We start from the raw sequence: 57,671 nt of genomic DNA, 5'->3' as shown, positions 1-57,671 counted from the left end.
AACGGCTCGTCCATCAGCAGGACGTCGGGCCGCATCGCGAGGGCGCGCGCGACGGCGACGCGCTGGCGCATGCCGCCTGACAGTTCGTCCGGGCGCTTGTCGATCGCATCGACCAGGCCGACGCGCGCCAACGTCTGACGGGCCGCCGTCTCCCGCTCGGCCTTGTCGTCGCCGCGCAGGCTGAGGCCGAAGGCGACGTTCTCGCCGACCGTCAGCCAGGGGAAGAGCGAGGTCTCCTGGAAGATCAGGCTGCGGTCCGGGCCGGGCTTGGTGATCGGCTCGCCGAAGGAGAGCAGTTCGCCGGCAGTGACGTCCTCCAGGCCGGCGATCAGATAGAGCAGCGTGCTCTTGCCGCAGCCGCTGGGGCCGAGCAGGACGACGAACTCGCCCTTGTCGACGGTCAGGTTGAAGCCGGTCAGCGCCTGATGGGCGCGGGCGGTGTCGGCGGCCCAGGTCTTGCCGACGTTGCGGCACTCGACGGCGTGTCCGGTGCGGTCGCTCATCGTCGTCTCCCTCAGGTGCCGAGCGCGCCGGTGCCGGGCGGCACCCAGTAGAGGATCTTCCGCTGCAGCGTCCGCAGGCCGTAGTCGAAGGCGAAGCCGAGCAGGCCGATCAGGGCGATGGTGAAGAAGACGAGCCCCGGATTGAAGGTGTTGCGCGCCAGCATGATGACTTGGCCCAGGCCGTAGCCGACGCCGACCGCCTCGGCGATCAGGACCACCATCCAGGCGCCGAACAGGTTGAGGCGCAGCACCACCAGCATGCCGGGCAGGATCGCCGGCAGGATGACGCGGCCGTAGATCTGCCGCTTGCTGGCGCCCATGACGCGGGCGACGTGGATGTAGTTGCGGTTGACGCTGTCGATCTGGGTGATGGTCGCGAGGACCATGTGGAAGAACAGTGCGATGAAGACCATGAAGATCGCCGGCTTGTCGCCGATGCCGAAGACGAAGATCGCGACCGGCAGCCACGCCACCGGCGAGACCGGCGACAGCAGGATGATCGTCGGCAGGGTCAGCTTGCCGACGATGCCGAAATAGCGGATGGCGATGCCGAGCGAGATGCTGCACACGGCGGCGAGGCTGAGGCCGATCAGCACGCGCATGGTCGAGGCCAGCAACGTGATCCCGACCGCCTCGAACGGGCTCGGCGAGTCCGTGCTGCCGGCGCCGATCTGCCAGCGCTGGGCGGTGTTGAAGAACTTCGCCTGATCGGCGAGGCCGGACATGAAGATGTGCGGCGGCGGCAGCAGCTTCGGATCGGCCCAGCCGACGTACCAGCAGAACTCCCAGATCGCGACGAAGAGGCCGACCGAGGCGATGCCCCAGCCGAGCTTCGGCGCGAAGCGCAGAACGGCGTCGCGCATGCCCGATGCCGCGCCTCCGCCCATGAGGGGCAGGACCTGTCCGTGTGCCGCCATCGCGCGCCTCCCTGCGTCTCGTTGGAGACGGCGCACCGTCGCCGGTGCGCCGCCGTCGGTCTCACGCGGACTTGCGCTTCAGCTTGCCGTAGAGGTCGGGGTTCTCGGCGATCACCGCCTCGAGCATCGTCCAGTCGATGGCGTCGCGACCGGGCTTCTTCTTGATGTAGCCCATCTCCATCAGGGAGTCGGTGCGGCCCAGAATGAAGTCGGTCTGGTTGCGCATGTCGACGACCGGCGGCTGCTTGGAGGAGCCGATGACGGCGTTCTCCATCGAGGTCTTGTAGTACTTGCCGACGACTTCCTTCAGGACCGTGTCGATGTCGGTCTCGTAGGCGAGCTGCGCCTTCATCATCGCCTTGATGAGCGCCTTCACGACCTCGGGCTTGCCGTCGATCAGTTCCTGGCGGGCGCAGAGCACGCAGTCGGTGTAACCGGGGCCGTAGATGTCGACGCCGTTGGTCAGCAGGTTGGTGCCCGGCTTGTCGGCGAGGATCGCCGAGGCGTACGGCTCGATCGTGCAGATCCAGTCGAGCGCGCCGGCCTTGAACGCCTCGACCGCTTCGGGCGTGTTGCCCATGTAGCGGACGGTCACGTCCTTCATGCTGACGCCGTTCTTCTTCAGATAGTCGTAGGGCATGACCTCCAGCGTATCGAGCTGGAAGGTGCCGAGGGTCTTGCCCTTCAGGTCGGCGGCGGTCTTGAGTTCCGGCTGCGAGATGATGGCGCAGCCCTCGACGCCGCCGCCGCCGACGATGCGCACCGGCGCGCCGGCGTCGTAGAGCGCGATGAAGCTGGTGTAGGGCAGCACGCCGACGTCGACGAGGCCGGCGCCGAGGAAGGTGACGTGCTCGGCGAAGGTCGGCGTGCTGACGAAGTCGAGTGTGACCCCGTCCTCCTTCGCGATCTGCCGCGCATGCGCCAGGAACAGCGCGAGATTGCAGAAGCCGGTGCCGTGGGTCGACTTGATCGAGGTGCCCGCCGCCGCGAAGGCGCCCGGGCCGCCGGGCAGTGCCATGACGAGGCTGGCGGCGCCGGCACTCTTGAGCAGGGATCGGCGGCTGATACCGCCGAGGTCGGGTCGTCCACCCTCACGCCAATCGCACATCGCCCCGCTCCTCGTCGTTGATTCTCTTCCCGGATCACGAATTAGATCGGGTGAAGCGATGCAACGGACGTGCCAGAGGCGGCGCGCGATCAGCGGTACTTGGATGCTTCGGTTACGTACCCCGCCGTCATGTCGCGCTGGAGTGCTGCGGCGTCGCGGTCGGCCGGGTCGCCGTGGCCGCCGCCGCCGGGCGTGCCCATGCGGACCGTGTCGCCGGTCTTCAGCACGTATTGCCGCTTCGGGTCGACCTTCTCGCCGTTGATGTGCAGTTCGCCCGGCGCTCCGGGCCGGCCGCCCTCAATACCGAAGGCGGGGAAGATCGTTCGCTCGGCGAGAAACGACACGGCGATCGGCGTCGGCGACCGGCTCTCCATCATGATCTCCTGGCCGAGGCCGCCGCGGTAGCGGCCCGCCCCGCCGGAGTCCGGACGCAGCTTCTTGTGGCGGAAGCGCAGCGGCGCGATCTGCTCGGACAGTTCGATGGACGTCGAGGAGACGTTCGACGGCCAGGAGAGGCAGGTGGCGCCGTCGCGGATCTGCGTCGCACCCATGCCGCCGTTGTAGAAGAACATGTTGGCGTAGGGCTTGCCCGCGGCGTTCACGCCGGACTGGTTCATGCCCCACATCGGCGACCCGCAGGCCGCCATCACCTTGTCGGGCACGATCTTGCCGAGGCAGCCGAAGACCAGCATCGGCAGATAGTGGCCGATCAGCATGCGCGACCCGCCGGAGGCCGGGAAGACCGGATTGACGATCGTCCCATCCGGGGCACGGATCGTGATCGGCCGGAAGGCGCCCTCGTTGTTCGGCAGGTTGGGGCTGGTGCAGACCTTCACCCCGTAGACCGACATGGCGTAGGTGTAGCACATGGCGCAGTTGATCGCCCGGTCGACCTGTGGATCGGTCCCGGCATAGTCGATGTCGATCTCGTCGCCCTTCACGGTCAGGGTCATGGCGATGGTGATCGGCACGTCGAGCAGGCCGTCGGTCTGGAGCGAACTCGTATAGACGCCGTCGGGCAGGTCGCGGATCGCGGCGCGCATCGCCGTCTCGCAGCGGCCGTGGATCTCCGCCGCGAGTTCGCGCAGGTCGCTCAGTTCGTAGGCGTCCATCAGCGCTTCGAGGCGCCGCTCCATCGTGTCGAGGGCGACGACCTGGGCCCAGAGGTCGCCGAGGGTGAGGTCGGGCGTTCGGACGTTCTTGCGCAGCAGCTTCACCAGCGTCTCGTCGGTGACGCCGGCGTTCATCAGCTTCATCGGCGGGATCTGGAAGCCCTCCTCGAACACCTCGCGCGGTTCCGGCGAGCGGATCTTGCCGCCGATGTCGGGCGCGTGCGCGGTGGAGGCGGAGAAGGCGACGAGGCGGCCGTTGCGGAAGATCGGCTTCGCCACGGTGATGTCGGGCAGGTGCCCGGTGCCGAGGTGGATGTCGTTGGTGATCAGCACGTCGCCCGGCGACAGCGTCTCCACCGGGTAGGCGGCGATGAAGTGCTTCACCGTCGCCGGCAAGGTGCCGATGAAGGACGGGATGCTCTCGGTCGCCTGGACCAGCGACTCGCCGCGGTCGTCGGTGATGATGCAGGAGAAGTCGTAGGACTCGCGGACCAGGGTCGAGAAGGAGGTGCGGACCAGGGCCGCGGCCGCCTCGTCGACCGACGAGATCAGGCGGCGCCAGACGAGTTCGAGTGTCACGGGGTCGAAGGTTGCGGCCATGCGGTCCTCGTTGCGCTCCGGCGGTGCTGCGGTCCGGCGGGTCCCGTCCCGGACGGATGCGCGGGATAGGTTTTTATGGGGTTTTATGGGGGTACCCCGGTTCTCCGTCGGCGACGCGGCTCCGCTATTGGATCATATCGGATTAAAGTCCTTGAAATCCAGCCGACTGACGGTCAGTCCTGCGGGACGGCCACGACGATGCTGCCGTCGTCGTGGACGGTGCAGCGGGCGCCGGGGCCGACGACGAAGGTCGACTCGTTCTCCTCGAAGATCGCCGGCCCCTCGACCAAGGCGCCGGGCGCCAGGGCGTAGCGGGCGTAGACGGCGGTGTCGACATAGGCGCCGCCGTCCGGGAACCAGACGGGCCGGCTGCCCTTGCGGGCACTCTCGGCATCGCGCCCATGGCTGGCCAGGGCGAAGGCGGCGCCGGGCACCGGTGCGGTGACCGAGACGCGCAGGTTGACCAGCTGCGCCGCGACGTCGGGCGGCACGCGACCGAAGAGCGTCCGGTAGATCTCCTCGAAGGCGGCGAGGGCGATGGCGCCTGTCCCGGCGTCGAACGGCCCGGCGGGCAGCGGCACGGTGATCTCCGATCCCTGACCGACATAGCGCATGTCGGCGAGGCGGCGGACGGTGCGGCCCGGAATGTCGGCGCCCGTTTCCGCCAGAACGGTGAGCGCCTCGTCCTCCAGCCGGGCATAGACGGCGTCGATCTGCGACCAGTCGGCGTCGCCCAGGCGGACGGTGGACGAGGCGACGCGGTCGATCCGGGCCGGGGCCATCAGCAGGCCGATGGTCGACCCGACGCCGGCGGCCGGCGGGCAGATCATCCGCCCGAGGCCGAGCTTGCGGGCGACGTGATAGGCGTGCACCGGGGCGGCCCCGCCGGTGGCGAGCAGGGCGTAGTCGCGCGGCTCCTTGCCGTGTTCGGCCAGATGGACACGCGCGGCACCGGCCATGTTCTCGTTGACGACGTCGTGAATGCCCCAGGCGGCGCGCTCGGCGTCGACGCCCAGTGCTTCCGCGAGGCGCTGCATCGCCGCCTTGGAGGCGGCGAGGTCGATATCCATCTCGCCGCCCAGGAAGAAGTCGGCGTTGAGGTAGCCGAGCAGCAGGTCGGCGTCGGTCACGGTGGCGTCGGTGCCGCCGCGGCCGTAGCAGGCGGGCCCGGGCTGGGCGCCCGAACTCTGCGGGCCGACCTTCATCAGGCCGAGTTCGTCGCGGTGGGCGATCGAGCCGCCGCCGGCACCGATCTCGATCAGTTCGATGGTCGGGATCTGGATCGGCAGGCCGCTGCCTTTCATGAAGCGTTTCTCGCGCGCCGCCTCGAAGCCGTAGGCGACCAGCGGCTCGCCGCCGTCGACGAGGCTGAGCTTCGCCGTGGTGCCGCCCATGTCGAAGGCGAGCACGCGCTCCTCGCCGGCGTTGCGGCCGAACCACGCGCCGGCCAGCGCGCCGGCGGCCGGACCGGATTCGAGCAGGTGGACCGGCGCGCGCTTCGCCTCCTCGACGTGGGTGAGGCCGCCGTTCGAGAGCATCAGGAAGAAGGGGGCGTCGATGCCGAGGCCGCCGATCTCCGACACCAGCCGGTCGAGATAGATCTCGGCGAGCGGCTTGACGTAGGCGTTCGCGACCGTGGTCGACGCGCGCGGATATTCGCGGATCTCCGGCGCGATGTCGCAGGAGGCGGAGACCGACAGGGTCGGGTGACGCGCGGCGATCAGTGCCGCCGCCCGCTGCTCGTGCACCGGGTTGGCGTAGGAGTGCAGGAAGACGAGCGCGAGCGAGGTCACGCCCTCGGCGACCAGCGCGTCGACCTCGGCCATGAGCGCGGCCTCGTCCAGCGGCGTCTCGACGGCCCCGTCCGGCCCGATCCGCTCGGGCACCTCGCGCCGCAGGGGGCGCGGGACGAGGGCGGGCGGCATCTCGATGAAGATGTCGTAGAGCTCGTACTTCCGCTCGCGCGCGATCTCCAGCACGTCGCGGAAGCCGTCCGTAGTGATCAGGCCGGTCCTGGCACCCTTGCGCTCGATCAGCGCGTTGGTGAACAGCGTGGTGGCGTGGACCACGCGGCCGATATCGCCGGCGGCGATGCGGTCGCGTTCCAGCACGCGCCGGATGCCTGTGATCACCCCGCGCGACGGGTCGTCGGGGGTGGTGGATTCCTTCCAGATCGCGACGCGCGCGCCGGACGGGTCGAAGACGACGATGTCGGTGAACGTGCCGCCGATATCGATGCCGAGGGCGAGCTCCTTCACGGAAGCTGATCTCCGGACTGTGCGGGGACGGGAGCGGCCTCGGCGGTGCGGGGCCGGCGGAGGAAGGCGAAGGCGCAGAGCGCGCCGAACAGCAGGATTCCCACCGAGTCGCTCTCCAGGCCCGGCTTGATCAGCAGCAGGGCGGCGGCGAGGTGGAGGGCGCGTTCGACCAGGCCGAGCGGTCGCGCCAGCCAGCCGATCATCGACACCGACAGGGCGAAGATGCCGATCGACGCGGTGATCAGGGTGACGACGATCTCGATCGGGTCGCCGATGGCGAGCAATGCCGGGCCGTAGACGAACATGTAGGGGATGATGAACACCGAAAGGCCGAGACGGAAGGCCGTGAGGCTGGTCTTCCACGGATCGGTGCCGGCGATCGCCGCCGCGGCGTAGGAGGCGATGGCGACCGGCGGCGTGATCGACGACTTGGAGGCGACGTACATGATGAACATGTGCGCCGCAATCAGTTCGACGCCGGCGTCGACGAGGCCCGGCGCCAGCAGCGCCGCCATGATGACGTAGGCGCCTGAGGTCGGCATGCCCATGCCGAGCACGATGCCCATGATCGTCGTCAGGATCAGCATCAGCAGCAGATTGCCGCCGGAGAAGTCGAGGATGATGGCACTCATCCTGAGGCCGAGGCCGGTCTGGCCGATGATGCCGACAAGGATCCCGCCGACCGCGCAGGCGACGGTGACCGGCGCTACCATGCCGGGTGCTTCGGTCATCGCCTTCCAGGCGACGGACAGGATGCGGCGACGGTTCTCGGCGTCGAAGATCAGCAGCAGCGCGACCAGCGAGGCGATCGCCCAGACGGCGGCAGTCGTCGGCGTCCAGCCGTCGATCAGCAGCCAGAGCATTACGAGAATTGAGACGAGCAGGTAGCCGCGCTGCCGCAGCACGCCGAGCAGCGGCGGCACGGCCTCGCCCTCGATGTTGCTGAGGCCGAGCCGGCGTGCCTCCAGGTCGACCATGACGAAGACGGCGAGCATGTAGAGAAAGGCCGGGATGGCGGCGGCCAGCATGATGTCGGCATAGGGGACGCCGACGAACTCCATCATGATGAAGGCGGCCGCACCCATGATCGGCGGCGTGATCTGCCCGCCCGACGAGGCGACGGCCTCGACGCCCGCGGCGAAGGTGCCGGGATAGCCGGCCTTGCGCATCGCCGGAATGGTGAAGGAGCCGGTGGTGACGACGTTCGCCGCGGAACTGCCCGACAGCATGCCCATCAGCGAGCTGGCGACGACGGCGGTCTTGGCCGGGCCGCCGGTCGCGCGGCCGGTCAGGGCGCGGGCGAAGTCGGTGAAGAAGGTGCCGGCACCGGAGGCGACCAGCAGCGCGCCGAACAGCACGAAGTGGAAGACGTAGGCGGCCATGACCGCGACCGGCACGCCGAACAGGCCCTCGGTCGTCAGATACGAATATTCGATGATGGAATCGACCGAGTAGCCCCGGTGCCAGAAGGGCGGCGGCAGCAGGTAGCCGAAATAGGCGTAGAGCAGGAACGCCAGGAGCAGCAGGACCAGCGCCAGGCCGACCGCGCGCCGCGCCGCCTCCAGCACGACGAAGGCCATGGCGAGGCCGAGGACCGTTTCGGTCGTCGTCAGCGGGTCGACCAGCAGCATCCGGCTAGTGATGTACTGGGCGTTGAGGAACAGGTAGCCCGTACCGGCGACCGTGAGGGCCAGGATGGCGAGATCGTAGCCGCGGGCGGCAATGCCGCGCCAGCCGGTGGCGGCGGTGCCGCGCGGCGACAGGAAGAGAACCGCGAAGGCGAAGAGGAGGTGCAGCGGGTAGTGCACTTCCCCGACCGGCGCGCCAGCGAACCCCGTGTATACGTGGTAAGCCGACATGGCGAAGGCGACCAGCATGCCGGCCCCCGCCGCACACCGGTCGTAGAGCGCCAGCGCCCCGCCGGACCCGGCCGTCTCGCTCTTCCGGTTCATCGCGCTACGCGATCCCGCCGCGGCTCGATCCCGTCAGATAAGGCCCTTTTCCTTGTAATAGCGCAGGGCGCCCGGATGCAGGTCGAGGCCCGGCGTCTTGGCCATCTCCTCCACCGTCAGGTCTGAAAGCGAGCTGTGGATCTTGCGAAGGTCGCCGATGTGTTCGGCGAGCGTCCGCGTGATCCAGTAGGCCTCGTCGTCGGACATCTCGGCGCGCGTGACGATCAGCATGCCGGTGGCCGCCGTCGGGATGTCCTCTGTCTGGCCGTTGTAGGTGCCGGCCGGGATCACGCCGCGGCTGTAGCCAGGGTTGGCTTCCTGCATCTTCTTCAGCGTCGCATCGGCGATCGGCAGGAACTTGACGTCCAGGCTCTGCGCCACCTCGGAGAAGGCGGGGCTCGGCGGCAGGGTCGTCGCGGTGAAGCCGACGATGCGGCGATCCTTCATCTGGGCGGCGCCATAGCCCTGGCCGCCGCGGGTGAGGTCGAGATCCTCTTCCTTGAGGCCGTTGGCCGCGAGCACGCCCTTGAACGCTTCGGTCGTCACGTTGCCGACCGGCTGCGAGGCGAACTTCTTGCCCTTGAGGTCGGCGACGGTTTCGACGCCGGCGTCCTTCATGACGGCGATGTGCACGACGTTGGTGCCGAGGCTGCCGATCGCGCGGACGTTTGTGATCTTCTGCTTGAAGGGCGCCTCGCCGCGCTCGGCCATGCGCGGCACGATGCTCATGGTGAAGCCGAGCTCGCCGCGGCCCTGGCCGACGACGGCCACGTTCGAGACGCCGCCGCCGACCTCGGCGTTGGAGCGGACGCCCTGGTCGCTGAACAGTTTGGCGAAGCCGCCGCCCATCGCGTACCAGGAGCCGCCCTGCGGGCCGGTGAAGATGGTCACCTGCTGCGGCTTGGCGCCGTCGGCCGCCTGCACGCCCGGCGCCGCGATCGCGAGCGCCGCGCACATCGGAATCAGAAAACGCTTCATCCCGTCCTTCTCCCTCGTCTCGGTGCGAGTGCCCCGCGAGGTTAGGCGCGTATGCAAGCGTCGGTCCAGTCCGCCCCCGATCGGGGGCGGCCGCACGTCGTCGGTCGGCTAGTGGAAGAAGAGGAAGGTGATCAGCACGAAGATCGGGATGAGGATGCCGACCGACCACAGCATGTAGCCGAAGAAGCTGGGCATCGCGATGCCACGCTCCTCGGCGATCGCCTTCACCATGAAGTTCGGCGCATTGCCGATATAGGTGTTGGCGCCCATGAACACGGCACCTGCCGAGATGGCGAGCAGTGTCGAGGCGAACGGTCCCATCAGCGCCGCAGGGTCGCCGCCCGCGGTGTTGAAGAAGACGAGGTAGGTCGGGGCGTTGTCGAGGAAGCTCGACAGCAGGCCGGTCAGCCAGAAGTACATCGTGTCGACGGGCTCGCCGGCGTCGTTGGTGACGAGCGAGACGACCGAGCCGAGCGCCCCGCCGGTGCCCGCCTTCAGGATCGCGATGGCCGGAATGATCGTCAGGAAGATGCCGGCGAAGAGCTTGCCGACTTCGATGATCGGGAACCAGCTGAAGCCGTTCGCTTCGCGGTTCTCGCGGCTGGTCAGCTTCCAGGACAGGAAGGTGATGAGCAGCAGCAGCACGTCGCGGACGAGGCCCTGGAGTTCGAGCTGCACGTGATAAATGTCGAAGGCGATGCCGGGCTTCCAGATGCCGCTGAGCAGGACCGCACCAACGATGCCGGCGAGCAGCAGGATGTTGATCTTGCCGTCGATGCCGAACGTCTCCTCGCTGGCCTCGTCGGAAGGACGCGGCGCCTCGCGGCGGAACAGCGTCGAATCGATCGCGAAGTAAACCGCCAGCAGAACCGTCGCGGCCACGACCATCGGCAGGAACATGTGCTGCGTCGGCCAGAAGAAGCTGACGCCCTTGAGGAATCCCAGGAACAGCGGCGGGTCCCCGAGCGGCGTCAGCGAGCCGCCGATGTTCGCAACGAGGAAGATGAAGAAGACGATGGTGTGGACCTTGTAGCGCCGCCATTCGTTGGCCCGGATGACCGGGCGGATGAGCAGCATCGCGGCACCGGTCGTGCCGGTCCAACTGGCGAGGAGCGTTCCGAAGAGCAGGAACCCTGTGTTGACCGCGGGCGTTCCGATGATGCTGCCGCGCAACCGGATACCGCCGGCGACGGTGAACAGCGCGAGCAGAAGGATGATGAACGGGAGATATTCCAGCAGCGAGACGTGCACGACCTCGTAGATCGTCAGCGATACGCCGTGCACGACGAGAAATGGCACCAGGAAGGCGGCGGCGCAGGCCGCGGCCACCTTGCCGAAATGATGGTGCCAGAACTCTGGAGCGAAGAGCGGAAAGAGCGCGATGGAGAGCAGGATCGCGACGAAGGGCACGACCCAGATCAGCCCCATCTCGGCACCGTCGAGATGGGGAGCGCCTGCGGTGGCGGCGGCCGCCGGGGATGCTGCGAACGCCGCGCATGTCCCCACAAGCGATCCGATCAGACGGTCGTACCGCCTTCCCATGGTTGCGCTCCTGCCGAGTTCTTTTGAGGTTTGCTGTGGAATCGATGCCGTGACCGACGGGCGGGCTGCACAAGATGGACGGCGCCGGGCCCCGTCGAGCCCCGCGAAGGCGGCGGAGTATGCAGCAGCCGCCGCGTTTCGCCAAGCGGATGGGACTGGTATTGCTAACGTCCTCAGTCGGCTGCGACCGGCTCGGGAAAGTGGGGCGCGAGCCCCGGGATGGAGGTCTGCCGAATGGAAATGAAGGGCGAAAGCCGGATCGAAGCCCCGCGCGACCGTGTCTGGGCGGCGCTGAACGATCCAGAGGTGCTGAAGGCCTCGATTCCCGGCTGCGAGGAACTCGAGCGAACCGAGGACGGCGGCTTCGCGGCAAAGGTGCGGGCCAAGGTCGGACCGGTGAGCGCCCGGTTCGGCGGCAAGGTCGTCCTGAGCGACATCGATGCGCCGAACGGTTATCGAATCTCGGGCGAGGGCACGGGCGGCGCGGCGGGCTTCGCCAAGGGCGGCGCCGACGTGAAGCTCGAGGCGGACGGCGACCAGGCGACGATCCTGCGCTACGACGTGCAGGCCACGGTCGGGGGCAAGCTGGCCCAGATCGGCTCGCGCCTGATCGACGGGACGGCGCGCAAGATGGCGGACGAGTTCTTCGCCAGCTTCAAGGCGCAGGTCGAAGGTGCCGGCGGCGCCGCCGCGGAGGCGCCGGCCGTCGCGGAGGCACCGCCGCAGATGTCGCAGGGCGCGGCACCTACGCCTCCCGGCCAGCAGCCGCCCCCGCCGCCCCAACCGACGCCGCGGGAGCGCCCTGCCGAGTCCATGCCGTCGGAAGGGCCGGCACATACCGGACCCACCGACATGCCGTCCACCACAGGTGCGATGGCCGATCCGATCGCTGCCGCGTCGCAGCCGGCCGCCGTCGACCGGGCCGCCGAGACGATACGCACCGGCGGCCATCGCGAGCACATGGTCGAGGATCCGGATGAGGCCAGCGAGGATGCCCCCGGCCGCCGCACGGCGGGGGAGGCGACCGCCGGGCCCGGCGGCTACCGTGCCGAGGTCGCACGCCGCTCGAGCACCAGCCCCTGGGTCTGGGCCGTCGGTGCCGCGGTGGTCGTGGTCATTCTCATCGTCGCATTCACCTGACCTCGCAGATCCGTTCGAAGCCCGTCAGCGGCACCTCCGCCGACGGGCTTCGCGCGTGTCGTGCGTGCTTGACCCGACCGGTCGCTGCGCACAAACTCGCGCATTAACAGCCGCTTCCGCACAGAGCCCTCCGCCGGGCCGCGATCTCACGAGGGAGTCAGCCAATGCCGACCGTTTCCATGACCGTGAACGGCAAGCAGGTCTCGTCAGAGGTCGAAGCGCGTACGCTGCTGGTGCAGTATCTGCGCGAGCATCTGGGCCTGACCGGCACGCATGTCGGCTGCGACACCAGCCAGTGCGGCGCCTGCGTCGTCCATGTCGACGGCGACTCGGTGAAGAGCTGCACCATCCTGGCGACCCAGTGCGACGGCACCGAGGTGCTGACCATCGAGGGGCTGGCCGAGGGCAACGGCCCGCTGCACCCGATGCAGGAGGCCTTCCGCGACAATCACGGCCTGCAGTGCGGCTTCTGCACGCCCGGCATGATCATGAGCGCCATCGACCTCGCGAAGCGCAACGCCGAGCCGAGCGAGAAGGAGGTGCGCGAGTGGCTGGAGGGCAACCTCTGCCGCTGTACCGGTTACCACAACATCGTCAAGGCGGTGATGGCCGGGGCGCGGGCGATGAACGCCGCGTCGTAGACCCTCCGACCGCCTCGCGAGCCAGGACGGGGGCCGGAAGAGCCCCCGCGCAGCCAGGGAGAGGCAGATGCCCAGGGAAGACGGTATCGGCGCCGCATTGCGCCGCAAGGAAGACTTCCGCTTCATCACCGGCCGGGGCAACTACACGGACGACATCGACCGGCCGGGCCAGCTGCACGCCGTGTTCGTCCACTCCCCGCACGCGAACGCGCGCATCCGGAGCATCGACGCCGACGCCGCACGCAGGATGCCGGGCGTCGCCGCGGTGTTCCTCGGATCCGACCTCGCCGCGGACAAGATCGGCGGCTTGCCCTGCGGCTGGCAGATCCACTCGCGCGACGGCAGCCCGATGGTCGAGCCGGTGCATCCGGTGATCGCCGTCGACCATGTCCGCTATGTGGGCGACCAGGTGGCGATGGTCGTCGCGAAGTCGCGGCGCGAGGCGCAGGACGCGGCGGAACAGGTCGAGGTCGACTACGAGGTGCTGCCGGCCGCCGCGTCGACCGCCGACGCGATGTCGCCGGGCGCGCCGCGGGTCTGGGAGCAGGCGCCGAACAACGTCTGCTACGACTGGGAACTGGGCGACAAGGTCGCGGTCGACGCCGCCTTCGGCAGGGCCAAGCACGTCACGCGCCTGCAGCTGGTGAACAACCGGCTGATCCCCAACGCGATCGAGCCGCGTGCCGCGATCGGCGACTTCGACCGGGCCACCGGCGAGTATACGCTCTATACGACCAGCCAGAATCCGCACGTCATCCGCCTGCTGATGGGCGCCTTCGTGCTGAACATCCCGGAGCACAAGCTCCGCGTGGTGGCGCCGGACGTCGGCGGCGGCTTCGGGTCGAAGATCTTCCACTATGCCGAGGAGGCGGCGGTCACCTGGGCCGCCGGCAAGCTGCGTCTGCCGGTGAAGTGGACGGCCGACCGTTCCGAGTCGTTCCTTTGCGACGCGCACGGCCGCGACCATGTGACGACGGCGGAACTCGCGCTCGACGAGAACGGCAGGTTCCTCGCCATGCGGGTCGAGACGATCGCCAACATGGGCGCCTATCTCTCCACCTTCGCGCCTGCGGTGCCGACCTATCTCTATGCGACGCTGCTGGCGGGCCAGTACACGACGCCGGTCATCCACTGCAACGTGAAGGCGGTCTTCACCAACACCGTGCCCGTCGACGCCTATCGCGGCGCCGGCCGGCCGGAGGCCACCTTCGTCGTCGAGCGGCTGGTCGAGACGGCGGCGCACGAGATGGGCATCGATCCGGCGGAGCTGCGGCGCCGCAACTTCGTGGCGCCCGACGCCTTCCCGTACCAGACGCCGGTGGCGCTGCAGTACGACAGCGGCAACTACGCCGGCTCGCTCGACGCGGCGCTGGCGGCCATCGACTACAAGGGATTCGAGCAGCGGCGCGCGGCGTCGGCGGCGAAGGGCAGGCTGCGCGGCATCGGCCTGTCGGCCTATATCGAGGCCTGCGGCATCGCGCCGTCCGCCGTGGTCGGCGCGCTGGGCGCCAGGGCCGGCCTCTACGAGGCGGCCGAGGTGCGGGTCAACCCGACCGGCAGCGTCGTGGTCTTCACCGGCACGCACAGCCACGGCCAGGGCCACGAGACGACCTTCGCCCAGGTGGTGGCGGAGCGGCTCGGGATCCCGGCGGAGAATGTCGAGGTGGTGCACGGCGACACCAACCGCATTCCGTTCGGCATGGGCACCTACGGCTCGCGCTCGCTGGCGGTCGGTGGCTCGGCGCTCTCCAAGGCGCTCGACAAGGTCGAGACCAAGGCGAAGAAGATCGCCGCGCACATGCTGGAGGCGTCCGAGGCCGACATCGAGTTCGTCGACGGCAAGTTCACCGTCGCCGGCACCGACCGGTCGCTCGCCTTCGGCGACATCGCGCTGCAGGCCTATGTCCCGCACAATTTCCCGCACGACACGCTGGAGCCGGGGCTGGACGAGCAGGCCTATTACGACCCGAAGAACTTCACCTATCCGGCGGGCTGCCACATCTGCGAGGTGGAGATCGACCAGGACACGGGCCACGTGCACATCGACCGCTTCGTCGCGGCCGACGATTTCGGCAAGATCGTCAACCCGATGATCGTCGAGGGACAGGTGCACGGCGGTATCGTGCAGGGCGTCGGGCAGGCGCTGCACGAGGGCTGCGTCTATGACGCCGAGGGGCAGTTGCTGACTGGGTCGTACAACGACTATTCGATGCCGCGGGCCAACGACGTGCCGTTCTTCGAGGTTTCGACCCAGGAGACGCCGTGTCCGCACAACCCGCTGGGCGTGAAGGGCTGCGGCGAGGCGGGCGCCATCGCCGCACCGGCGGCCGTGATGAACGCGGTGCTGCACGCGCTGGCGCCGGCCGGGGTGAAGCATCTCGACATGCCGGCGACGCCGCGCCGCGTCTGGGAGGCGCTGCGTGCGGCCCGGGTGCCGGCGGCGGCGGAGTAGGCCGCCTCGATCGGCTGCCGATCGAGGCCGGTTGGCGACGTAATTGCAGTGGCCGCGTAAATGCGGTGATGTGTGGCATTCGGGCGCAGAGCCGAAGGGGACGACATGTACGATTTCCAGTATGAGCGCGCGACGTCGGTGGACGACGCCATCGCCAAGCTGAAGGCGGCCGACGACGGGCTGATCGTCGCCGGCGGGATGACCATGATCCCGACGCTGAAGCAGCGGCTGGCGCAGCCGTCCGCGGTGATCGACCTGGGCGGCCTCGCCGAACTGCGCGGTATCACCGTCTCCGGGAACACCGTCACGATCGGCGCCATGACGACACACGACACGGTGGCCCGGTCGGCAGACCTGAAACAGTCGCTTCCGGTGCTGAGCCAGATGGCGCAGATCATCGGCGACCCCGCCGTGCGCAACCGCGGCACGATCGGCGGCTCGATCTGCAACAATGATCCCGCCGCGGACTATCCGGCGGCGCTGGTCGGCCTTGGCGCCACTGTCCATACCAGCAAGCGCACGATCGCGGCGGAGGACTTCTTCACCGGCATGTTCGAGACGGCGCGCGAGCCGGACGAGCTGGTGCTGAAGGTGGAGTTTCCGATCCCGGAGAAGGCGGCCTACCAGAAGTTCCGGAACCCGGCCTCGCGCTACGCCATCGTCGGCGTGCTGGTGGCGAAGACGGCGAACGGCGTGCGCGTCGCGGTCGCGGGCGCTGGGCCTTGCGTCTTCCGCGTGCCGGAGATGGAGCAGGCGCTGTCGGCCAATTTCTCGTCGAAGGCGATCGAGAACGTGACGATCCCGGCGGACGGGCTGAACGCCGACATCCATGCCAGCGCCGAATACCGGGCACACCTCGTCGGCGTGATGGCGCGCCGCGCGGTCGACGCCTGCGGCTGACGCCGAGCCGGCGAGGGCACGCCTCGATCCTTGCTTTCGAGACGCGCGGCCGCTATATCCGCGCGTCTCGCGCCCTTTATCGCGACTGTCGGGCCGGAATCGATCCGGGGCATGCCCGCCGTCGCCTCTGCTGACCCAGGAGGTCCAAATGCCCAAGATGAAGACGAAGAGCGCCGTCAAGAAACGTTTCCGCCTCACCGGCAGCGGCAAGGTCCGGGCGAACGTCGCCCACAAGCGGCACATGCTGACCGCGAAGCCGCAGCAGATGAAGCGTCAGGCGCGCGGCACGATGATCCTGAAGGATTGCGACGCCGGCATCGTTCTCGGTTTCATGCCCTACGCGAAGGCCTGATCCATGGCACGTGTCAAGCGGGGCGTCACGACGCACGCCCGTCACCGCAAGGTCGTCAAGCAGGCTGCAGGCTATCGCGGCCGCAGCAGCACGAACTTCCGGATCGCGATCGAGAAGGTCGAGAAGGGCCTCCAATACGCCTATCGCGACCGCCGCAACAAGAAGCGCGACTTCCGCGGCCTCTGGATCCAGCGGATCAACGCCGCGAGCCGCGAGTTGGGCCTGACCTACTCGCAGTTCATGAACGGCATCCACAAGGCCGGCATCGAGGTCGACCGCAAGGTCCTCGCCGATCTGGCCGTGCACGAGCCGGCGGGTTTTGCCGCCCTGGTCGATCAGGCCAAGGCCGCCCTGGACGCCGCCAAGCCGGCCGCAGCGGAGTAATTGCGGGCGGGGCCGGTTCCCGTTCGGGAGCCGGCCCCCACGCCGACCGCCGCGCTGCCGCAGAGACAGCAACGGACACCTGCCCATGAGCGATGACCTGAAAGGCCTGCGGCGCGAGCTGCTCGCCGGGGTTTCGGCTGCCTCGGATCTGGCCGGGCTGGAACAGGTCCGCGTCGACGTGCTGGGCCGCAAGGGCCGCATCACCGATCTGATGAAGGGCCTGGGCGCGCTCGCGCCCGAGGCGCGTCGCGAACAGGGCCAGGCGTTGAACCGCCTGAAGGACGAGGTCGCGGGCGCGATCGAGGGGCGCAAGGCCGAACTCGGCCGCGCCGAACTCGATCGCCGGCTGGCGTCGGAACGCATCGACGTCACCCTGCCGGTGCGGCCCGAGACCGAGGGCCGCATCCACCCGGTCAGCCAGACCATCGACGAACTGGTCGCGATCTTCGGCGCCATGGGCTTCTCGGTCGCCGAAGGGCCGGACATCGAGGACGACTGGTACAATTTCGGCGCCCTGAACATCCCGCCGGAGCACCCCGCCCGGCAGGAGATGGACACCTTCTACCTCGACACCGAGGTCGACGGGCGGCGTCCCGTTCTGCGGACGCACACCTCGCCGGTGCAGATCCGCACGATGCAGAACGTCAAGCCGCCGATCCGCATCATCGCGCCGGGCCGGACCTATCGCTCCGACAGCGACGCGACGCACTCGCCGATGTTCCATCAGGTCGAGGGGCTGGCGATCGGCGAGAAGATCCACATGGGCCACCTGAAGGGGTGCCTGATCGAGTTCTGCCGCGCCTTCTTCGACGTGGCCGACCTGCCCGTGCGATTCCGCGCCAGCTACTTCCCCTTCGTCGAACCGGGTGCGGAGGTCGACATCGGCTGCTCGCGCGCGGGCGGCGAACTGAAGATCGGCGCCGGTGGCGACTGGCTGGAGATCCTGGGCTGCGGCATGGTCCACCCGAAGGTGCTGGCGAACTGCGGCATCGATCCCGAGCGCTGGCAGGGCTTCGCCTTCGGCATGGGCATCGAGCGCATCGCGATGCTGAAATACGGCATCCCCGATCTGCGCACCTTCTACGAGTCCGACATGCGCTGGCTGCGCCATTACGGCTTCGCGCCTCTCGACGTGCCGAGCCTGACCGGAGGGTTGGCGCGATGAAGCTCACGCTGGGCTGGCTGCGCGACCATCTGGACACCGAGGCGAGCCTCGACACCATCGCGCGGACGCTGACGCTGATCGGCCTGGAGGTCGACGCGCTGGTCGATCGCGGCGCATCGCTGGCGCCGTTCACCGTCGCGCGGGTCCTCAAGGCCGAGCAGCATCCGAACGCCGACCGCCTGCGGGTGTGCATCGTCGACACCGGGCGCGAGGAGGTGCAGGTCGTCTGCGGCGCGCCGAACGCGCGCACGGGCATGATGGCCGTCTTCGCCCCGTCGGGCACCGTCATTCCGGCGAGCGGCCTGGAACTGCGCAAGTCCGAGATCCGCGGAGTCGAAAGCAACGGCATGCTGGTATCCGAGCGCGAGCTCGGCCTGTCGGACGAGCATGAGGGCATCATCGAACTGGATCCCGGCGCGCCGCTGGGCGCTCCGTTCGCCCGCGTGCTCGGCCTGGACGACCCGCTGATCGAGATCGGCCTGACGCCGAACCGCGGCGACTGCGCCGGCGTGCGCGGCATCGCGCGCGACCTCGCCGCCGCGGGCATCGGCGACCTGAAGCCGTTCCACGGGTGGAACGACAAGGTGGCGCCGGCCTTCGACAGCCCGATCGGCGTGCGGCTCGACTTCCCGCCGGAGGCCGCGGACGCCTGCCCGATGTTCGTCGGCCGCTACTTCCGTGGCGTGAAGAACGGTCCGAGTCCGCGCTGGCTTCAGGAGCGGCTGAAGGCGGTGGGGTTGCGGCCGATCTCGGCGCTGGTCGACATCACCAACTATTTCTCGATCGACATCGCCCGTCCGTTGCACGTCTTCGATGCGGACAAACTGAGCGGCGACATCACGCCGCGTCTCGCCCGGCCGGGCGAGACGATGCTGGCCCTGGACGGCCGCGAATACACGCTGGACGGCGAGATGACGGTCATCGCCGATGCGGCGGGGCCGCAGGCGCTGGGCGGGGTCATGGGCGCCGAGCCGACCGGCTGCACCGAAGAGACGGTGAACGTCTTCCTGGAAGTGGCGCTGTTCGATCCGCTGCGCACCGCGATGACCGGCCGCAAGCTCGGCATTCACTCGGATGCGCGCTACCGCTTCGAGCGCGGCGTCGATCCCGAGGCCGTGCTGCCCGCGATGGAAGCGGCGACGCGCCTGATGCTGGAACTGTGCGGCGGCGAGGCGAGCAACCCGGTGATCGCCGGCGCGCCGCCCGAATGGCGCCGCACGATCGCCCTGCGGCCGGCGCGCGTCGGCGAACTGGGCGGCGTCGACGTTTCGGCCGCGGACTGCGAGCGGATCCTGAAGGCGCTGGGCTGCACGGTGACGGACGGTGCCGACGGCCGCCTGTCGGTCGTGCCGCCGCCCTGGCGGCCGGACATCGAGGCCGAGGCCGACCTGGTCGAGGAAGTGCTGCGGATCTACGGCTACGAGTTCATTCCGGTCACGCCGCTGACCCTGGACACGACTCTGCCGAAGCGGGCGCTGGCGCCGGAGCAGGAGCGGGCGGTACGCGCGCGGCGTGCGCTGGCGGCGCGCGGGATGACCGAGGCGGTGACCTTCTCCTTCCTGCGGTCGAGCGAGGCCGTGCTGTTCGGCGGCGGGCAGCCGGAGATGGCGCTGGCCAATCCGATCAGCGCCGACCTGGACCGGATGCGGCCGTCGATCCTGCCGAACCTGGTCGGCGCGGCGCGGCGCAACGCCGATCGCGGCGTCGCCGACGGCGTGCTGTTCGAGGTCGGGCCGCAATATGGCGGCGTCGCGGCGACGGATCAGCGGCTGGTCGCCGCCGGCCTGCGCTGGGGGCGGACCGGGGCGCGCCATTGGGCGGTGGCACCGCGGGCGGTCGATGCCTTCGACGCCAAGGCCGACGCAATGGCGGCACTGGAGGCGGCCGGCGCGCCGGTCGCCAACCTGCAGGTCTCGACCGACGCGCCCGCCTGGTACCACCCGGGACGGTCGGGCGCGTTGCGCCTCGGACCGAAGGTGCTGGCGCTGTTCGGCGAACTGCACCCGGGCGTCCTGGCCGATCTGGGCTATGACGGCCGCGCCGTGGGGTTCGAGGCCTTCCTCGACGCCGTGCCGCAGCCGAAGGCGCGTGCCGGCAAGGCGAAGCCGATGCTGCGCGTGTCGCCCTTCCAGCCAGTCGAACGCGACTTCGCCTTCGTGCTGGACGAGGTGACGCAGGCCGACGCAGTGGCCAAGGCGGTCCGTCAGGCGGACAAGGCGCTGATCACCGACATATCGGTCTTCGACGTCTATGCCGGCCCGAACCTGGGCGAGGGCCGCAAGTCGCTGGCCGTGAGCGTGACGCTGCAGCCGACGAAGGCGACACTGACCGAGGCCGAGATCGAGGCCGTGTCGCAGCGCATTGTCGCCGCGGTGGAGAAGGCGACGGGCGGCACGCTGCGCCGCTGATCGCCGCCCCGTGTCCCGCGATATGTGCCACGCGGCGTGACCGTCACACCGGTTTTGCTTGACCTCGCACGGCCTGCGGTCACCTTTGCAGGCGAAGCACGCACGGAGCGACGGCGCGAGGCGGCGGTGGATGACATGGCACAGGACGCAGCCCAGCTGCGCGCGACCGCGGACATCGCGGTCGGACTGTGCGCCGCCGTCATCTCCGTCGCCGACGCCCGGCCGCGGCTCCTGGTGCTCGACGAGCCCCACTGCACCGAGCAGGCCACCGGCCGCGCCGAGGCGGCCCTGCCGTCGGCACCCTTCCTGCCCGACCGCCAGCGGACCCTGGAGGAAGGGCTCCGCGCGGTGGTGGAAGCCCAGACCGGCCTGACTCTCGGCCATGTGGAGCAGCTCTACGCCTTCGCCGACCGCTGGCGCGATCCGCGCGAGCTTTCGGGCGGACCGCGCATGCTCTCGGTCGGCTATCTGGCGCTGGTCCGGCCGTCGCCGCGGATGCGCGAGGGCGTGCGCTGGCACGATCTCTACGACCTGTTTCCGTGGGAGGACCGGCGCTCGGACGACGCAGCGCCATGCGAGCGGCGGTTCCGGCCGCAGCTGCAGCGCTGGTGCGACGGCGGCGACAGTCCGGCGATGCGGCGCGGTCGGCTGGAGCGCGTGGCGATTGCGTTCGGCGACGGTGCCGGGCCGGACCCGGCCGCTGTCCTGGAGCGCTACGAATTGCTCTACGAGTGCGAACTGGTCGCCGAGGCGCGACGCGACGCCTGGCAGCGGGCATGGCATGCGGCGCGCGCGGTGGGCGCCGATGATGCGCCGGTGGCGCCGCCGGCCTGCGATTCCGGCCTCGGGCCGGCGATGGTCCTCGACCACCGGCGCATTGCGGCGACGGCACTCGGGCGGCTGCGGGCGCGGCTGGCGCATCGGCCGCTGCTGTTCGAACTGATGCCGCGCAGCTTCACCCTGCTGCAGTTGCAGACCGTGGCCGAGGCCCTGACCGGCGAGGCGCTGCACAAGCAGAACTTCCGCCGCCTGGTGCTGGGCGGGTTGGTCGAGCCGACGGGTGGGACGGAGGCCACGACGGGTGGGCGCCCCGCTGCGCTGTTCCGCTTCCGCCGTGAGGTGCTGCGCGAGCGGCCGGCGCCGGGCGTGGGCCTGCCGGGGCTGCGCCGGTCGGGTTGAGGTCCCACATTGCCATCACCGAAAGCCGAGGAGCATCAATGTCGAAGCAGATCAAGACCTTCCTGATGTTCCAAGGGCAGGCGGAGGAAGCGCTCGATCTCTACCGGTCGCTGTTCAGGGACGCGGTGGTCCTGTCGATGGAAAAATACGGCGCGGGCGAAACCGGGCCCGAAGGATCCGTGAAGCTCGCGAACTTCTCGCTCAACGCCCAGGAGTTCATGTGCATCGACAGCCCCGTCGATCACGGCTTCTCCTTCTCGCCGTCCATGTCGCTCTATGTCGACTGCGAGAGCGAGGAAGAGATCGACCGGGTCTTTGCCGCCCTCTCAGATGGCGGCAGCGTTCTGATGCCGCTCGACAGGTATCCGTTCAGCGAGAAGTTCGGCTGGGTCGCCGACCGGTTCGGCGTGTCGTGGCAGCTGAACCTGTCGTGACCTAGACCGGATCGGGCAGGCCGGCGATGCCGTAGATCTCCGCGGCGGCCTTCGGGCTGACGATGCCGTCCAGGACGTCCTGGCGGACGAGCGCCGGGTCGCGATCGCCGGGGGCGCCCCAGCCGCCGCCGCCGGGCGAGCTGATGCGGATGCGGCCGGGGCCGACGCGGACGATGCCGTAGCCGCCGTTCGGACTGATCGCCGCACCGCCGTCCTCCGGCAGGAAGGCGATTGTGCCCGTCGCGCCGTTCCGGCCGCCGACGACGCCGAAGGCGCCGCGGCTGGTATAGGCCTCGCCGCGGAAGGCGATCTGCACCGGGCGCTGTATCGCCACCTCGTAGTCGACGCCGGGGCCGCCGCGGAAGGCGCCCGCGCCGGCGGCGTCGGTGCGCAGCTCCTGACGGACGACCCGCACCGGGTAGAGCTGCTCGTAGGCCTCGGCATTCGGGATGACCAGCCCGCAGAGCGAGTTGACGCCGCCCTGCTGCGGGAAGCCGTCGCGGCCGTCGACGGCGCCGCCGCCGGACTGGGCCGCCCAGTGATACATGACGAAGGTGCGCCCGTCCGGCCAAGTGCCGGAGGTCACCGGCGCACCGGGCTTGCCCCAGCCGGCGCAGCTGCGCGTCGGGTCGGCCTTGCCCAGCGCCTCCCAGCAGGCGTTGATGATCTCGCAAGCCGGCGCGATCGTGTTCATGGTCATCGGCGCGGGCGGGCGCGGATTGAGGATGCTCCCTTCCGGCGCCACGATCTCGACCGATCGGAAAGTGCCCTCGTTGCGCGGGATGTCGGCGCCGAGGAAGGAGGACAGGGCCGTGTAGACGCCCGACCAGGTGTTCGCGACGGAGCTGTTCTTGAAGCCGCGGATCTGCGGGTGGGAACCGGTGAAGTCGACGGTCATGGCGTCGCCCTGGACCGTGATCGCCACCTTGATCGGGATGTCCATCGGCACGAAGCAGTCGTCCTCGAACCGGTCCTCGCCGAGATAGACGCCGTCGGGCAGCTGGGCGACGGCGGCACGGAGCCGGCGGTCGGCATGGTCGAGCACGCCCTTCAGGTAGGCGTTGGTTTCGGCGACGCCGAGACTGGCGAAGAGGTCGGCGATCTGTTCCGCGCCGATGCGTGTGGCGCCGATCATCGCGCGCAGGTCGCCGTCCAGCAGGTCTGGCGTGCGGGTGTTCAGCATCAGCAGCTGCCAGAGGTCCTGGCGGACATGGCCGTCGCGGATGAGGAGGAGCGGCGGCAGGCGGATGCCCTCGTGGAAGATCTCCGTCGCCTCCGGATTGTAGCTGCCGGCGGCACCGCCGCCGATATCGGACTGGTGGGCGCGGATGTTGGCGAAGCCGGACAGCCGGCCCTCGACGAAGACCGGGCGGGCGATGACCCAGTCCGGCAGGTGATTGCCGCCGGCGGTGTATGGATCGTTCAGCAGGTACACGTCGCCGTCGCGGAAGTCGTGGCCGAAGGCGGCGATAAGCGCCCGCACGGCGAAGCCGCCGCCGCCCGTGTGGATCGGGATGCCGTCTGCCTGGGAGACGAGGACGCCCTCGGCATCCGCCAGAAAACACGAGAAGTCGTGCGCCTGGGAGAAGATAGGGCTGCGCGCGGTGCGCGTCATGACCCAGCCCATCTGCCGGCTGATATGGTCGAGCCGATTCTGCGTGAGGGCGAGGGTGACTGGGTCCAGTCTGGGGCTCATGGCGCCGTCTCCGGGGCGGGCAGGTGGACGACGTAGTTACCGGCGGCGTCGACCTCGATCGTGTCGCCGGCGCCGATCATCAGGGTGGTGGTCTCCTCCTCGACGATCAGCGGCCCGGGCAGGCGGTGCCCGGCACGCAGGTCGGCGCCGGCATAGACGGCGACCTCCCGCCAGCCGGTGGCGGCGTCGATCCAGACGGGGCGCCGCTCCACCGGTTCGGGCGCGCCGGTCGCCGCCGGTGCGGCCGCCGGCCTGATCGGCGGCAGGCGGCCGATCGCGGCGAGGCGCAGCTTGGTGATCTCGACATGGCCGCCCGGCTGGTGATGGCCGAACAGCCGCTCGTGCTCGGCCTCGAACGCCTTGCGGACCCGCTCGGCATGGATGCGCCCCTCGTCGAGGGGCACCCGCACGTCCCACTGCTGGCCGCGGTAGCGCAGGTCGAGGGCGCGCGCGAAGCCGCTGGCAGTGTCGTCGAAGCCGTCGGCGGCCAGCATCTCGCGGGCATCCGCCTCCATCTCGGCGAACCGGCGGTCGAGCTGCTCGGGATCGGCGTCGTCGAGCGGCGCGAAGGTCACCCGGACGAGGTCGTGGCGGACATTCGCATGCAGCATGCCGATGGCACAGAAGGCGCCGGAGAGCCGCGGTATATAGACCTTGGCGCAGCCGAGCAGGCGGCCGACCGAGGCGCCGTGCATCGGTCCGGCGCCGCCGCAGGCGACGAGGACGAAGCGTCGGGGATCGTGGCCGCGCTCGATGCTGATGCGCTGCACGGCGTGCAGCAGGTTCTGCTCGACCAGCCGGATGATGCCGGCCGCGGCGGCCTCGACGTCGATGCCGAGCGGCGTCGCCAACACCCGGTCCATCGCGTCGCGCGCCCTGTCGCGGTGGAGCGTGACGGAGCCGCCGGCATAGGGGCCGGGCCGGAGACGGCCGAGCACGAGCTGGGCGTCGGTCACCGTCGGCTCGGTGCCGCCGATGCCGTAGGCGGCGGGCCCGGGCACGGCGCCGGCGCCGGCCGGGCCGGCATACATCAGCCCGGCGCCGTCGACGCCGGCGATGGTGCCGCCGCCGGCGCCGATGGTGTGGATGTCGATGGACGGCAGGGCGAGATGGTAGCCGGCGATCTGGAACTCGTCGGTCACGGCGACCTGCCCGCCGGCCATCAGCATGGCGTCGCAGCTGGTGCCGCCGATCTCCATGGAGATCAGGTCGTCGGAGCCGATGGCGCGGCTGTAGGAGGTCAGGGCGCCGACGCCCGCCGCCGGTCCGGAGAGGAGCAGGGTGACCGGCTTGGAGGCGACCTGTTCGACCGAAGCCGCGCCGCCATTGTTCTGGATGAGGAGCATGCGCTTGCGCAGGCCGAGATCGCGCAGGCGAGATTCGAGCCGGCGCAGATAGCCTACCGTGCGCGGGGCGACGGCGGCGTTCAGCGCGGTGGTCGAACTGCGCTCATACTCGCCGACGACCGGGGCGATGGCGCTGGAGACGGAAATCCAGGCGTCGGGCAGCAGCTTTTCGAGACGCGCGGCCGCCGCCTGCTCGTGCGCGGGCGCGGCGAAGCTGTTGATGAAGCAGATGCCGACGGACCGGACGTCCCGGCTGCGGAAAATCTCGGCGGCGGCCTCGACGTCTTCGAGCGCCAGCGGCTCGATCTCCGCACCGGAGGCGTCGACGCGGCCCCGCACGGGGCGGCGCAGATGGCGCGGCACCAGGACGGGCGGGTTCGGCGGGCGATGATCCCACGGGTTCTCGCGGATGCCGCGGCGGATCTCCAGGCTGTCGCGGAATCCGGCGGTGGTCAGCAGACCCGCCTTGGCGCCCTTTTGCTCTAGCGCGGTGTTGGTCGCGACCGTCGAGCCGTGGACGAAGAGCTCACAGCGTTCGAGCAGGGCCGATGGGCCGGACAGGCCGAGCCGTTCGGCGGCGCGTTCGATCGCATCGAGCACGCCCTGCGCCGGGTCGGCGGGGGTGGAGGGCACCTTGAAGACGCGGACGGCGCCGGTCGCGTCCGCGAGCACGAGGTCGGTGAAGGTCCCGCCGACATCGACGCCGATGCGCCAGGGCGGCGCGAGGCTGGCATCATTCGGCATTCAGCAGTCCGTCCACAGCATCCTCCAAGATCTCGCCCGCACGTTTCAGGCGCGTCGCCACGGCCGCCGTCGCCGCCTCGTCCGTCGACAGGCGCGTGCGCCGATCCGCCAGCATCCGCGCCATCTCGGCCGGCGCCGGGCCGCCGGTCGCCGTCCGCGCGGCCACGTTGGCAGTCGCGTCGAGTGCGGTGCGAACCGTCTCCGCGGACAGGCCGAGCGGACGACCGACAACCGCATGCGCGGCGGCGTCGAGGTCGGCCACGTCGATCCGTCCGGCGGTCTTGCCGCTGGCGATGGCGTCACGCACGACGCGTGCCACGATGGCGTGCGCCTGCCGGAAGGACATGCCGGTCTCGCGCACGATTGTGTCGGCCAGTTCGGTCGCCGTGCCGAAGCCGTCTTCGGTCGCCTGCAGCATGCGCTCTGGCCGCACGGCGAGCTTGGCGACGACCGCATCGAGCAGCCGGATCGTCTTGGCCGTCGTGTCGACGGCGTCGAGGACCGGGCCGTTGAGCGAGGTGACTCCGTCGTTCACGTCGCCGAAGGCGGTGTTCTTGGCGGAGGACAAGGCTGCGACCAGGGCGCCGGTCACCTGTCCGGCGGCGGCCTTGGCGTATTCCAGCGCCTGCGGGTTCTTCTTCTGCGGCATGATGCTGGAGACGCTGGAATGCGAGTCGTCCAACTCGATGAAGCCGTATTCGGCGGTGTTCCAGGCCTGAAGGTCGGTGGCGAGGCGGGAGAGGCCGGTCATCAGCACGGCCAGTGCGGAGACCGTCTCCAGCGCGTCGTCGCGCGAGGCGACGGCGTCGTAGGCGACCTCCACCAGTTCCGGGAAGCCCAGCAGTGCCGCGGTCCGATCACGGTCGATCGGGAAGGCCGTGGTGGCCAGCGCGCCGGCGCCGAGCGGGCAGGCGTCGACATGGCGCAGCGCGCCCGTCAGGCGGTGGGCATCGCGTTCGACGGCGTCGGCGAAGGCGACGAGATAGTAGCCGAGGGTGATCGGCTGGGCGTGCTGGCTGTGGGTGTAGCCCGGCATGACGGTCCCGGCATGGGCCGCCGCCCGGTCTAGCACCGTGGCGCGGAACCGGGCGAGATCGTCCAGGAGCGCCACCAGCGCGTCGCGCAGCGCCATGCGCCAGACGGTCACGTTCAGGTCGTTGCGCGAACGGCCGGTGTGCAGCCGGCCGCCGACGTCGACGCCGAGCGTGCGGACAATGTGGCGCTCGACGTAGGAGTAGAGGTCTTCCTGGGTATGGTCGACGGCGAGGGCGCCGGGGCCGGCCTCGCGCAGCGCCCGCACGGCCGCCAGGATCGGCCGGATCTTCGCGGCATCGACGATGCCGCACTCCGCCAGCATGACCCCGTGCGCCAGATGGACCTGCATGTCCGCGGCGAAGCACCAGCGCAGCGCGCGGGCCACGGCCGGCGCGTAGTAGGCTTCGACCAGTTCGGGGGACGGCGGCGCCTTCACGCGCTCGCGCAGCCCTGGTTCGCCAGTCTCCGATACGCCCGCTTCAAGTCCCACGTCTCACTCCCGATCGCCGTCTCGACCGGGAGGATAAGTCAATCGGCGGCGAGGCGCACCGTGGGGTCGAAGCGTGTCCTGCCGCGCCCGGCAGACACCCGCTGCGTCACTCCGCTGGATACCGGCGGTCGTTCACGAACGGCGCCTGCACGGCGGGCCGGGCATCGGCCGAGGCGAAGCGCTGACGCATCGACAGGGCGTAGATCACCAGAAACATCGCGACGTAGAACTCGCTCGCCTCGCGGATGTCGATACCGGTGAACTCCTCGTCGTTGAGCTGCCAGAAGAGCCAAAGCAGCTTCGCGCCCACATGGCAGCCGACCGCGACGATCGCGGCGGGCATGCTGGCCAGGGTGGGCAGGACCCGGGCGTCGAAGGGTCCGGTCCGTCCGCTCCGCGGTGGATTGCGGAAGACCATCAGGATCCCGAAGAGTCCGATCGCGCCGATGACCCCCCACTTCGCGACGTTCTTCTTCACGAAGCCGAGATTGTGGAGGTTGGTTTCGCCCTGGAGATTGTGCTCCTGGAACCACTCCGGGCTGCTCCACTGGAAGAACCACTGTCCCCAGCTGGCTTCCTCGCCCATGAAGACGAATGCGCCGCAGGCGAGGACCGCCAGCAACAGCGCCGTCGCCCGCTCTCCCCGAAGAAACTGTCGGCGCGCCTCAAGCCCCAGCAGGATCGAGGCGCCGAGCAGAAGCACCAGCGTGCCGAGTTCGACGACGCCCATCTCGCCGTTGAAGATCGCCTCATAAGCGGCATCGTTGGGGGCGAGTATGCGCGCCGCGATCTGCATCAGCAGCGGGACGAGAATCAGTCCGAGATAGAGCGCGGCCGGCAGGTCGGGATTTCGGCGGTTCATTCGTCTCTCGATTGTGGGGACGGCGCGGGATGTAGGTCGGCATGCAGGTACGCCGCAAGGGCACGAGACACGCGATGCCGGCTTGCTGTATGCGTCTGGCGCGCCCTGCCGGCGCAGGCGGCCGGATGCCCGTCGCGGAAGCCGAGCATCGCCACTCAGCCGGTCTTTCCCGGGAGTGATGCGGACGGGGCTTTCGCACCGGACGTCTCGCGCGGGATCGGATGCCCCGCCTGCCGCGGCGTCGGGGCGACCTGCCGCGTGCGGTCGAATGCCTGCAGACGGACTCCGAGCGACATGGCGTAGATCAGTCCGAAAAGCGCGATGTAGAACTCGGTCGCCTCCCGGACGTCGATGCCGATCAGCGGCTCGAGTTCGATGCTTCCGATCCACCAGAAGAGTTTGACCACGACGTGGGAGACGGCGACCACCAGTGCCACAGGCACGCACACGGTCGTCGGCAGCATCTTGCCGTCGAACGGCCCGATCCGGCCCTCTCGCCGGCTGCCGCGCATCGGCATGACCACCCCGAAGACGGCAATGCCGATCACGACCAGCCACTTCGGTATGTCCTTCTTCACGAAGGCCAGGTTGTGGAGGTTCGTCTCGCCCTGTTCGTTGTGCGTCAGGAACCAGTCGGGGCTGTCCCAATGGAACAGCCATTGGCCCCAACTGACCTCTTCGCCCATCACGACGAAGGCGCCGAAGGCAAGGATCGCGGCGAGGATGGCATTCGCCCGCTCCCCGTCCCGCCACAGCCGCCGCGACGTGCGCGCGAGCAGAAGCGTTGCGGCAAACAGGAGCGCGGCGGTACCCAACTCGATGAACCCGGCCTCGCCGTTGAACATGGCGACGTAGCCGCCGTACCACGGGTCGAGCAGGCGGGCGACCACCTGTGCCGCCAGCGGCACCAGGACGAGGCCCATATAGACCGCCGCCGAAAGATCGGTCTCTCGTCGATCCATGGTGGATGAGCATCCCGACATAGAAGGGCAACACGTCTGTCTAAAATCCGACATAAGGCAAGGCCTAGCGGCGAAGCGCGCCTATGCCAAGCCCCAATCGGAGCGGTTCGGTGGGCGTGGCCCGCATGTCACCCGCAGCGTTGCAAAAGGAGCGCGGCACGGGGCCGACAGTCACTCCCGCGTCACTCTCGCCCCTGGTTCCGGGCCGCCGCCGCGGCGGGGGGCGAGGCGGCGAACCGCCGAACGACCGCGGCCGCGAGGTTCCGTCGATAGCCGGCGGTCGCGCCGCGGCGCAGGGGCGAGCGGAAGAAGCGGCCGAAGCCGAGGCGCCGTCCTCCGGCGAATGCCCCCGCACAGAGCTTCAGCCACACCTCGGCGACGGCGTCCGCCAGGGCGGCGTCTTCATAGCGTCCGGCTCCGCGGTTCGCGACAAGCAGGCCCGCCAGCCAGTCTTCAGCCCAGTCGAGCAGCGCCCTGTCGGGAATCCTGCCGGATTTCCGGGTACGCGACAGGCCGACATGTGCTGCGAGATCCGAGGCGACGTAGCGAACGCCGAGTTCGTCAAGCTGTCGCGCGGCGATGCGCTGCTTCAGTTGATCGCCGATATCGAAGGTCGCGCGCGTGAACTGACCGTGATGCTGTCGGGCCTCGACCAATATCTCGGGCAGGTTGCCGAGGATGTTGTCGCCCGACATGCGGACGAACAGGTCGTAGTCCTGGCAGCGCGGAAAGCCCGGGTCATATCCGTAGGCACGCATGATTGCCGTGCGGCCCATGACGGAGCGGTTGCTGATGCAGCAGCGGAACAGCAGATGGGCGTCGACGTCGGCGGGTGCGACGGGCTGGATCCGCCGCCGGCCCGTCGGCCGACCTTCGCCGTCGATGAATCGGGCCCAGGTGCCGATCAGCGCATGGTCGCGATGCGCATCCAGAAAGCCGACCTGACGCTGCAGCCTTTCCGGCAGCATGCGGTCGTCGCTGTCGAGGATGGCGAGATACTCGCCGCGCGCCAGTTCCAGGCCGCGGTTGCGGCTGACCGGAATGCCGAGGTTGGCGCCGTTCGACACCAGCCGGACACGCGGATCACCAAAGGCCTCGACGATCGCGCAGGTCCGGTCCGTCGAGCCGTCGTCGACGACGATCAGCTCGAAGTCCCGGAACGTCTGCGCGAGTACGCTGCCGACCGCGTCGCCGATCAGGTCTTCGCGATTGTAGGCGGGGATGAAGACGCTGACGCGGGGCGTCGCGGCGGTCGGCATGCCCCGTCAGGCCGTCGCCGGTGCCGCGAACGCTTCGCGCAGGACAGGGATCTGGGCGATGGTCTGGTCCACCATGCCGTTGAACTCGAACACCAGGATGAAGACCTTGCGCAGCTTGCCGGGCGGGCAGGCGAGGGCGCGTACGCCGTGCCAGGAATGCGGCTTGCGCGCAAACAGCAGGCTGCGGTTGCCCATGGTCTGGGCGGGTTTGGCGTCGGCGAAATCTTCCCATTTCGGGGCGGAGCGGTAGGGGAACTTGCCCTGGTCGTCGAGGATGACCGTCTCGCCGCCCCACGACGGGTCCCAGTCTTCCGGCGTGCTGAAATAAAAGATCTGCGAGCCGATCTTGTTGAAGGAATCGCAGTGCGGCGACACCGACTTGCCGGCCGGCGTATAGTGCCAGTGCATGCGCAGCTTGAAGCTGCGGCAGCCGAACATGCGGCGGACGAAGGCGGTGTACTCCGGGCCTTTCAATTCCGCGATGAAATCGGCCCAGGGCTTCGGCAGATCGAGACCGTCCCTGTACTCCAGGGTATAGCGGTCGTGGCTCATCTGGCCGTGTTTGCGCGCCTTGCCGAATATCTCGTCGAACATCGAGACGTCGGGAAGCGACGCGTAGAGTTCCCGGAAGCCGGCATCGGTCAGGATTCCCTCGGGATTCAGCCAGGGATAAGGCTTCCGATTCCGGAAGCCGAGCGCATCGACGGCACGGAGCGCATCGAAGTCGAGATAGCTCACTCTACGGCCTCCTTCGGCGCAGCATCAGGCAAGGCGGCACTCATGTAGTCGAGACCCGGTCGCAGTAACAGGGCTTTCACACGATCGACGGTGCGCGCCAGATCGTCGCGCGATCCGGGCACCGCACCGCCGGCGATACGCACGGCGCTTTGCAGGCGGGCCATGTTGCGCGGCGGCGTAGCGATGCCGGACCGCGCCAGCCATCGCCAGACGGCGCCGGGTGGCCGGATCGAAGGGCGAGGGGGGCCGGGCTCGAAGACGGCGACGGGGCGACCGGTCGAGGCGGCCTCTGCCAGCATGGATGCGCTGTCGGCGGTGACGAGGAAGGCATCGGCCAGGGCCATAAGCGCAGGATAGGGGTTCTCGGCGTTAGGGGCCCAACGATGCAGAAAGGACGGCGGCTGCAGTGCCGCTGCGATGGCGTCGGCCGCTGCGGGCGGTGTGCGCGGGCTCGTGGTGACCAGCAGGCTGCCGCCATGCCTTACGGCGGCCGCCTCGGCCACGAGCGCGGCGCCGGCGGATGCGTCCATCCGGTAGGGTGCGCTCCGGCCACCGACCAGCACAACCGTCCACGGCCGCGGCAGATGGGCGAGACGCGGGGCCCACACTTCGGCCGCCGCCGTCATGGCCGCGGGATCTGGCCGGTTCAACGGGAGGAGGAGTTCCAGCACGTTGGCGCGCGGCGGCAGGCCATATTGCGGCGTCGTGACGATCAGGTCGAAATCGCGCAGCGGTGCGAACGGGCGCCCGATCTGAACCAGCGCCGTCCGACCCGCCGACCGCCGCCGGATCCAGCGGGCGACCGGGACGCTGCGCTTGCCGACCGCGACGACGAGGTCGGGCCACGGCGGCTCGATCGGGTCGGATGCGGGCCCGGTGTGTCGGCGCGTCGCCCCCAGTAGCCAGTTCGGGGCGTGGTGCAGCCGGTTGTAGCGGAGGCGCTTCGGCACGAACGGCCAGCCGAGCGCCGCCGCCAGGGCCAGGGCCTGCCCGTTGTCGCCGCTGCGGTGGCCGAGCAGGACCCAAACCGTGGGCGCCGGCTGTCCAGAATGTTCGGTCATCCGTTCCAGCTGATCGCCCTGTGCCACATTTTCGCGAAAAACCTGACTTAGTCAGTTCATTAACGGCGCATTCACTCCGTACGCGGAAGATGAGGATACGAGCCGGCGGGTACCACCCCGAGCGACGAACCGGAAGGCAACCGACTCATGCAGCATCGCATCTACGCCACCGTTCCCGACCGTACGACCGTCGCCGAAGAGCATGTGCTGCGTTCCGAAGACCTGAGCCATCCGGTTCTGGCGCGGTTCGACGCCCTCTGGCGCTCCCGCTGCGACGAGGGTCGCCTGCCGGGCGCGACGGACATCGACCCGATCGAGATCGCCGACCTTCTCGCGCACGTCATGCTGGTCGACGTGGTCCGCGACGGCGCGTCGGTTCGCTTCGCCACGCGGCTGGTCGGGCAGCACCATGCCGACCTGTTCGGCCGCGCCGGTGCGGCCAACTATCTGTCCGATGGGCGCGACACGAGCGCGGACCATCTCCGCGACGTGATCTCGATGGCGTTGCCGCGCTATGCCCGTGGCCACGTCGACGCCACCGCGAAAGGCGCAGCGAGTTTTGAGCGCGTGTCCTACCCGCTGGCCTCGGACGGCCAGGAGGTCGACCGTCTCATCTGCGTCGTTGCACCGCGCTACAGTCGGCCCGCCCGGATTTCGTCGATCTTCTCCTGGTTCTGAGGCGGGGGCCCGCGAGCGGGCCCCTCGCCATTTCCGCCGACGTCAGGTCGCCTGCTTCAGGCGGCCGAAACCCGACTCGAGGTCGGCGATGAGATCGCCGACATCTTCCAGGCCCGCGTGGATACGCAGCGTCGGACCTTCCGGTGCCCAGGCCGTCGCCGTCCGGTAGGGCCGCGCATCGGTCGGCAAGATCAGGCTCTCGTAGCCGCCCCAACTCGCCCCCATCCCATAGAGCTCGAGGCCGTCCAGCATCGCCGCGACGGCCGTGTCGGACACCGGCTTCAGCACGACCCCGAAGAGGCCGGAAGCGCCCAGGAAGTCGCGCTTCCAGATCGCGTGCCCGGGATCTTCCGGCAGGGCGGGATAGAGGACGCGAGACACTTCCGGCCGGGTCTGCAGCCACTGCGCCATCTTCAGCGCCGTCGCCTGATGCTGGCGCAGCCGCACGGCCATGGTGCGAAGGCCGCGTGTCGCGAGATAGACGTCGTCCGGTCCGGCGCAGGCGCCGAGCGTATCGAACGAATCGCGGACCGCGTCGAAGCTCTCCTCGTTCGCCGTCACCACACCGATCATCGCGTCGGAATGCCCGACGATGTACTTGGTGCCCGCGTGGATCGAGACGTCGACGCCGTGCTCGTACGGCTTGAAGAAGAGTGGCGTCGCCCAGGTGTTGTCGATCAGGACCTTCACGCCGCGCGGCCGCACCGCAGCCGACATCGCCGGGACGTCCTGCATGTCGAAGGTCTGCGAGCCGGGAGCCTCCAGGTAGAGGACCTTCGTGTTGTCGCGGACGAGCTCGGCGACGCCGGCGCCGATCGTGGGATCGAAGAAGGTCGTCTCGATGCCCATGCGCTTCAGGAAGGTGTTGGCGAAGCGTCGCGCCGGGCCGTAGACGCAGTCGACCATCAGGACGTGGTCGCCGGTCTGGAGGAAGGCGAGCAGCGCCGTGGTCACCGCGGCGAGGCCGGACGGTGTCACGACGGTGCCGTGCGCACCTTCCAGTTCGGCGACGGCATCCTCCAGGGTGAAGACCGTCGGGGTGCCGCGCCGGCCGTAGCGCGGGTCGCGCAGGCCCTTCGGCGCCTTCAGGTCCGCGACCGTCGGATTGAGGATCGTCGAGGCGCGGAAGACCGGCGTGTTGACGACGCCGAAGTGCCGTTCCGGGTGACGTCCGGAATGCGTGATGATCGTGTCGTCCTTCATCGCCGGTGGTGGCCTTCCGCTACAGTGGGTTTCGAGGGCACGGCACGAGGCGTGCGTGTGGTCTAGGCGGAGGTCTCGACCGGTACGTCCGGGCGACCGCCCCACTCGCTCCACGAGCCGTCATAGACCGCGACGTCGTCGCGGCCGATCAGGTAGAGGCCGAGCGCGAGCACCGCCGCCGTGACGCCGGATCCGCAGGTCGTGACGATCGGACGGCCGAGGTCGATGCCGGCGTCGCGAAACAGCCGCTCCAGTTCCTCCGCCGGCTTGAAGCTGCGGTCGGCCTGGAACAGCTCCGTCGAGGGCAGGTTGCAGCTGCCGGGTACGTGGCCGCTGCGCAGGCCCGCGCGGGGTTCGGGATCGGTGCCGCGGAAGCGGCCGTGGCTGCGCGCGTCCAGCACCTGTTCGCGGCGCGCGTCGATGTTGTCGCGGACCTGATCGAGGCTGCGCACCAGGCCGGCGTCGAGCGTCGCGGCATAGGTTTCGGGCGGGTATTTTGCCGGGTCCGCGGAGAGCGGGCGCGCTTCGGCCTTCCACTTCGGCAGGCCGCCGTCGAGGACGGCCACATCCTGATGGCCGAAGGCGCGAAAGGTCCACCAGACGCGCGCGGCACCCGTCGTGCCGATCGTGTCGTAGACGACGACCTTGTGGCCGTTGCCGATGCCGAGCCTGCCGACGGCCTCAGCGAAGGTCGCCGCGTCGGGCAGCATATGCGGCAGGTCGGTCGTCTGGTCGGCGATGCCGTCGATGTCGAAGAAGGCAGCGCCGGGGATGTGCTCGGCGTCGTATTCCGGGCGCGGCTTGCGGCCGGTTGTCGGCAGGTGATGGCTGGCGTCGATGATCCGCACGTTCGGATCGTCGAGGTGGTCGGCAAGCCATGCTGTGGAGACGAGCGCTTCGGGTTTCGCGTAGGCCATCGGTCACTCCGCCAGGGCGATGTTGATCCGCCGGTTGTGGCGGCCCTTGTTCTCGATCTTGCCGACCGTGATTGTTCCGATCTCGCCGGTGCGGGCGACGTGGGTGCCGCCGCAGGGCTGCAGGTCGATGCCGGCAATCTCGACCAGACGGACCTTGCCGCTGCCGCTGGGCGGCTTCACGCGCATGGTGCGCACCAGTTCGGGCTGGGCCTCCAGCTCGGCATCGGTGATCCAGCGGGTCGTTACGGCCGCGTCGGCGGCGACGAGGCGCGCCAGCTCGGCGGCGACCGCCTCCTTGTCGAGGGCGGTGTCCTGCAGGTCGAAGTCCAGCCGGCCGCGGCCGTCGCCGATCTGGCCCCCCGTTACGCCGCCCGGGATGACGGCGCAGAGCAGGTGCAGCGCGGTGTGGACGCGCATGTGGCGGAAGCGGCGCTCCCAGTCCAGTTCGGCCGTGACGGTGTCGCCCGGCGCCGGCAGCGGGGCGCCGTCGGGCACGAGATGGAGGATGTCGCCGCTGTCGCGATCGTAGACGGTGCCGATGACGGCGCAGCCGCCGTTGCCGAAGGCCAGACGGCCCACATCGCCCGGCTGGCCGCCGCCGGTCGCGTAGAAGACGGTCCTGTCCAGGCGGATGCCGTCGGGCCCGGCGCCGGTCACCGTCGCGGTGCAGCGCTGCGCATAGGCATCGTCGCGAAAGACTAGTTCCATCGGCACCTCAAGGCTCGGACGCCGCGTCACTATAAGGAGGTGGGCGGCGGCATCAAGGCGGCGGGCGGCCGGAAGCGATCAGCCGTCGCGGGAGCGGGCGAGGATGGCGCGCGGACCGACTTTCAGGTCGATCTCCGTGGTCCGGCTCGGCGGCATCTGGACCAGGTCGCGCCACTTCGCCGTTGCCGGGTCGCGATAGGCCGCCACGATCCCCAGCCAGCGGTCGCTGGGGTCCAGCGTGCGCGTCAGGGTTTCGGTCTGGCCGGGATAGATCGTGAACTCCACCGTTCCGACCAGGTCGGGGCCGAGCGTCTTCTCGTCGGCGCCCTCGACCAGATCGTCGAATTGCGCCTGCTGGAATCCCTCGGCCTTCCGCAGCCTGAAAAGCCGGACGACCACCGGTTCCGACTTGCCCTCGCGGTCCGGATTCAGAACCGGCGCCGAGGTGATCACGAACCGCGCCGTGGTCGGCGGCGGCACGTTCGGTTCCGGGGAACGTCCGGCACACGCTCCCGCGAGCAGCAGGACGGCGACGGCGGCTGACTGGATCGCGCGCAATTCATACTCCGGATCGAATGGAAGCGCGGACCTTAGCGGAGGCCATCGCCGGAAGCCACCGGAGCGAATCGGGCCCGTGTGCGACTGCAATCCCGGGTGGTGGCGGCCGTGGCCGTGACGGCGCGCGCGACCGCTCCGTGGCGGACTGAGGATATATCTGGATTCACAACTGTTTAAGCAAAAGCTGCGTCGCGTTAACCATAAGTGCGCGGGAAACGGGTATAAAATGGTTGAAAAAGGATTAATGCGAAGGCTATCGTCGGCGTCGAGGAGGCGCGGGGGACAACTACATCTGATCCGTTACGGCCCGAGCGGGCACGAGGCGTGCGGCACCCGGGGGCAATAAGGCCCCGGCCCGACACGGTCGATGTGCGTCACGCCGGCTGCTTCTGGAATCGAACGATTCCGGGAACGGGATCCCTTGCCCTTCGATCAGGGCCGCATGAGGCGGCCCTGGAGCGCACAGATGCGGAGGGGTCGGGGTATGGCTGATCTTTATGTCGTCACGGAAGGCGCGAACCACGTCGACTCCTTCGAGACGATTCAGGCAGCGCTGGATGCCGCGGGAGCATCCGGGGACGTCATTCACATCGTCGCCGGGTCCTTCTCCGGAAACCTGACCATCGACAAGAGCGTCACGATCGTCGGCGCGCAGATGGGCGACGCGGCGTCTTCGACCGTGGCGCGCGCCGGCGGCGAGACCGTCATCACGGACGGCCAGTGGACCGTCACCGCCGCCGGCGTGACGATCGACGGCCTCACCTTCCAGCGCGACACCGCCGGCAGCGCGATCGTCGCGCAGGCGGACGCGATCCTGATCGCCAACAGCATTCTGACCGGCGCCGGAGCCGAGGGGGCCCCCGTGACGCGCGGCATAGAGACGGTCGGCGGCGCGGCGAACGTGACGGTGACCGGCAACGCGATCGCCGACTTCGTCACAGGCATCTATGTCAATCCGACCTCCGGCCTGCTGACCATCCAGAACAATCTGATCCAGGCGAACTGGGCCGGCATCGGGTCGGACGGGATGGGCGGCACGACCATCGCCAACAACAGCTTCGTCGGCAATGTCGGCGAGGGCATCGGCGCATCGAGCACGGCAGCCGGGAACAGCGTCACCGGCAACAGCTTCGAGCTTCTGCCCGGCACGAACGCGGTCAACAACTATGGCGGCGAAACGATCGACGCGTCGGCCAACTGGGTCGGCAGCGACGATCTCCGCGCGGTGCAGGCCGTCTTCTCCGGCGGCGTGACGATCGCCAGCTTCACGGCCAGCGGCACGGACAGCGCGGCGGCGGCCGGCTTCCAGCCGGATCCCGCGGCGCTGGTCAACGTGATCTACGACCTGCCCGGCAACAGCAACACCCCCGCCGGGACGGCCGGGAACGACTGGTTCGTCAGCGCCGGCGGCAACGATACGATGGCCGGCGGTGCCGGAACCGACACCTATGACGGCAGCGCCAACAGCGACGGCATCTTCGTCGACCTGGCCTTCACGCCGACGAGCGGCATCGCGTTCGGCGGCGTCCAGACCGGTACCGACACGCTGACGTCGATCGAGAACGTCGCGGGCGGCGCCGGCGACGACACGATCTATGGCGACGCCGGCGACAACATGATCTTCGCCAGCGCCGGCAACGACCTGATCGACGGCCGCGGCGGCAGCGACACCTACAATGCCGGCCACCTGACGGCGGGCAGCAACATCACGATCGACCTCGACGCGGAATCCGGTTCGGCGAACAACGGCGCCGCCGTCGGCAACGACCAGCTGATGAACATCGAAAACGCCATCGCGGGTGCCGGTAACGACACGCTGATCGGTACGGACAGTGCCAACGTGCTCGTCGGCGGCGCTGGCGACGACACCATCACCGGCGGCGGCGGCGCCGACACGATCGATGCCGGCGCGGGCGCCGACACCGTCGTGTTCGGCGGCGACTACGCCGATTTCACGATCACCCGGGACGCGTCCACCGGCGGCCTGCTCGTGGCGGGAGCCGACGGGACCACGCGCGTCTCCGGTGCGGAGACGCTGACGTTCGACGACCTTGAGGTGCACGTCGTCGGCGGCAGCAGCGAGACCGCGACGATCCAGGCCGGCGTGACGGCGGCGGTCGACGGCGACGTGGTGCTGGTGGCGCCGGGCACCTATGTCGAGAACGTCGCGATCGCGGGAAAGTCGATCAGCCTGATCTCCATGGACGGCCGGGACGCGACCACCATCCAGGGCGCGGCGGGCAGCGGCCTGCTCGGCACGATCGACGTCTCGGGGGCGACGGACGGGCTGACGATCGGCGGTGCCGGCGCCGGATTCACGATCGTCGGCTACGACGTGACGACGCCCGGCATCGAGCATGCGGCCCTCTACATCCGCAACTCCGCGACGGGGCACGCGAACCTCACGGTCGCCGGCAACGACATCCGCGCAGACGGCGAAGGCGGTCTGCTGGCCGAGTACAACGCCAACATCGACGGCATGACCGTCGCCGGCAACGTCTTCTCGGGCAAGACCTTCACGGGCGAGACGCTGCCCGAACAGACCTGGGGCGGCGGCTATTTCAGCACGCAGTTCACCGAGCAGAACCTGCCGCGGCAGCTGGTGGCGATCGGCGGCGGTGCCGGGGTCACCCACACGCAGAACGTCACGTTCACCGACAACGAGGTGACGGGCACGGCGGGCGCCCTCGACGGTGCGAACGTCGCGCGTGGCAACAATCTCGTCACCATCGATGTCGTCGGCGGGACGATCGACGGCAACAGCTTCACCGGCTTCACGTATGCGGCCGGCCTGCGTTCGCGCGGTCCGGATACCGAGATCAGCAACAACAGTTTCGACAACAGCGGGGCTGGCTTCACGAACGGCGTGTTCGTGCAGAACGCCGATCCGAAGGCGACCTATGCCGGCAACGTCTTCATCGGCGGCGATGCGGACGCCGACGTCTGGTCCGGCACGCCGGGCAGCGACGTCATGTCGGGCGGCGACGGCGAAGACGCCTTCGTCGTGACGGCCGCCGACTTCGACGGCGACCAGATCGACGGCGGTGACGGCCAGGACACGCTGGTCGTCAGCGGCGGCGGCACGTTCGACATGAACGACGGCACCGTCACGAACGTCGAGGCGGTGCTGCTGACGTCTCCGACCGCCTTCACCGCCGACGATACGGCCGGCCTGGCGATTACCGGCAGCGCGGGCGCCGACACGGTCGTCCTGGGCGCGGGAGGTCAGGCGGCCGACGCGGGCGCGGGCGACGACGGCATCGTCAGCGGCGCCGGCGCGGACACGATCGAGGGCGGCGCCGGTCAGGACATCGTGACCGTCGCCGACGGCTTCACCATCGACAAGCTCAGCTTCGCCGACGGCGAATGGACGCTCACGACCGCCGACGGTGTCGATACGCTGACCGGCGTCGAGGCGGTGCAGTTCAACGACGCGCTGGTCTGGCTGGCCGACGGCACGGTGCGCACCGCACAGGATGCGGTGGCCGACGCGGGCGCCGGCGACACGGTGCTGATGGCCTCGGGCGTCCACACCGGCACGCTGACGATCGACAAGTCGCTGACCCTGCTGGGCTACGGCGACGAATCCACGGTCCTGACCGGTCCCGGCAACGCGGGCTACGGCATCACCGTCGCGGCCGACGACGTGACGGTCCGTGGGATCGGTGCGACCGGATACAATCGCGGCATGTTCGTCGATACCGCGATCGAGAACCTGCTGCTCGACGGAGTGTCCTTCTCCGGCAGCGGCGGCGGCGTGGTGAACACCAGCCCCGCGGGCCTTTGGGTCACCGGAAACGGCGGCATCGACGGACTGACGGTCACCGACAGCCACTTCGACGACAGCCCCTTCGGCTGGTACTTCGAGGCCGCGGTCGGCGGTCCGACGGTTACCGACGTGAACGTCTCCAATTCGACGTTCAACGGCAACGCCGCCAAGGGCATTTACGCCGAAAAGTTGAGCAACGCGATCTTCGACAGCATCCAGATCGTGAACAGCGGCAACCTGGAGACCACCGCGACGTTCCTCAGCGGCGTCCTGGGCGGCATCGACATCAACCTGAAGTACGGCAGCTACGAGGACATCACGATCCAGAACTCGCTGTTCGAGGATTCTGGGCGGTTCTTCGACCTGCGTAACGGGGTCAACTATACCGCGGCGCTGGCGATCAAGGCACGGGATGACGGCCCGACCTACGGTGCCAATCCCGCGACGCTCGACGGCGTCACGGTGACCGGCAACAGCTTCGTCAACACCGGCAGCTACGCGACCCGCACGGAACTCGCCATTCGCTTCGGGGAGACGGGGCAGACGAACCTCGGGCCGACGAACGTCGTCGTCACCGGCAACACGTTCACCGACATCGACGTGGTCTTCGCCGACGCGACGCAGCAGGATCTGCTGCTCGACGCGATCCTGGCGGCGAACACGGTCACCGGCAGCGACAGCGCGGTCATCGCCAGCGACCTCGCAGACGACATCATCGTCGGCAGCGACGTCGCCAACGACATCTCCGGCGGGACCGGCGACGACCTGCTGGTCGGCGGCGGCGGCGACGACGTGCTCACCGGCGGCGCCGGTGCGGACGAGGTGCGCGGCGGCACCGGCAGCGACACCTACGCCGTCGACGACGCCGGCGACACGGTCGTCGAGGCGGCGGACGAAGGTACCGACACGGTGGTCGCCTCGGTCGACCACACGCTGGCGGCGAACGTCGAGAATCTGACGCTCGCGGAGATCGCCTCGAACGTCGAGGACTTCGGCGACTTCACGACGGGGCCGCTGACCAACGGCGAGAACGGCTGGAACAAGCCCGGCCAGGCGCAGCCCGAGATCGTCGACATCGGCGGTGCCGAGGGCAACGTCATGCTCGTCACCAACGATCCCGGCTCCAGCGACTTCGGCGGCCCGTACACCCCCGCCCTGGCCGCGACCGCCGGGGAGCTGTCGACGACGGCGGACGCCCAGTCGATGAGCTTCTCGCTGCGCTTCCGGCCGGTCCAGGAGACGGCCGACGGCTCGCGCATCGAGATCGATTTCGGCAACGAGGCGGGCACCGACCGCAACAACGCGCTGATCATCGAGCATACCGGCGTCGAGGGCACCGGCCTGCGCATCGCCGTCAGCGAGCCGGGCACCACGGTCGACTCCTGGTCGAACGACAGCGGTGTGCTCTACGACTTCGACTTCGCGACGGGCTATCGCACGCTGGCGGCGGACATCGACCCCACGGCCTTCCACACGCTGTCGGCGCGCGTCGTCTTCGGAGACGGACAGAACGACGACGTCATCGAGATCTTCCTCGACGGCGAGATGATCGGCACCTCGACGACGTTCGAGAACTATCGCGACTTTCATCTGGGCCAGGACCACGATACGGCCGCCGAGGCGAACCAGGTGAGCCGCGTGTTCTTCCGCGCGGCGGGCGGGCAGAACAATCCGTTCCCGGCCGACGGCGCCGGCGGCAACCGCCAGGGCTTCTACTTCGACGACGTCGCCTATCAGGTGTTCGACGACCTGAACGGCACCGGCAACGAACTCGGCAACGTCATCACCGGCAACAGCGGCGACAATGTCCTCACAGGTCTCGCCGGCAACGACACGCTGATCGGCGGCGAAGGCCACGACACGCTGGTCGGCGGTGCCGACGACGACACGATCGACGCCGGCGCCGGCAACGACACCGTGACCTACGCGGCCGGCGACGGCCAGGATTCCGTCGACGGCGGCACCGGGTCCGATACCCTGGGCGTGACGGGCAGCGCCGCGGCCGACACGGTCGACGTTTCGGCTGCCAGCGGCAGCTTCGGCATGGCGGTGAACGGGGCCGCGACCGCCGTGACCGGCATCGAGACGCTGGACATCGCGACCGGCGACGGCGACGACACCGTCACTCTCGATGGCGATCTCGCGGCTGCGGGCCTGGCGAAGATCTCGGTCACCGGCGGGGAAGGCGCCGACGCGCTGGACGCGGGCGACGCGAGCGGCGCTTCGGTGATGCTCGACGGCGGGGCCGGCGACGACACGCTGACCGGCGGTGCCGGGGACGACCTGCTGGTCGGCGGCGCCGGCCAGGACACGGTGGCGGGCGGCGACGGGGCGGACACGCTCCTGCTCTCGGGCGACCGTGCGGACTACGCGATCACCGACAACGAGGACGGCACATTCACGGTCGTCGGCACCGACGGCACCGACACCGTCCAGGACGACGTCGAGACGCTTCAGTTCACGGGCGAGGGCGGCAGCGTCGCCCTCGACGGCCGCGTCGAACTGCTGAAGGCGGGCGCCGTCTTCCAGACCTACGACACGATCGCCGACGCCATGGCTGACGCCGCGACGGGCGACGAACTGGTGCTCGATGCCGGCGTCTACGACGAGAATGTCAGCATCGGCATCGGCGTCACGATCCGCGGCGCCAACGACGGCATCGCGGGCAGCGGCGCGCGCGGCGCCGAATCCGTCATCACCGGCACGATCGTGATCAACTCCGCCGACGACGTCACCATCGACGGCGTGAAGGTGCTGGACGAGACCGCGTGGACCAACAGCATCGGCGACAACCGCGTCGCACTGTCGGTCGGTGGCGCCGGGACGCACGAGATCGTCAACTCGGTCTTCGAACGCACGCCGACCGGCACGGTCAACCCGAATCCGGGGGCCTTCGTCGGCTCCGGCAGCGCGCAGACGCATCGCGGCATCGTGCTTTCGACCGGCGTGACGGCGAACGTCGAGGGCAACCTGTTCACCGGCGGCAACGAGTATGTCTACGCTGGCGATACATGGCGCAGCGCCATCTACTCGAACGGCGGCAACCAGTCGATCGTCGGCAACGTCTTCGAGAACAGCCGTTCGGCGATCAACGCCGACAGCTTCACCGCCGGCGTGACGATCGACGGCAACAGCTTCGTGAACAGCGGGACGGGCATCGCGGTCGGCGTGACCGTGCCGAACCCCGTCGACAACATCACGAACAACACGTTCAGCAACGTCGACACCGAGTTCAACTTCCGCAACCTGACGAGCGCGGTCGATTTCGACCTCTCCGCGACCGGCAACGGCGCGACGGACGACCGCGGGCTCGCCATTCCGGAAGGATCGCTCCTCGTCCTGGGCGGCACCGGGGCGGACGACTTCACCGGCACGGCAGGCGACGACTGGCTGGTCGCGAACGACATCGGCGGCACGGACGCCGGCGGTTCGCTCTACGGCTTGGCCGGTGACGACGTTCTCGTCGGCGGCAGTGCGGCCGACTATCTGGACGGCGGCGAGGGGAACGACATCGTGTCCGGCGGCGGCGGCGACGACACGATCGTCGCGACGGCGGCGGGCTTCGCCTCCGACACCATCGACGGCGGCGCCGGGACCGACACGCTGCTCGTCGAGGGTGGCGGCACGCTGAACATGGCGGACGCCACGATCGGCGGCATCGAGACGGTCGAACTGGCGGTCGCCACCGACTTCACCGCCGACGACACGGCGGGTCTGTCGATCGCGGGCAGCGAAGGCGACGACGCCATCCAGCTCGGCGACGGCGGCCAGACGGCGGCCGGTAACGGCGGCAGCGACGTCATCAGCGGCGGCGCGGGCGACGACGTCCTCTCCGGCGGTGCCGGCGACGACACGCTGGCGGGCGGTGCGGGCGGCGACGACGTCGCCGAATATGACGGGGCGCGCAGCGCCTACACGATCACCAAGACCGGGGAAGGGACCTTCCAGGTCTCGCATGCGGGTGGCGACGGCACCGATACCCTGACCGGGATCGAAAGCGTCCGGTTCTCCGACAGCGCCATCAAGTTCGAACTCGACGCGAACAGCCCGGATTTCGCTGGGGCGCGCGAACGCTTCTCGGAAGGCTTCGAGGACGGCGGCGCCGGCTGGGTCGACGGCGGCGACTACGGCGCCGTGCAGGTGGTGGCGTCGAACACGAACGGCATCGCCTCGTTCGACGGCACGTCGCACGCGATCTTCACGGAAACCGGCAGCGGTCCGTTCACTCGCTTCCAGGGCTACACCAACACCTGGACCGGCGCCTGGAAGACCAGCACGGCCGTCTATCTCGACACCGACTGGGCAGCGGGCGAAGGCTTCGAATATTCCGTAGCGGCCACGGGCAGCGACGGCGCGCATCAGCGCGACTTCGTCTTCAGCGTGACCAAGGACGCCAGCACGGGCGCCCTGCTCGTCGGCGGCAGCAACAACGCCTCGGCGGCCCCGCGCGAGAATCTGGAGACCCAGAACAACTACGCGGTGGGCGCCTCCGGCTGGTACGTCTTCGAGCACCGCTTCTACGAGAACGCCGACGGCAACCTGGCCGTGGCGATGAACCTGTACGACGCCTCCGGCAACTGGTTGTTCACCGAGGTGCGCGAGAGCGCCCAGGACGCCATCGCCACCGAGATCGGCGGCAACCGCTACGGCTGGTTCACCAGCATCGACGTGGCCGGTGGCATCGCCGTCGACCAGACGATCCTGGAGACGATCGACACCAACCCGGTGCTGCTGAAGAACACGCTGGGCGCGGTGGTCTCGACGCACGGGACGATCACCGACGCCGTCGCCGCGGCCAGCGAAGATTTCCGGATCGAGATCGCGTCCGGCGACTACACCGCCGAGGGGCCGATCGTGGTCACCGTGGAGGGCCTGACGATCGCGGCGGACGCGGGCGTGACGGCCGGTCCGATCACCCTCGACGACGGGATCGTCGCGGTCACCCTGGACGGCGACGCGCCGCTCTCCGTCGTCGGCAACGCCGCGGACAACGTCATCACCGGCAATGACGGCGCCAACCTGATCGACGGCGGCGCCGGTGCCGACACCATGGCCGGCGGCGCGGGCGACGACACCTATATGGTCGACGATGCCGGCGACGCCGTGGTCGAGGCCCCGGGCGAGGGTATCGATACGCTCCAGGCGAGCGTCGACCACACCCTGGCCGCGAACGTCGAGACCCTGACCCTGACCGGCTCGGGCGACATCGACGGCACCGGCAACGACGCGGCCAACACGCTCACCGGCAACGACGGCGACAACATCCTGGAGGGCCGCGCCGGCGACGACGCCATCGACGGCGGCGCGGGCACCGACACGGCGAGCTATGCCGCCGATACGGACGGCATCGTGGTCGACCTCGGCGTCGGAACGGCGAGCGGCGCGGGCGTCGGCACCGATACGCTGACCGGGATCGAGAACGTCACCGGCGGCGCCGGCGCGGACGACATCACGGGCGACGCGGATGCCAACGTCCTGGCGGGCGGCGACGGCGACGACATCCTCACGGGCGCCGGCGGCGACGATACGCTCGTCGGCGGTGCCGGCGAGGACATGGCGGTCGTCACCGACGCCTTCGACATCGCCGCATTCGGCTACGACGGCGGCAGCAGCACCTGGACGGTGACCGGAACCGGGGGAACGGACACGCTCGACGGGATCGAGGCGGTGGCCTTCGGCGACGCGACGGTCTGGCTCGCCGACGGCGGCAACATGTCGATCCAGGCGGCGATCGACGCCGCGACCGCCGGCGACACCATCCTGGTGGCACCGGGCGCGCACACCGGCGGCATCCTGGTCGACAAGAGCGTGACGTTGCTGGCACTGGAAGGGCCGGCCGCGACCACGGTCACCGGCCCGGCCGCGGCGAACGCCTCGGCGATCCGCATCCAGCCCGGCGTCACCGGTGTCGTGATCGGCGACGAGGCCGGCCACGGCTTCACCCTGGCGGCGGGCGCCGGTGGCGGTGCGGCCCTCTACGTGGCGCAGGGCGCGTCGGCGGTGTCGGTCCAGGGCAGCACGCTCACCGCGTCCGGCAACAACGCGCTGCTGACCGAGGGCGGCGTCTCGTCGCTCAGCTTCGTCGGCAACGTCTTCGACGGTACGGCGACTCAGCTGGTCTACGTCAACGGCGCGACCAGTGTCGGGCTCGCCTCGACCGGGGTCGACTTCATCGACAACAACTTCTCCGGCAGTGCGCCCAACGGCCCGCTGCTCGGCCTCGAATCCGAAGGTGGTACCCTCAGCGGCAACGTCTTCGACGGCAGCAGCGAATGGGCGGCCCTGGAACTGTGGGGCAGCGGCAATGCACTGACCGGCAGCGCGGGTGAGAACCTGTTCGACGGCTTCACCGGTGCGACCACCATCCGCACCCCGCTCGCCTTCGACATGAACAACGCGCCACGGCGGCCAGCCTGCGGCTCGAAGGCACCGGCGCGGTCTCCGTGACCGGCAACGACCTCGACAACGCGATCACCGGCAACAGCGGCGCCAACGCCATCGACGGCGGCGCCGGCAACGACACGATCGACGGCGCCGGCGGCGCCGACACCATCGCCTATACGGTCGGCGAGGGTCAGGACGGCGTCGACGGCGGCACCGGCACCGACACGCTGGCCGTCTCCGGGACGGCGGGTGCCGAGACCTTCACGGTCACGGCAGGTGCCGGCGGCTTCACGGTCGATGCCGGCGGCGACGCCGGGGCGGAGGTCGATGCGACCAGCGTCGAGATCCTGGAGATCGAGACCGGCGACGGCGGCGATGCCGTGACGCTGACCGGTGATTTCGCGGCCGCGGGCGTCGACACGATCGCGGTCACCGGCGGCGCCGGCGGCGATACGATCGACGGCAGCGCCGTGGTCGGCGCCGACCTGACGGTCACCGGCGGTGACGGCGACGACACCATCACCGGCGGCGCCGGAAACGACACGGCCGTCTTCGCAGGCAATGCCGCCGACTACGCCGTCACCAACCAGGGTGGCGGCACCTATCAGATCGTCGGTGCCGACGGCACCGACACGGTGACGGGCGTCGAGGCCCTGCAGTTCGCCGACGAGACGGTCGGCCTGGGCGGTTCGGTCGACCTGATCCGCGGCGGCTCGGTCATCGCCACCTACGAGACGATCCAGGCGGCGATCGACGCGAGTGCGGGTGGCGACACCGTCTTCGCGACGGCCGGCACCTATACCGAGACCCTGACCCTGGACAAGGCGATCACCCTGTCCGGCGAGGCCGGCACGGTGGTCCAGAGCGGCACCCCCGGCAGCGGCAACGGCATCACCGTGACCGCCAGCGCTGCATCGATCGAGGGGCTGACGGTCCAGGGCTTCGCAAACGGCATCCACGTGAACAGCGCGGTCGACGGCCTGTCGCTCGACGGCGTCACGGCGACCGGCAACGGCAACGGCTTCAACGTCCACAACGCCGCCGTGCTGACCAACCTGTCGCTCACAGACACGGCGCTGGACGGGAACACGTCGGTGGGCATGCGGGTTTCGACGACCGGTTCGATTGACGGCATGACGGTCACCGGCGGGTCGATGGACGGCAACGTCCAAGGCTTCGTCGCCTACCAGGCGAACGACGGCCTCTCGACCGTCACCGACGTCACCTTCAACGGCACCACCTTCAGCGAGAACCTGCGCAAGGGCATCTACGTCGAGAAGCTGGACGACGCGACCTTCGACGGCATCACCGTCGAGAACAGCGGCACCGACGGTGGCTATTCGTCGAACAACGGCATCGACATCAACCTGAAGTTCGCCGACTACGGCGACATCCGGATCCTCAATTCCACGCTGACCGGATCCGGTGTCGACGGCACCGGGACGGGCGAGGCCATCTACGTGTCGGCCCGCGGATATCCGGGAGACTCGGGCAGCTACACGGCCAAGCCGGCGAGCATCACCGGTCTCGTCATCCAGAACACGCTGATCGCGGCGGCCGGCGCGCTGGCCCTGACGGTCGGCAACGTCGACGGGGTCGACCTGCTCGGCAATACCGGCGTCACCGGCGACGTGCTGGTCTTCCTCTCCGGCGAGATCGAATTGTCCGGCAACGGCATCGACGGCGACGTCACCTTCGCTTACGACGACGCGGACGCGGTGGAGCAGCCGGTCCTGATCGGCAACACGGTCACCGGCGAGGTCATCGCGATCGACGCCCGCGACATCGTGGCGGCGGAGGGCGTCGACCGGATCATCCTGGAGGACGGCGGTACCGACCCGAACCCAGACGCCACCGGCAACGCCACGGCGAATACGATCGTCGGCAACGGCGGCGCCAACGTCCTGGCGGGCCTCGCCGGGGACGACACGCTGCAGGGCGGCGACGGCGACGACACGCTGGAGGGCGGCGACGGCGACGACGCGATCGACGGCGGCGCCGGCGACGACCTCGTGCTCTACACGGTCGGCGACGGAATCGACACGGTCGACGGCGGCACCGGTACCGACACGCTGTCGGTATCCGGAACGGCGGCGGCGGAGAGCTTCACCGTCGAGGCGGACGGCGCCAACGCGCGCTTCCTGGTCGATGTCGGCAACGACGGCAGCGACGACCTGACCGCGACGAGCATCGAGAACCTGACGATCGCCACCGGCGACGGCGGGGGCACGGTCACCCTCACCGGCGGCTTCGCCGGGACAGGGCTGGCGGGCATCGACGTCACCGGCGGGACCGGTGCCGACACCATGAACGCCGGTGCCGCGACCGACCTCGCCGTCACCTTCGACGGTGCCGGGGGCAATGACGTGCTGACCGGTTCCGCAGGCGTCGACACGCTCGGCGGCGGCGAGGGCGACGACACCATCGCCGGCGGCCTGGGTGCGGACGCGCTCTCCGGCGGCGCGGGCACCGACAACTTCAACGTGACCATCGCGGACTATGTCGCGGGAGAGACGATCGACGGCGGCAGCGGCACCGACACGGTGACGGTGTCCGGAACCGGGACGTTCGACATGAACGTCGGCAGCATCGCCGCGGTGGAGCGGGTGCAGCTGTCCGCGGGTACCGCACTGGTCGCCAACGCGACGGCCGGGCTCGCGGTCTTCGGCACGGCCGGCGCGGATACCGTGCAGCTCGGCGCCGGTGGGCAGAGCGCCACGATGCTGGCCGGCAACGACGCGGTGAACGGCGGCAGCGGCGGCGACACGATCGACGGCGGCGACGGCAACGACACGGTCGAGGCCGGAGCCGGCAATGACACGGTCACCGGCGGCATCGGAGACGATCACGTGATCGGCGGTGCGGGCGACGACCTCTACGACGGCGGGACTGGCATCGACCTGATCAACTACCGCAACGCCACCCAGTCCGTGACGGTCGATCTGGCGAACAATGTCGGGGCGGGCGTCGAAATCGGCGTCGATCAGCTGATCGGGTTCGAGAACGTTCGCGGCGGCGACGGCAAGGACACGATCTCGGGCAACGACGCGGCCAACCGGATCTTCGCCAGTGCCGGCGGCGACGTCATGGACGGCAAGGCCGGGGTCGACATGTACGACGCCTCGGTCCAGACCCAGGCGGTGTTCGTCAACCTCGCCACCGGGACCGGCAACGGCTCCAGCATCGGCGCCGTCACGCTCACCAACATCGAGAACGTCACCGGCGGCAGCGCGAACGACACGCTGATCGGCGACAACGGCAACAACACCTTCTGGGGCGGCGCCGGCAACGACTCGCTCCAGGGCGGCGGCGGCAACGACATCCTGCAGGGGAACGCCGGTGCCGATACGATGGTCGGCGGCACCGGAAACGACACCTACTACGTCGACGAGGCGGGCGACCGGGTGACCGAACTGGGCGGCCAGGGTACCGATACCGTCCGGACCGATATCTCGATGGGGCTTCCGGCGAACGTCGAGAACATGCTGCTGCTCGGCACGGGCAACATCGACGGCTACGGCAACGGTGGCGCCAACACCGTCACCGGACAGGCCGGCAACAACCTTCTGGTCGGACGCGGCGGCAGCGACGAACTCGTCGGTCTCGCCGGCAACGACTGGCTGCAGGGCGACGGCGGGCTGGTGTTCGACGGTTCGGCGACCTCCGCCGTCGAGATCCGGGACGTGGCGGACATGGCCTCCACGGCGTTCAGCATCGAGCTGGACGTCCGCACCACGGACACCACGAAGACCCACGCGCTGTTCTCCTACGCGACGGGCGGCTACCCGAACGACAACGACATCCTGATCTTCAACCAGCAGAACGTGCAGGTGTGGATCGGCAACGTCGCCGTTTCGACCGGCCTCAACATCGCGGACGGCGCGGATCATCGCCTGACGGTGACGTGGCAGAGCGCATCCGGCGACCTGCGCGTCTATGACAACGGCACGCAGGTCTTCGCCGCGACCCACCAGGCGGGCTACACCCTCGCGGCCGGTGGCATGATCGTCCTGGGCCAGGAACAGGACATCGAGGGCGGCCTGTACAGCGCCGCCCAGGCATTCCGGGGCGACATGTACGGCATGCGCTTCTGGGACAGGGCGCTGTCGGCCACCGAGGCGGCGCGTACGGCCGTGATCGATCCTGCCGAGGCCGGTCTGGTTGCCGACCTGCGCCTGATCGACGGGGCGGGAAGGACGACGACCGACGCGACGGGCAAGCACACGGTGGACCTGGTCGGTTCCGTCGCCTGGATCGCTGCGGCAGACCTGATGAAAGGCGGTATCGGCAACGACACCTACGTGGTCGATCACGCGAGCGATCAGGTTCTGGAGGGCGTCGGGGCCGGTATGGACACCGTGCGCGCGGCGATCGACTGGACCCTCGGTGCGAACCTGGAGAACCTGACCCTCATCGGCGATGCGGACCTCACCGGTACCGGCACTTCCGGCAACAACGTCCTGACCGGCAATGCCGGCGACAATCACCTGATCGGCGACGACGGGCAGGACGCGCTGGCCGGCGGCGACGGCGACGACCTGCTCGACGGCGGAGCGAACATCGACAGTTTCGACGGCGGGTCGGGCTTCGACACCGTCACCTACGCCTTCGCCCCATCGACGGCGCCGGTCGACGTCGATCTCGCTCGCGGCGACATGCGCTTCGTCGGCTCCGCCACCGCATTGGAGAGCATCGTCGATGTCGAGGCCGTCATCGGCGGTGCCGGTCACGACCGTCTCTATGGCGATAGCCTCGCCAACAGGCTGGATGGCGGTACGGGCAACGATCAGCTCTACGGCCGTGGGGGCGACGATATCCTGGACGGCGGCGACGGCGTCGACTCCTTGTTCGGCGGTGACGGCGACGATTGGATGTCCGGCGGAACAGGCGCCGACTCGTTCGACGGCGGCGATGGCACTGACACGGTTTCCTATGCCTTCGCCAACGCGACATCTCCCGTCATCGTCGACCTCGCAGCGGGGATCATGCGCTTCCCGAGCAGCCCGACGCCGATCGAGAGCGTGATCAACGTCGAAAACGTGATCGGCGGCGGCGGCCACGATCAGCTCTTCGGCGACGGCGGTGCCAACCAGCTCGACGGTGGTGCCGGCAACGACACGCTGGAAGGTCGCGGCGGCGACGACCGGCTCGACGGCGGCGACGGCGTCGACATATTGCGCGGCGGCGATGGCGACGACTGGCTGTCGGGCGGAGTCGGCGCGGACACGTTCGATGGTGGAGCGGGCAACGACACGGTGTCCTACGCGTTCGCCACGCCCGGCGTCGTTCTCAACATCGACTTGGCCCTGGGCGGCATGCGGTTCGGGCCGGCCGGTCCGCTGGTGGAGGCCTTCGCCAGCATCGAGAATGTGGAGGGTGGCCAGTGGACCGACACCATCCTCGGCGACGGCGGTGCCAACATCCTCGACGGCCGCGAGGGTGACGACGTCATCAACGGACGCGGTGGCGATGATCTGCTGACGGGCGGCAGCGGCAACGATCGCTTCGTCTTCACCGCCGCTCCGGGCAGCGACACGATCACCGACTTCACCGCCGGGGCCGGTACCGACGACTGGATCGACCTCGCCGGGATCGCGATGCTGAATGACTTCGCCGATATCCTGGCCAACTCGACCCAGGTGGGCGCCGACACGGTGATCGACATGGGCAGCGGCGATACGCTGACGCTCCTCGACGTCACCCGCACCACCCTCCATCAGGACGACTTCGTCTTCTGACGCGGGGCTTTACGCCCGACGCAGAACGCCCGGCCGATCGGCCGGGCGTTCTTGCGTTCGGCGGTGCCGCTGTGGGGGCGGCTACTCGTTGCGCGGGGCGTAGCGGGCGTAGCGCACGTCGGCGGTCAGTTTGTGGGCGAGCATGCCTTCGGCTTCGCAGATGCGGGCCATGACGGGGGCGATCCTGCGGCTCGCCTCCGGCGTCAGGCGCTGCCAGGTCAAGGTCTTCAGGTACTTGCCGACCCAGAGGCCGCCGGTGTAGCGGGCGGCGCGGCCGGTCGGCAGGGTGTGGTTGGTGCCGACGCCCTTGTCGCCATAGGCGACCGTGCTCTCCTCGCCGACGAACAGGCTGCCGTAATTGCGCAGATGCTCGCGGTACCAGTCGTCGCGGCCGGTCAGCACCTCCAGATGCTCCGGCGCATAGGCGTCGGAGACGGCGACCGCCTCCTCGTGGCTGTCGACCAGGACGATCTCGCCGTTGTTCGCCCAGGCCTTGCCCGCGACCGCCGCGGTCGGCAGCGTCTCCAGCTGGCGGTCCATCTCCTTCGCCACGGCCTCGCCGAGCGCGCGCGAGGTGGTGACCAGCCAGACCGGGCTGTCCGGACCGTGCTCCGCCTGGCCGAGCAGGTCGGTCGCCACCAGCGCGGGGTCGGCCGTCTCGTCGGCGATGACCAGGATCTCGGTCGGTCCGGCGAGCAGGTCGATGCCGACGATGCCGAACAGCTGGCGCTTCGCCTCGGCGACATAGGGATTGCCGGGACCGACGATCATGTCCACGGGCGCGATGCCGACGCAGCCGTGCGCCATCGCCGCCAGCGCCTGGACGCCGCCGATGTCGTAGATCGCGTGCGCGCCGGCGGCATGGAAGGCGTAGAGCGTGTAGGGGTACATGCCGTCGGCGTCGCGCGGCGGGGCGCAGCCGACGATGTGCTCGACCCCGGCCACTGCCGCGGTGCCGACGCTCATCATGGCACCCGCAACCAGCGGATATTTGCCGCCCGGCACGTAGCAGCCGACGCGCTGTACCGGCACGTGGCGATGGCCGAGGATGACCCCCGGCTCCGTCTCGATCTCCAGGTCCTGCATCGTCTCGCGCTGGTGCCGGGCGAAGGTCTGTACCTGGCGCAGGGCGTAGGCGTAGTCCTCCTTGAAGCTCTCCGGGATGCGCTGGGCGACGTCGCGGATGCGGTCCTCGGAGACGCGGAAGCCGTCGGCCTGCCACTTGTCGAGGTCGCGCGCATAGCGCCGCACCGCCTCGTCGCGGTTGCGCTCGATGTCGTCGAGCATCCGCCGGACGGTCTCCTCCACCTGGCGGCGGTCGAAGGCGGCGGCTTCGCCGGAGCGTTTCAGATAGGTCGGCATCGTTCCTCGCAGTCTCTCGTTTCGACGAGAGTAGCATGGGCCGACGATAACGCGGGCGGGCGCCGACATGGGTTTGTCCGGGCCGCGGGCCGGCTGTAGGCTGATCCGAGAGAACGCGAGGGCCGGAGGAAGCGATGAAGCTGCTGTGGTTCCACCTGATGCCGTACACCGAGCTGCCGGACGACTTCCGCGAGACGAATCCGAGCGTCTGGGTCGACATCAGCAGCCGCAACTTCGATCCGCGCCGCGCCCACGCCATGTACAACGACTTCATGGACGAACTGGAGTTCGCGGCCGACTGCGGCTTCGACGCGATCTGCGTCAACGAGCACCATTCCAACGGCTACGGCATCATGCCTTCGCCCAACCTGATCGCGTCGACGCTCGCGCGGCGCACCACCGACACGGCGATCTGCGTGATGGGCAACAGCCTGGCGCTCTACAACCCGCCGACCCGCGTGGCGGAGGAGTTCGCGATGCTGGACTGCATCTCGGGCGGTCGCCTGATCGCCGGCTTCCCGGTCGGCACGCCGATGGACACCTGCTACGCCTACGGCCAGAATCCCAGCATGCTGCGCGCCCGCTACCTGGAGGCGCACGACCTGGTCATGCGCGCCTGGACCGAGCCGGAGCCCTTCACCTTCAACGGCCGCTTCAACCAGCAGCGCTACGTCAACATCTGGCCGCGCCCGGTGCAGCAGCCGCACCCGCCGGTCTGGGTGCCGGGCGGCGGCTCGGTCGAGACGTGGCACTGGTGCGCCGAGATGGACTATGTCTACTCGTACCTCTCCTACTACGGCTACAAGGCCGGCGAGGCGACGATGAAGGGCTTCTGGGCCGAGATGGAGCGGCTCGGCAAGGACCGGAATCCCTACCGCGCCGGCTTCCTCCAGTTCGTCGGCGTCGCCGAGACGCACGAGGAGGCGCTGAAGCTCTACAAGGAGCCGGCCGAGTATTTCTACGACCGCTGCCTGCACGTCGACAGCCGCTTCGCGACGCCGCCGGGGTACACGACCGAGGCGACCATCCGCGCCGGGATCGAAAGCCAGGTCGGCAAGGCCAGCGCCCAGTTCGGCGCCGAGGTGCAGAAGGTCCGCAAGAACGCCCGCAGCTTCGACGACATCCTCGAAGCCGGCTACGTCATCGTCGGCACGCCGGACGAGGTCGCGGCTAAGCTGCGCGAGGTGGCGGTCAATCTGCACGTCGGCCACCTCATGCTGCTGCTGCAGTTCGGCAACATGAGCAAGCAGCTGACCATGCACAACACGAAGCTCTTCGCCGAGCAGGTGATGCCGCAGCTGAAGGACCTGTTCGAGGAATGGGAGGACCGCTGGTGGCCGAACCCGATGCCGGCGGCCGAGCGGACGCTGCCGCAGGCCTTCACGCCGCGCGCCGCCGTGTGACGTGCCGGACATGACCGATCCGACCACCGACACCATCGACGTGAACGGCAGCCCCTGCCGCGTCTGGCGCAAGGGCGGCGGTGCGCCGCTGTTCTACCTGCCGGGTTTCGGCGGGCTGCCGAAATGGACGCCGTTCCTGGACCGGTTGGCCGAGACGCGCACCGTGGTGGCGCCGTCGCTGCCGGGCTATCCCGGCGGCCTCGGCCATGACCGGCTGGACAACCTGCTCGACTGGATCGTCGCGACCCGCGACCTGCTCGGCGGTGCCGGGCTGGAGGCGGGCGATCTCGTCGCCTCCTCGGTGACCGGCGCGCTGGCGCTGGAGGTCGCGGCGCTGTGGCCGGGCATGGTGCGCCGGCTGGTGCTGACCGCACCCTTCGGCCTCTACGAGGATGCCGAGCCGACGGCCGACATCTGGGCGCAGAAGCCCCAGGACGTGGCGTCCGGCCTCTGCGCCGATCCCGAGCGCTGGACCTGGCTGAAGGCGGCGCCCGAGGGCGCGAACTCGGTCGAATGGCCGATCGAGCAGACCCGCGCCGCCGAGGCCGCCGCCCGGTACCTCTGGCCGCTCGGCCGCACCGGCGTCGAACGGCGGCTGCATCTGGTCCGCTGCCCGACGCTGTTGCTGTGGGGAGCCGAGGACCGCATCATCCCCTTCGGTTACGCCGCGCGGTTCCAGGCGGCGATCGCCGGCCCCGTCACGATCCGGCGGATCGAAGGCGCAGGGCATCTGGCCGAACTCGACCGGCCCGAAGCGATGGCAGCTGCGATCGCGACGTTTCTCGCATGAGCGCCGCGCCTCACAGGTGTTCGACGGCGAGACGGCCGTGCCATTTCGCGTTCAGGTAGTCCACGACCAGCCGTCGGTGGCAGTGGTGCGGCGTCGCCTCCGAGCAGAGGAGGCAGGTGCCGTCGAATGCGTCGGGGGCGAGCGTCGTTTCGATGCGGCGGGACTGCATGAGGTCGAGAAACTGCCGCTCATAGAGCCGCCAGTCACCCTTGCGCTTCTTGAAGGCGTCCAGGATGTCGGCGGTGGGCGCCAGAAGAGGCTCGTGAACATAGTCGATGCCGCCGAGGCTCTTCAGGAACCAGGCGAGGTCGTCCGCTTTCGCGAAGCCCGCGAGCTGCGAGGTGTTGTGCAGGCGGACGTCCATGACGCGCCGGACGCCGGCGGCCCGGAGGCGTCCGAAGAAGTGCGCAGCGCTGGACTTCGTGAAGCCGATCGTCGTGACTCGCAAGAGATCCATTCTGTCGGGCTCCAACCGCTCAATGAGCCTATTCCAGGTGGGATAGGTGCAGGGCACGGCTTGGTCGTGGGCGGATCGCCATGCTAAATCCCGCGACTGAATTTTTCATCGAGGATCGGCCATGCGCTCGGACTTCCTGCGCACCATCAGCGACCGCGGTTTCGTGCATCAGTGCACGGATGAGGAGGCGCTCGACGCGCGCGCGGCGAAGGGGCCGATCACGGCCTATATCGGCTTCGACTGCACCGGCGACAGCCTGCATGTCGGCCACCTCGTCTCCATCATGATGCTGCGCTGGCTGCAGCGGACCGGCCACAAGCCGATCGTCCTCATGGGCGGCGGCACGACGAAGGTCGGCGATCCGTCGGGCAAGGACGAGACGCGAAAGCTGCTCACCGACGACGACATCGCCGCCAACATGGCCGGCATCAAGCGGGCGTTCGAGCCTTTCCTGACCTTCGGCGAGGGTCCGACCGACGCGGTGATGGTGAACAACGCGGACTGGCTGGACCGGCTGGCCTACATCCCGTTCCTGCGCGACTACGGCCGGCATTTCTCGGTCAACCGGATGCTGTCGATGGACAGCGTCCGCCTGCGCCTGGAGCGCGAGCAGCCGCTGACCTTCCTCGAATTCAACTACATGGTCCTGCAGTCCTACGACTTCGTCGAACTGGCGAAGCGCCACGGCTGCGTGCTGCAGATGGGCGGCTCCGACCAGTGGGGGAACATCGTCAGCGGTGTCGAACTCGGCCGCCGGGTCGGTGGGCTTGAGCTGATCGGCCTGACGACGCCGCTGCTGACCACCGCCTCGGGCGCCAAGATGGGCAAGACCGCCCAGGGCGCCGTCTGGCTGAACGAGGAGCGCCTGCCGAGCTGGGACTACTGGCAGTTCTGGCGCAACACTGACGATGCCGACGTCGGGCGCTTCCTGCGCCTGTTCACCGAGCTGCCGCTCGACGAGATCGCCCGGCTGGAGGCGCTCCAGGGGCAGGAGATCAACGAGGCGAAGAAGGTGCTCGCCACCGAGGCGACGCGCATGGCGCGCGGTGCGTCGGCGGCCGAGGCGGCGGCGGAGACCGCGCGCCGCACCTTCGAGGAGGGCGCGCTCGCCGAGAGCCTGCCGACCATCGAGGTGCCGCGGGCCGACCTGGAGAAGGGGATACCGGCGTTCGAACTGATGCGCCGGGCCGATCTCGCCGCGAGCAACGGCGAGGCGCGCCGCCTGATCCGCGGCGGCGGCGGGCGGATCAACGACGCACCGTTCGCGGCCGAGGACCAGTCCGTGACGCTGGCCGACATGACCGCGGACGGGGTGGTGAAGCTGTCGGCGGGGCGCAAGCGCCACGTGCTGGTGCGCGCGGTGTAGGATTGGAGCGCGAGGGAGAGGAAGTTAGAGCGTTTTCCGATCAATCTGCGTCATAGCCTGCTTTGGCGAAGTAATTCGCGCATTCGGCGGGCGAGTAGAGGTCGACGATGCGGCCGATGG

38 protein-coding genes (1 of these 38 running past the window's edge) are annotated in these 57,671 nt (G+C 69.3%); 16 read left to right on the top strand and 22 right to left on the bottom strand.

Annotation, left to right across the window (positions count from 1 at the left end; all coding sequences use genetic code 11):
• From ABIE65_RS15750 to ABIE65_RS15715, 8 genes are all read right to left on the bottom strand, one after another.
• Positions 1-503, bottom strand: partial view of an ABC transporter ATP-binding protein gene (locus ABIE65_RS15750; protein WP_354078941.1) — the 5' portion only. Its footprint begins 307 nt before the window's first position; the window shows 503 of its 810 coding nt (coding positions 1-503); it begins with the start codon at positions 501-503; its stop codon lies off the left edge, out of view.
• Positions 504-514: 11 nt separating this feature from the next.
• Positions 515-1,420, bottom strand: a complete 906-nt coding sequence (locus tag ABIE65_RS15745) for an ABC transporter permease (RefSeq protein ID WP_354078940.1) — start codon at positions 1,418-1,420, stop codon at positions 515-517.
• Positions 1,421-1,481: 61 nt separating this feature from the next.
• Entirely contained in the window at positions 1,482-2,528 is a 1,047-nt protein-coding gene (locus ABIE65_RS15740) for an ABC transporter substrate-binding protein (RefSeq protein ID WP_354078938.1), read from the bottom strand.
• 89 nt (positions 2,529-2,617) lie between these two features.
• A complete protein-coding gene (locus tag ABIE65_RS15735; protein ID WP_354078936.1) occupies positions 2,618-4,240 on the bottom strand; it encodes a hydantoinase B/oxoprolinase family protein in 1,623 nt (540 codons plus the stop codon).
• 173 nt (positions 4,241-4,413) lie between these two features.
• A complete protein-coding gene (locus tag ABIE65_RS15730; protein ID WP_354078935.1) occupies positions 4,414-6,498 on the bottom strand; it encodes a hydantoinase/oxoprolinase family protein in 2,085 nt (694 codons plus the stop codon).
• Positions 6,495-8,450, bottom strand: a complete 1,956-nt coding sequence (locus ABIE65_RS15725) for a TRAP transporter permease (RefSeq protein ID WP_354078934.1) — start codon at positions 8,448-8,450, stop codon at positions 6,495-6,497. The genes ABIE65_RS15730 and ABIE65_RS15725 overlap by 4 nt, the downstream gene beginning before the upstream one ends.
• 33 nt (positions 8,451-8,483) lie before the next feature.
• A complete protein-coding gene (locus ABIE65_RS15720) occupies positions 8,484-9,428 on the bottom strand; it encodes a TAXI family TRAP transporter solute-binding subunit (protein WP_354078933.1) in 945 nt (314 codons plus the stop codon).
• 108 nt (positions 9,429-9,536) lie between these two features.
• Positions 9,537-10,970 (bottom strand): sodium:proton antiporter, encoded by a 1,434-nt coding sequence (locus ABIE65_RS15715; protein WP_354078932.1) that lies wholly within the window; start codon positions 10,968-10,970, stop codon positions 9,537-9,539.
• 234 nt (positions 10,971-11,204) lie between these two features.
• On the opposite strand from ABIE65_RS15715, the gene ABIE65_RS15710 reads away from it, so the two are divergent.
• The 10 genes from ABIE65_RS15710 to ABIE65_RS15665 all read left to right on the top strand — a co-directional run bounded on the left by ABIE65_RS15710 (position 11,205) and on the right by ABIE65_RS15665 (position 22,025).
• Positions 11,205-12,110 carry an SRPBCC family protein gene (locus tag ABIE65_RS15710; RefSeq protein WP_354078931.1) on the top strand — a complete coding sequence of 302 codons (906 nt, stop codon included), beginning with the start codon at positions 11,205-11,207 and terminating at the stop codon, positions 12,108-12,110.
• Positions 12,111-12,274: 164 nt separating this feature from the next.
• Positions 12,275-12,751 carry a (2Fe-2S)-binding protein gene (locus tag ABIE65_RS15705; protein ID WP_354078929.1) on the top strand — a complete coding sequence of 159 codons (477 nt, stop codon included), beginning with the start codon at positions 12,275-12,277 and terminating at the stop codon, positions 12,749-12,751.
• Positions 12,752-12,818: 67 nt separating this feature from the next.
• The gene (locus ABIE65_RS15700; RefSeq protein ID WP_354078928.1) at positions 12,819-15,203 is read left to right on the top strand and encodes a xanthine dehydrogenase family protein molybdopterin-binding subunit; all 2,385 of its coding nucleotides are present in this window, start codon (positions 12,819-12,821) and stop codon (positions 15,201-15,203) included.
• Between the two features lie 105 nt (positions 15,204-15,308).
• Entirely contained in the window at positions 15,309-16,103 is a 795-nt protein-coding gene (locus tag ABIE65_RS15695) for an FAD binding domain-containing protein (protein ID WP_354078926.1), read from the top strand.
• Between the two features lie 148 nt (positions 16,104-16,251).
• Positions 16,252-16,455, top strand: coding sequence for a 50S ribosomal protein L35 (gene rpmI / locus ABIE65_RS15690; protein WP_354078924.1), 204 nt, complete (start codon positions 16,252-16,254; stop codon positions 16,453-16,455).
• A 3-nt stretch (positions 16,456-16,458) separates the two neighbouring features.
• Entirely contained in the window at positions 16,459-16,839 is a 381-nt protein-coding gene (gene rplT / locus ABIE65_RS15685; protein WP_354078922.1) for a 50S ribosomal protein L20, read from the top strand.
• Between the two features lie 85 nt (positions 16,840-16,924).
• Positions 16,925-18,004, top strand: coding sequence for a phenylalanine--tRNA ligase subunit alpha (pheS, locus tag ABIE65_RS15680; protein WP_354078921.1), 1,080 nt, complete (start codon positions 16,925-16,927; stop codon positions 18,002-18,004).
• Positions 18,001-20,412, top strand: coding sequence for a phenylalanine--tRNA ligase subunit beta (pheT, locus tag ABIE65_RS15675; RefSeq protein ID WP_354078920.1), 2,412 nt, complete (start codon positions 18,001-18,003; stop codon positions 20,410-20,412). Before pheS ends, pheT begins: the two co-directional genes overlap by 4 nt.
• A gap of 135 nt (positions 20,413-20,547) precedes the next feature.
• The gene (locus ABIE65_RS15670) at positions 20,548-21,591 is read left to right on the top strand and encodes an NUDIX hydrolase (RefSeq protein WP_354078919.1); all 1,044 of its coding nucleotides are present in this window, start codon (positions 20,548-20,550) and stop codon (positions 21,589-21,591) included.
• A 38-nt stretch (positions 21,592-21,629) separates the two neighbouring features.
• Positions 21,630-22,025, top strand: a complete 396-nt coding sequence (locus ABIE65_RS15665) for a VOC family protein (protein WP_354078917.1) — start codon at positions 21,630-21,632, stop codon at positions 22,023-22,025.
• Between the two features lies 1 nt (position 22,026).
• On the opposite strand, the gene ABIE65_RS15660 is transcribed toward ABIE65_RS15665, so the two are convergent.
• The 8 genes from ABIE65_RS15660 to ABIE65_RS15625 all read right to left on the bottom strand — a co-directional run bounded on the left by ABIE65_RS15660 (position 22,027) and on the right by ABIE65_RS15625 (position 32,218).
• Positions 22,027-23,721 (bottom strand): hydantoinase B/oxoprolinase family protein, encoded by a 1,695-nt coding sequence (locus ABIE65_RS15660; protein ID WP_354078916.1) that lies wholly within the window; start codon positions 23,719-23,721, stop codon positions 22,027-22,029.
• Positions 23,718-25,811 (bottom strand): hydantoinase/oxoprolinase family protein, encoded by a 2,094-nt coding sequence (locus ABIE65_RS15655; protein WP_354078915.1) that lies wholly within the window; start codon positions 25,809-25,811, stop codon positions 23,718-23,720. Before ABIE65_RS15655 ends, ABIE65_RS15660 begins: the two co-directional genes overlap by 4 nt.
• Complete coding sequence (gene argH, locus ABIE65_RS15650; protein WP_354078914.1) at positions 25,801-27,336, bottom strand: argininosuccinate lyase; 1,536 nt, start codon at positions 27,334-27,336, stop codon at positions 25,801-25,803. The genes ABIE65_RS15655 and argH overlap by 11 nt, the downstream gene beginning before the upstream one ends.
• 106 nt (positions 27,337-27,442) lie before the next feature.
• Positions 27,443-28,198 carry a hypothetical protein gene (locus ABIE65_RS15645; protein ID WP_354078913.1) on the bottom strand — a complete coding sequence of 252 codons (756 nt, stop codon included), beginning with the start codon at positions 28,196-28,198 and terminating at the stop codon, positions 27,443-27,445.
• 155 nt (positions 28,199-28,353) lie between these two features.
• Positions 28,354-29,160 (bottom strand): hypothetical protein, encoded by an 807-nt coding sequence (locus tag ABIE65_RS15640; RefSeq protein ID WP_354078911.1) that lies wholly within the window; start codon positions 29,158-29,160, stop codon positions 28,354-28,356.
• Between the two features lie 182 nt (positions 29,161-29,342).
• Positions 29,343-30,419: a glycosyltransferase family 2 protein gene (locus tag ABIE65_RS15635; protein WP_354078909.1), complete on the bottom strand. Its 1,077-nt coding sequence runs from the start codon at positions 30,417-30,419 to the stop codon at positions 29,343-29,345.
• A gap of 6 nt (positions 30,420-30,425) precedes the next feature.
• On the bottom strand, positions 30,426-31,157 hold the full coding sequence (locus ABIE65_RS15630; RefSeq protein ID WP_354078907.1) for a 2OG-Fe(II) oxygenase: 732 nt from the start codon (positions 31,155-31,157) through the stop codon (positions 30,426-30,428).
• On the bottom strand, positions 31,154-32,218 hold the full coding sequence (locus ABIE65_RS15625; RefSeq protein ID WP_354078905.1) for a mitochondrial fission ELM1 family protein: 1,065 nt from the start codon (positions 32,216-32,218) through the stop codon (positions 31,154-31,156). Before ABIE65_RS15625 ends, ABIE65_RS15630 begins: the two co-directional genes overlap by 4 nt.
• 147 nt (positions 32,219-32,365) lie before the next feature.
• On the opposite strand from ABIE65_RS15625, the gene ABIE65_RS15620 reads away from it, so the two are divergent.
• A complete protein-coding gene (locus ABIE65_RS15620) occupies positions 32,366-32,896 on the top strand; it encodes a PAS domain-containing protein (protein ID WP_354078903.1) in 531 nt (176 codons plus the stop codon).
• A 42-nt stretch (positions 32,897-32,938) separates the two neighbouring features.
• Here ABIE65_RS15620 and metC read toward each other — a convergent pair whose 3' ends face one another.
• From metC to tssJ, 4 genes are all read right to left on the bottom strand, one after another.
• On the bottom strand, positions 32,939-34,099 hold the full coding sequence (gene metC / locus ABIE65_RS15615; protein ID WP_354078902.1) for a cystathionine beta-lyase: 1,161 nt from the start codon (positions 34,097-34,099) through the stop codon (positions 32,939-32,941).
• A 62-nt stretch (positions 34,100-34,161) separates the two neighbouring features.
• Entirely contained in the window at positions 34,162-35,016 is an 855-nt protein-coding gene (sseA, locus tag ABIE65_RS15610; protein ID WP_354078900.1) for a 3-mercaptopyruvate sulfurtransferase, read from the bottom strand.
• 3 nt (positions 35,017-35,019) lie between these two features.
• On the bottom strand, positions 35,020-35,724 hold the full coding sequence (locus ABIE65_RS15605) for an alanyl-tRNA editing protein (protein WP_354078898.1): 705 nt from the start codon (positions 35,722-35,724) through the stop codon (positions 35,020-35,022).
• 78 nt (positions 35,725-35,802) lie between these two features.
• Complete coding sequence (gene tssJ / locus ABIE65_RS15600; RefSeq protein ID WP_354078896.1) at positions 35,803-36,282, bottom strand: type VI secretion system lipoprotein TssJ; 480 nt, start codon at positions 36,280-36,282, stop codon at positions 35,803-35,805.
• 484 nt (positions 36,283-36,766) lie between these two features.
• Here tssJ and ABIE65_RS15595 point away from each other — a divergent pair, with 484 nt between their 5' ends.
• Complete coding sequence (locus tag ABIE65_RS15595; protein ID WP_354078894.1) at positions 36,767-46,498, top strand: right-handed parallel beta-helix repeat-containing protein; 9,732 nt, start codon at positions 36,767-36,769, stop codon at positions 46,496-46,498.
• The gene (locus ABIE65_RS15590) at positions 46,495-52,173 is read left to right on the top strand and encodes a hypothetical protein (protein ID WP_354078893.1); all 5,679 of its coding nucleotides are present in this window, start codon (positions 46,495-46,497) and stop codon (positions 52,171-52,173) included. Before ABIE65_RS15595 ends, ABIE65_RS15590 begins: the two co-directional genes overlap by 4 nt.
• Positions 52,174-52,254: 81 nt before the next feature.
• Here ABIE65_RS15590 and hisD read toward each other — a convergent pair whose 3' ends face one another.
• A complete protein-coding gene (hisD, locus tag ABIE65_RS15585) occupies positions 52,255-53,535 on the bottom strand; it encodes a histidinol dehydrogenase (RefSeq protein WP_354078892.1) in 1,281 nt (426 codons plus the stop codon).
• Positions 53,536-53,669: 134 nt separating this feature from the next.
• Here hisD and ABIE65_RS15580 point away from each other — a divergent pair, with 134 nt between their 5' ends.
• On the top strand, positions 53,670-54,938 hold the full coding sequence (locus ABIE65_RS15580; RefSeq protein WP_354078891.1) for an LLM class flavin-dependent oxidoreductase: 1,269 nt from the start codon (positions 53,670-53,672) through the stop codon (positions 54,936-54,938).
• A 10-nt stretch (positions 54,939-54,948) separates the two neighbouring features.
• Positions 54,949-55,728, top strand: a complete 780-nt coding sequence (locus tag ABIE65_RS15575; RefSeq protein ID WP_354078890.1) for an alpha/beta fold hydrolase — start codon at positions 54,949-54,951, stop codon at positions 55,726-55,728.
• 10 nt (positions 55,729-55,738) lie between these two features.
• Here the strand turns inward: ABIE65_RS15575 and ABIE65_RS15570 are convergent, their stop codons facing one another.
• A complete protein-coding gene (locus ABIE65_RS15570; RefSeq protein WP_354078889.1) occupies positions 55,739-56,185 on the bottom strand; it encodes a DUF488 domain-containing protein in 447 nt (148 codons plus the stop codon).
• A 121-nt stretch (positions 56,186-56,306) separates the two neighbouring features.
• Between ABIE65_RS15570 and tyrS the strand changes: the two genes are divergently transcribed.
• The gene (tyrS, locus tag ABIE65_RS15565; RefSeq protein WP_354078888.1) at positions 56,307-57,551 is read left to right on the top strand and encodes a tyrosine--tRNA ligase; all 1,245 of its coding nucleotides are present in this window, start codon (positions 56,307-56,309) and stop codon (positions 57,549-57,551) included.
• Positions 57,552-57,671: the final 120 nt, after the last annotated feature.

Origin of the sequence: Constrictibacter sp. MBR-5, from assembly GCF_040549485.1 — a bacterium.
Taxonomy (GTDB): domain Bacteria; phylum Pseudomonadota; class Alphaproteobacteria; order JAJUGE01; family JAJUGE01; genus Constrictibacter.
The sequence above is the reverse complement of the archived record's forward strand: the minus strand, read 5'-3'. Positions and strand labels throughout refer to the sequence as shown.

What these genes read in the sequence shown, in the direction of transcription:
- ABIE65_RS15745 (WP_354078940.1), bottom strand. Translation starts at nt 1,420, where the DNA reads ATGGCGGCACACGGACAGGTCCTGCCCCTCATGGGCGGAGGCGCGGCA.
- ABIE65_RS15740 (WP_354078938.1), bottom strand. Translation starts at nt 2,528, where the DNA reads ATGTGCGATTGGCGTGAGGGTGGACGACCCGACCTCGGCGGTATCAGC.
- ABIE65_RS15735 (WP_354078936.1), bottom strand. Translation starts at nt 4,240, where the DNA reads ATGGCCGCAACCTTCGACCCCGTGACACTCGAACTCGTCTGGCGCCGC.
- ABIE65_RS15725 (WP_354078934.1), bottom strand. Translation starts at nt 8,450, where the DNA reads ATGAACCGGAAGAGCGAGACGGCCGGGTCCGGCGGGGCGCTGGCGCTC.
- ABIE65_RS15720 (WP_354078933.1), bottom strand. Translation starts at nt 9,428, where the DNA reads ATGAAGCGTTTTCTGATTCCGATGTGCGCGGCGCTCGCGATCGCGGCG.
- ABIE65_RS15715 (WP_354078932.1), bottom strand. Translation starts at nt 10,970, where the DNA reads ATGGGAAGGCGGTACGACCGTCTGATCGGATCGCTTGTGGGGACATGC.
- ABIE65_RS15710 (WP_354078931.1), top strand. Translation starts at nt 11,205, where the DNA reads ATGGAAATGAAGGGCGAAAGCCGGATCGAAGCCCCGCGCGACCGTGTC.
- ABIE65_RS15705 (WP_354078929.1), top strand. Translation starts at nt 12,275, where the DNA reads ATGCCGACCGTTTCCATGACCGTGAACGGCAAGCAGGTCTCGTCAGAG.
- ABIE65_RS15700 (WP_354078928.1), top strand. Translation starts at nt 12,819, where the DNA reads ATGCCCAGGGAAGACGGTATCGGCGCCGCATTGCGCCGCAAGGAAGAC.
- ABIE65_RS15695 (WP_354078926.1), top strand. Translation starts at nt 15,309, where the DNA reads ATGTACGATTTCCAGTATGAGCGCGCGACGTCGGTGGACGACGCCATC.
- rpmI (WP_354078924.1), top strand. Translation starts at nt 16,252, where the DNA reads ATGCCCAAGATGAAGACGAAGAGCGCCGTCAAGAAACGTTTCCGCCTC.
- rplT (WP_354078922.1), top strand. Translation starts at nt 16,459, where the DNA reads ATGGCACGTGTCAAGCGGGGCGTCACGACGCACGCCCGTCACCGCAAG.
- pheS (WP_354078921.1), top strand. Translation starts at nt 16,925, where the DNA reads ATGAGCGATGACCTGAAAGGCCTGCGGCGCGAGCTGCTCGCCGGGGTT.
- pheT (WP_354078920.1), top strand. Translation starts at nt 18,001, where the DNA reads ATGAAGCTCACGCTGGGCTGGCTGCGCGACCATCTGGACACCGAGGCG.
- ABIE65_RS15670 (WP_354078919.1), top strand. Translation starts at nt 20,548, where the DNA reads ATGGCACAGGACGCAGCCCAGCTGCGCGCGACCGCGGACATCGCGGTC.
- ABIE65_RS15665 (WP_354078917.1), top strand. Translation starts at nt 21,630, where the DNA reads ATGTCGAAGCAGATCAAGACCTTCCTGATGTTCCAAGGGCAGGCGGAG.
- ABIE65_RS15660 (WP_354078916.1), bottom strand. Translation starts at nt 23,721, where the DNA reads ATGAGCCCCAGACTGGACCCAGTCACCCTCGCCCTCACGCAGAATCGG.
- ABIE65_RS15655 (WP_354078915.1), bottom strand. Translation starts at nt 25,811, where the DNA reads ATGCCGAATGATGCCAGCCTCGCGCCGCCCTGGCGCATCGGCGTCGAT.
- ABIE65_RS15645 (WP_354078913.1), bottom strand. Translation starts at nt 28,198, where the DNA reads ATGAACCGCCGAAATCCCGACCTGCCGGCCGCGCTCTATCTCGGACTG.
- ABIE65_RS15640 (WP_354078911.1), bottom strand. Translation starts at nt 29,160, where the DNA reads ATGGATCGACGAGAGACCGATCTTTCGGCGGCGGTCTATATGGGCCTC.
- ABIE65_RS15635 (WP_354078909.1), bottom strand. Translation starts at nt 30,419, where the DNA reads ATGCCGACCGCCGCGACGCCCCGCGTCAGCGTCTTCATCCCCGCCTAC.
- ABIE65_RS15625 (WP_354078905.1), bottom strand. Translation starts at nt 32,218, where the DNA reads ATGACCGAACATTCTGGACAGCCGGCGCCCACGGTTTGGGTCCTGCTC.
- ABIE65_RS15620 (WP_354078903.1), top strand. Translation starts at nt 32,366, where the DNA reads ATGCAGCATCGCATCTACGCCACCGTTCCCGACCGTACGACCGTCGCC.
- metC (WP_354078902.1), bottom strand. Translation starts at nt 34,099, where the DNA reads ATGAAGGACGACACGATCATCACGCATTCCGGACGTCACCCGGAACGG.
- sseA (WP_354078900.1), bottom strand. Translation starts at nt 35,016, where the DNA reads ATGGCCTACGCGAAACCCGAAGCGCTCGTCTCCACAGCATGGCTTGCC.
- ABIE65_RS15605 (WP_354078898.1), bottom strand. Translation starts at nt 35,724, where the DNA reads ATGGAACTAGTCTTTCGCGACGATGCCTATGCGCAGCGCTGCACCGCG.
- ABIE65_RS15595 (WP_354078894.1), top strand. Translation starts at nt 36,767, where the DNA reads ATGGCTGATCTTTATGTCGTCACGGAAGGCGCGAACCACGTCGACTCC.
- hisD (WP_354078892.1), bottom strand. Translation starts at nt 53,535, where the DNA reads ATGCCGACCTATCTGAAACGCTCCGGCGAAGCCGCCGCCTTCGACCGC.
- ABIE65_RS15580 (WP_354078891.1), top strand. Translation starts at nt 53,670, where the DNA reads ATGAAGCTGCTGTGGTTCCACCTGATGCCGTACACCGAGCTGCCGGAC.
- ABIE65_RS15575 (WP_354078890.1), top strand. Translation starts at nt 54,949, where the DNA reads ATGACCGATCCGACCACCGACACCATCGACGTGAACGGCAGCCCCTGC.
- ABIE65_RS15570 (WP_354078889.1), bottom strand. Translation starts at nt 56,185, where the DNA reads ATGGATCTCTTGCGAGTCACGACGATCGGCTTCACGAAGTCCAGCGCT.
- tyrS (WP_354078888.1), top strand. Translation starts at nt 56,307, where the DNA reads ATGCGCTCGGACTTCCTGCGCACCATCAGCGACCGCGGTTTCGTGCAT.